Raw genomic sequence first — 57,671 nt, 5'->3', positions numbered from 1 at the left:
ATTAAAGGGATGTTCGGAATCCAGCATGAAGGACAATCCATGGAGCCGCTTGTCCTACTGGGAAGTATCCTGACGATCCTTGCAGCCCTATACTTTTCAAGTCATAAGGTTAAGTGGATCCAGCAATATTCCATTATCCTTGCCCTGATTGCCGGATGGCTCATATTCATCATCATGGGGCTTTCTGAGAGTACTTCCGTTTCAGAGAGCTGGTTTTCTTTACCTCATGTGTTCGTATTCGGGGCACCAGTGTTTGATACGGGTGTCATCGTGACTTCCATATTCATCACCTTCCTGTTAACGACGAATATGATCGCTTCCATACGGGTGATGGAAGAGGTGATGAGAGCAAAGGGGCAGCCTACATTTGAACGGTATACGAAAAGCGGGTTCGCATCAGGACTGAATCAGCTGTTCGGGGGAGTGTTTTCTGCTATCGGCTCCGTTCCCATTTCAGGGTCTGCAGGCTTTGTCGCAGCGACACGAATGTATTCCATCATCCCCTTCATCATAGGCAGCGGGATCATCATGGTCATCAGCCTGATTCCAAAGGTCATGAATCTGTTCGCCAGTCTCCCTGCACCTGTAGGGTATGCTGTGACGACGGTCATTTTCATCAAGATGGTCGGACTCGCACTATCCGAATATCGTAAAGAGGAAGACATAGAAAGAATCCACTTTGTGGCAGGGATCTCACTCATTGTCGGGGTCGGAGCCATGTTTGTTCCGGCAGCGGCCTTCAAGGACATGCCGGTCGTCGTCGCTTCCATTTTGAATAATGGATTGATACTCGGGACGATAACAGCAATCCTAGTGGAACAATATATCATCAAAAAGTCCAGCAGCCAATAGCTGGACTTTTTATCTGTTGAAAAAGGAAGTAAGCTGTATGCCCATGCCCCATTCATCACAAACTAATGGGGACAAGGGCATTTTCTTTTACAACATGTTTACCTTTTGTATAATGAGGGTATCCCTTCTATGTTTAGTAAAATTTCTCAGTACATAAAGCAGGTGTAAAAATGATTGAATTCCAAAATGTCACGAAAGTCTACGAGGATGGGACAGAAGCCATAAAGGGGATCGACCTCACGATTCCTAAAGGAAAGCTTGTTGCGTTGATCGGTCCGAGCGGATGCGGGAAAACGACAACGATGAAGATGATCAATAAACTGATAGCTCCATCAGGGGGTACCATCCGGATTGATGGAAGGGACATATCAGAAACGGATGAAGTGGAACTCAGGCGGAACATCGGGTATGTCATTCAGCGGATCGGACTTCTCCCTCATATGACGATTGAAGAAAACATCAGTCTCATCCCCCGCCTAAAAGGATGGAAGAAGGAAAAGTATGAAGGAAGAGTCGATGAGCTTCTTCATCTCGTTGGACTTGAACCCGACGTATACAAGAAAAGGTATCCACTCGAATTGAGCGGTGGACAGCAGCAGCGGGTCGGGGTGATACGTGCCCTTGCAGCGGAACCACCGATCATCCTCATGGATGAACCATTCAGCGCCCTGGACCCGATCAGCAGGGAACAGCTCCAGGATGAACTGAAAAGCATTCAAAATACGATACATAAAACCATTGTGTTCGTCACTCATGATATTGATGAGGCATTAAAGATCGCGGATGTGATTGCTGTCATGCGTGATGGTAAAATCGAACAGATTGCAGCACCCGCTGACCTTCTATCAGAACCCGCCAATGAATTCGTTCGCGCCTTCATCGGTGAAAACCGACTGAGCGTTCATATACGGCATAAACAGGTATCTGACATCATGATGGATGATGAGAGTCATTTCCACGCCCTCCTTGAGGAACAGGAATACTCATTGATACCATTTGATGCCTCCATCCATGAAGCGGCAAGGCTGCTCCTGTCCTCGGGTAAACCATATCTTATGGTGATAAAAGACGACAGGAAGATCGGGACCGTCACATCCAGTGACATTCTTAAGAATGTCGCCTCAGAAGGAAATAAGGAGGCGAGTTCTGTATGAATACATTTCCCCTCCTGTTCATCCAAACCATTTCAAACCGGTCGGATGCTATCTTAACGGGATTATTTGAACATCTTTATTTATCTTTTGTGTCGATTTTCATCGCGATTGCGATATCCCTGCCTCTGGGTATTTACATATCACGAAAGAAGCAATCGGCCGAATTTTTCATCGGGATCACAGCTGTTTTTCAAACGATACCAAGTCTGGCCCTTTTCGGATTTCTTATTCCCCTCCTTGGTACGGGCAGTATCACGGCGATCATTGCCCTGACGGTATATGCACTTCTTCCGATCCTGAGGAACACATACACAGGCATAATCGGGGTGGATGAAGGCGTGATCGAGGCAGGTAGAGGCATGGGGATGACCAATTCCCAGCTGTTATTCAAAGTGGAGCTGCCGCTTGCCCTGCCGTTTATCATGGCGGGGATCCGCACCGCTACCGTGCTGACAGTAGGGGTCGCCACACTTGCCACCTTTGTAGGTGCAGGGGGACTTGGAGACCTTATTTACCGTGGACTTTCCACATGGAATAATGCACTGGTCCTTGCCGGGGCCATCCCAGCGGCACTACTGGCATTAGGTTTTGATTTCATATTAAAAATCCTGGAGAGATTGACCACACCTAAAGGATTGAAAGCACGAAAATAAAGGAATATCCAAAGGAGAGTAAGAATGAAAAAGAAATTACAAGGTTTTATCATACTCACTGTATTATCCATCCTCATCGCAGGGTGCGGAAATGGCGGGGATAAAGATACTATCACCGTTTCAGGAAAGATGTGGACGGAGCAATTCATCCTTACGCAAATGATGGCTGAACTTCTCAAAGAAAAGACAGATCTTGATATAAAAGTCGAAGAAGGGTTAGGGGAAGTATCGATCCTCACACCAGCCCTTGAAAAAGGCGACATTGATGTCTATGTGGAATATACAGGTACCGGCCTTGAAGCGGTCTTGAAAGAACAAGCAAAAGAAGGCGCTTCAGCAGATGAAATCCTTTCACAAGTGCGTAAAGGCTATGAGAAAAAGTTCGATGTCACCTGGTTGAAGCCACTTGGCTTTGAAAATACGTATACGCTTGCTTATACCGGAAATCAGGACTTCGATGCAAAGACTTTCTCAGATATCGTGCCACTTTCCAAAGACTTGAGCTTCGGTGCACCACACCAGTTCTATGAACGCGAAGGGGACGGATACGATGCCTTCAGTGAAGCATATGGATTCGAATTCAAAGAAAAGAAAAGCTTTGACCCGAACATTATGTATGAAGCTGTTAAGAACGGGGATGTAGACATTATTCCTGCTTTTACAACCGATGGACGGATTCAGCGTTACAAGTTAAAAACGACAGAGGATGATAAAGGATTCTTCCCACCATACGATGCTGCACCGATCATTCGTCAAGAAGTACTGAAAGAGCATCCTGAAGTAAAGAAAGTGTTGAATGAATTAGCAGGCAAAATCTCGGAAGAAGAAATGAGCGAAATGAATGCTAAAGTGGATATGGATAAACAAGATCCCAAAGATGTCGCACGTGAATTCCTTATATCCAAAGGCTTGATCAAAAAGTAAGTAAAACGGGAGTGTCAATGGGGAAGAAGGTGCAGGGGATGGCAAAAACGCTCCCTGACCTTTCTCTTGACACTTCCTTTTATTTAGATAATTTTATAAAATTTTGAAAAATTAAAGGGAAATATGGTATAAAAGAAGAATAGGACTTAAGAAACAGTGCAAGCCTTTATCGTTAAGGATCAATGAAGGAGTGGTAAACAACCATGGAAAATCCATCACGACAAGAAATCGGAAACATCCTGAAACAATCCAAACGCATCGCAGTCATTGGTTTAAGTGATAATCCTGAACGGACATCCTATATGGTGTCTAAAGCCATGCAGGACCAGGGATATGAGATCATTCCCGTTAACCCTACCATCGAGTCGGCGTTGGGTGTAAAGGCTGTATCCACCCTGAAGGAGATCGAAGGACCTGTTGATATCGTCAACGTATTTCGCCGCTCAGAATTTTTACCTCAAATCGCGGAAGAATTCGACCAGATCGATTCAAACGTATTTTGGGCGCAACTTGGTGTCATGAATGAAGAGGCATATCGCTTTTTAAAGGAACGTGGGTATACAGTCATTATGGATCGCTGTATTAAGGTTGAACATGCTTTAACCAAATAATCCTCACTCGTAACAAGCGGCTCTGACCGCTTGTTTTTTTCGTCCAGACCTCACATCGACAATGGGAATAATCCTGTGGAAACAGGACATATTTTAAGGGGTTCATGGAAAATCCATTTGCGAAAATCAAATAAAACGCTACAATAAGCAATAGTGGTTTACCTTAGAGATTGATCAAAACAGGTAAACGAACAGATGTTCTTGTGTTATAGTTAATAGAGACATAACCAATAATAGCTTACAAGAACCACACTATTACGGTTAGAGAAGTTTTGAAAGGGGAATGTTCGTGGCCAACCAGAATAAGACCATGGATTACAATGATGATGCCATTCAAGTATTAGAAGGCTTAGAAGCCGTCCGTAAGAGACCTGGTATGTATATAGGCTCTACGGATTCAAGAGGCTTGCATCATTTAGTATACGAAATTGTCGATAACTCAGTCGATGAAGCATTAGCAGGCTTCGGGAATGAGATAATTGTTACGATACATAAAGATAATAGCATTTCAGTCCAAGATAAAGGCCGGGGTATGCCGACGGGAATGCATAAGCTCGGAAAGCCGACACCTGAAGTCATCCTGACTGTTCTTCATGCAGGAGGGAAATTCGGGCAGGGAGGCTATAAAACAAGTGGTGGACTCCATGGTGTAGGGGCTTCTGTTGTAAACGCACTGTCCGAGTGGCTTGTCGTCACGATCGAACGGGATGGCATGAAATATGAACAGCGTTTCACTAATGGCGGTAAACCCGAAACCACCCTCGAAAAGATCGGTAAGACCAAAAAATCAGGAACATGCATCCATTTCAAACCTGATCCCGAGATTTTCAGCAATACCACTTATAATTACGAAACACTATGCGAACGCCTGCGGGAATCTGCTTTCCTGTTAAAAGGGTTGAAAATCGAAATCATCGATGAACGTCATGATCAGAAAGAAGTCTTTCATTTTGAAAGCGGGATCCAGGCATTTGTTCAATACCTGAACGAAGAAAAAGATGTCCTTCATAACGTAGCCTTCTTTGAAGGGGAACATCATACCATTGAAGTGGAGTTTTCCTTTCAATTCAATGATGGATTTTCTGAGAACATATTATCCTTTGTAAACAATGTCCGTACTAAAGACGGCGGAACCCATGAAGCCGGAGCGAAGACGGCCATGACCCGTGTCTTTAATGAGTACGCACGTAAAGCGGGAATTCTAAAGGACAGGGATAAAAATCTAGAAGGGACCGATATTCGTGAAGGACTGGCGAGTATCGTTTCTGTACGTATACCAGAACATCTTCTTCAATTCGAAGGGCAGACAAAAGGGAAACTCGGGACAAGCGAAGCACGATCAGCCGTTGATGCAGTCGTGTCAGAGCACCTTCTTTATTTCTTAGAAGAGAACCCTGATACCAGTTCCCTTCTTATCAAGAAATCCATTAAAGCGGCCCAGGCCCGTGAAGCGGCACGTAAAGCAAGAGAAGATGCACGAAATGGAAAGAAGCGTAAGCGTTCTGAAACCGTCCTATCCGGTAAGTTAACACCTGCCCAATCAAGAAATCCACAGCGTAACGAGCTTTATCTGGTGGAAGGGGATTCAGCAGGAGGTTCTGCAAAGCAAGGACGCGACCGCAAATTCCAGGCGATTCTTCCACTTCGGGGAAAAGTCATCAATACGGAGAAAGCCAAACTTCAGGACATCTTTAAAAATGAAGAAATCAACACGATCATCCATGCCATAGGCGGTGGAGTCGGTCCTGAATTCAATGTGGACGACATCAATTATGACAAGATTGTCATCATGACCGATGCGGACACGGATGGAGCCCATATACAGGTACTCTTACTGACCTTCTTTTACCGGTATATGAAACCATTGTTAGAAGCGGGAAAAGTGTATATTGCACTTCCACCCCTGTACAAGGTGAGCAAGGGAACCGGGAAGAAACAGAAACTTGAATATGCATGGACGGATGATGAGCTTCAAGGGGCCATCTCCAAAGTAGGGAAAGGATATATGATCCAGCGTTATAAAGGTCTTGGAGAGATGAACGCAGATCAACTGTGGGAGACGACGATGGATCCCGAGACACGGGCGTTGATCCGGGTACGCATTGATGATGCTGCGCGAGCAGAACGCCGTGTGACCACTCTTATGGGTGACAAAGTAGAACCTCGCCGTAAATGGATTGAAAGCAATGTAGCCTTTGGATTGGAAGAAGACGGAAGCATTCTCGAAAACGAAAACATTACGGTCCGAGAGGAGGGGTAATCAATGACAACTGTAGAAAGATATCAAGACTTACCTCTGGAAGAGGTGCTTGGCGACCGATTTGGCCGTTATAGTAAATACATCATCCAGGAGCGTGCATTACCGGATGCACGTGATGGATTAAAACCGGTACAAAGGCGTATTCTTTACGCAATGTATGTGGATGGGAACACTCAGGAGAAAGGGTTCCGGAAATCAGCGAAAACCGTCGGTAACGTTATTGGTAACTATCATCCCCATGGTGATACATCTGTGTATGATGCCATGGTACGGATGAGTCAAACGTGGAAGGTCCGCAACTACCTGGTTGAAATGCATGGGAACAACGGGAGTGTCGACGGAGATCCGCCGGCTGCGATGCGTTACACCGAAGCCCGCCTTTCTGCGATATCCATGGAGCTTCTTCGTGACATCGATAAAAAAACCGTGGAGTTTGTTCCGAACTTCGATGATACATCAAGTGAACCGACTGTATTGCCGTCACGGTTCCCGAACTTACTCGTCAACGGTTCCACCGGTATTTCGGCAGGTTATGCAACGGATATCCCGCCTCATCACCTCGGTGAAGTGATTGATGCAGCCATCATGCGGATGGACAAACCTGAGAGTACAGTCGATGACCTTATGACGGTCTTAAAAGGACCGGACTTCCCGACAGGGGGCATCATCCAAGGGGTGGATGGCATCCGGAAAGCCTATGAAACCGGAAAAGGAAAGGTTGTCGTCAGAGGGAAAGCAGATATCGAAAACATCCGTGGCAGCAAACAACAGATCGTCATTACGGAAATCCCTTATGAAATCAATAAAGCCAATCTCGTCAAAAAAATGGATGAATTCCGTGTGGATCGGAAAGTGGAAGGAATTGCAGAAGTCCGCGATGAAACGGATCGCGATGGGATGCGCATCGTCATTGAACTGAAAAAAGATGCGGATGCATCAGGTGTTTTAAACTACCTCTATAAAAACAGCGATCTCCAAATCACCTATAACTTCAATATGGTTGCCATACATAATAGACGTCCTAAGTTGATGGGATTACGTGAACTGCTCGATGCTTACATACAGCATCAAAAGGAAGTGGTGACCAATCGGACCAAGCATGATCTAAATAAAGCAAAGGACCGACAGCATATCGTTGAAGGTCTTATGAAAGCACTGTCTATATTGGATCAGGTGATTGCAACTATCCGTGCTTCAAAGGATAAACGTGATGCAAAGGATAACTTAATCCAGAAGTTCCAGTTTACAGAAGCACAGTCTGAAGCGATAGTCAGCTTGCAGCTTTATCGTTTGACGAATACAGACATTACCGCCCTTCAGGCAGAAGCGGAAGAATTGGCGAAGACGATCGAAGAACTTACGGCAATACTGGAAAGTGAAAGCAAACTTTACAGTGTGATCAAAAAAGAACTAAAAGCAATCAAAAAGCAATTTGCTGACGCCAGACGAACTCAAATCGAGGAAAAAATCGAAGAAATCAAAATCAATCTGGAAGTGCTGATTGCAAGTGAAGATGTCATGGTCACCGTGACCCGGGATGGATATATGAAACGAACCAGCCTTCGTTCTTATTCTGCATCAAATGGTCAGGATCTTGCCATGAAAGAAACAGACAGGCTCCTGGGACAATATGAAATGAATACAACAGATGTCCTTCTCGTATTTACCAACAAAGGGAACTATATTTATTGTCCTGTCCATGAGCTTCCGGATATCAGATGGAAGGATCTTGGTCAGCATGTAGGGAATATTGTCCCGATCGACCGGGATGAGCAGGTTCTTAAAGCGATTCCGATTAAGGAATTTGACCCGTCGTACTACTTACTGTTTGTCACAAAGAACGGTATGATCAAGAGGTCAGAGCTGCCTCAATATAAAGCACAACGATATTCCCGTCCACTGGTGGGAATCAATCTTAAAGGTGACGATGAGCTCGTGGATGTCCATATAACAGATGGATCACATGATGTTTTCATTGCCACGCACTTAAGCTACGGCCTTTGGTTCGCAGAAGAAGATGTGAACATCGTCGGACCAAGGGCAGCGGGAGTGAAAGGGGTCAACCTCAAGGATGATGACTTTGTCGTATCCGGTAAGATCATAAGAGACCCAGCGAAAGACTTCATTTTCCTTGCTACGCAGCGTGGGGCCGTGAAGAAAATGAAACTTGCGGAATTCGAAAAAACGTCACGTGCTAAACGCGGAGTCATCATGCTTCGGGAATTGAAATCCAATCCTCATCGTGTAGTGAGCATAGAAGCAGTGAAAGATACAGATAAAGTAGGGCTACTAACAACAAAAGGAAAAACAGAAGAGGTAAATGTTTCAGACCTTCGACCAAATGACCGTTATTCAAATGGTTCATTTGTGATTGATGAAGGGGAGAGCGGCTCCGTCTGTGAAACCTGGTCAGAATCCCGTTCATCCGAAGTAAAAGAATAGACATTCAGAAAGCGACCAGAAATGATTCTGGTCGCTTTTTCCATCATAAGGGTAAGAATGAATGGTAAATGTATATTCATTCAATATTGTAGTACAATGCCGGTAGTATATTGTACTACAATTCATATTCTTTCAAAAATATGAATCTATCTGTTGAAGAAATACCTTTTTTTTGATAGATTAAAACAATGTCTGAATGGGTAAACATACAATGGCTCAACCATTATTTGTAAAAATCAAACAACTAGGGGGAACATTTATGGAGTTATTAACAAGTATCGTAGGCACCTTGAATGATTATATGTGGTCATACATACTAATCGTGGCATTAATCGGACTCGGATTATATTTCTCGCTACGCACACGATTCGCACAGTTCCGTTATTTAGGAGAAATGGGGAGACTATTAACGGATAAAACGACCATTTCTTCAGAAGGAAAACGAGGGATTTCTTCTTTCCAGGCATTCACCATCAGTACGGCTTCGCGAGTCGGTACCGGTAACCTTGCCGGTGTGGCAACAGCGATCGCAGGCGGAGGGCCTGGAGCTGTGTTCTGGATGTGGCTGATCGCCTTACTCGGTGGAGCAACCAGTTTCGTGGAAAGTACACTCGCTCAGATCTACAAAGTGAAAGACGGAAAGGACGGTTATCGTGGTGGGCCTGCTTACTACATGGAAAAAGGATTAAATGCCCGTTGGATGGGGATTCTGTTTGCCATCATCATCACCTTCTGTTTTGGTCTTGTATTTAACTCTGTCCAATCCAATACCATTTCACTTGCTATGGAAGAAGCCTATTCATTCGATCGAATGACAGTCGGCATCATTCTTGCAGTGCTAACTGCACTCGTCATTTTCGGTGGGGTCAAGCGGATCGCGAGTGTCACTCAAATCGTCGTTCCGATCATGGCCGTTCTTTATCTGATCCTTGCTTTCTATATTCTGGTCACCAACATCACCATGCTTCCAGACATGTTTGTGGTCATCTTTGAGAATGCATTCGGTATTCGAGAAGTAGCAAGCGGCGGAGTAGGAGCAGCCATCATGATGGGAATCAAGCGTGGATTATTCTCGAATGAAGCGGGTATGGGTAGTGCACCTAACGCAGCAGCGTCTGCAGGGGTTACGCACCCTGTTAAACAAGGATTGATCCAAACGCTGGGTGTCTTCACAGATACGTTACTGATATGTACGGCTACTGCCTTCATGATCATCTTATCCGATCAATATACAACCGGGATCGATGGCATTCAACTGACACAGGCAGCTTTGAGCTTCCATGTGGGTGCATGGGCGGATACCTTTGTCGCAGTCGCCATATTCCTGTTCGCTTTCAGTTCAATCATCGGAAACTACTATTACGGGGAAACCAATATCGAATTCATTAAATACAGTCCGGTCTCACTGTTTATCTATCGAATCGCGGTTCTGGGCATGGTGATATTCGGAGCCGTTGTGAAACTCGATATCGTATGGAGCTTAGCCGATTTATTCATGGGTCTGATGGCCATCATCAACTTGATTGCCATTACATTACTAGCCAAAATTGCCATTGCTGCGTTAAGGGATTATAGAGAGCAAAAAAGGCAGGGGAAAGATCCTGTTTTCTACTCTGATTCGATTAGTGGGTTAAAGGGCATTGAAAGCTGGGAAGCAAAGCCAGAAGCAAGAGAACAACAATAGCAAGAATGGACCGGCCTGAATAAGGGTTGGTCCTTTTTCTTATTATTTTTTGAGTATAAAAAGATGGATAATGATTACATAGAATTACCTTCTCTGGAGAAAATAATGACGAATAATTTTCCACTGAGGAGAGAGAATCATGAGAAAAGAATTACTATTTGCATTCGGTGCCTTTTTTATTATGTCGCTCCATGCTATTGCCGGGAACTATTCCACTGAACCGATGGAAAAACAACCAGTAAATGAAATGACTCTAAAAGTATATAAAAAAGATGTGACCGGTGATGGTAAGAAAGATACGATCACACTCAAAGCGATTCCTTTTTCTCCTGATGCCCTGTTTCTCAAACAAATTTGGGCGGATATCAAAACGTCCAGGGGAAGCGACATCCGGATTGATTATGAGGGTGGTTATGAACCGAAAATTCAATTTGTCGATCTGAATCATGATGGTATTAAGGATATGCTGTATTCAGTTGCAACAGGTGGCAGCGGCGGCCTATACAATATGGCTCTCGATACATTGGCCGACAATAAGCTCGTTAATATCGGATTGCCTGAGCCCCTTACAATTCAAGCTCAATTTGAAGATCAATACAAGGCATCCATTACGTTTGTGGATACAAATCAATCCTACACAGTGGATTTAAGCGATCGGAAAGAAGAATACGAAAGACTGGGAATTTATACCGACGGGAATTTAAATGAACCTATGGAATTAATGGTGGGACCGTATGCGTTTTTCGAACCGGTCAAAATCCTTGGGAAACGCGGTAAAGGGCTGAAGGGTTATCAGCAAATCAGTGGCGCCTACCATGCTGATGGCATCGGTACAGCCACTTCTTATTGGTATTATGAAAAAGGTGAATGGAAATTGATTAAAATCAAGTGGAGAGAAAATTGAAAGGGAACCGTTTCTAGGCAGGTGTCATACTCTGTTGTAAGCCCATTACTGTAAAGGAGGCTTATATATGAGTGAATTTAAGCCTGAAAAGTTAACGGTTCAATATCTGCCGCCTGCGTCCGTCTTTAATCCCATTGATAACAGGAAGTATACGTTAACCCATTCCGATACGACAGGCGAACTATACTTAAGTATCGGGTGCCGCTATGATCTTGAAAAGATCAATATGACCATGAGGGACGAAGTGTTGGGAGAATGGAGACGGAATCTTGGTCAATATACCCTGACCGGGAAGGTATATGTCAGTGGGGGAGAATTCGATCAGCAGCTTTCCAACGTACGATTCATGATCTTTAAGAGGGAGCTGCCACTGGCCCTCGCAGCAATGGTGAACGGGGATAAAGGCTTTTACACGTATTATCCATGGCTTCTTGATGCACCCATTATCATCTGTTTTGAATCCATATTCCCTGAATATCAGCAAACGCTTTATTTTGGAACACCAAGACAATATCTCATTAAATAATGCATAAGCATAGAGAGGACCGAGGGACTCTTTATGCTTTTTTTATAGTGCGAATTACCATACGGATCAGGAAATGTGATCGATCCTTGGACGAAAAATCATATGGGGCGTATGAATAGTTACTTATATATTATGTAAACTAAAGTAGGTGATTAGCCAGAATTCAGTATTTAGGAAAGGAACATTAAGATAACAAGAATGCCCAAATATTTCGATTGGAAACTTAAAAAGTCAGATAATAGCATCTGAATGATGATAAGAATTGATTCTTAAACTAGCTTTGAATGAGCAGCCAGATAACTATTGAAGGATTGAAACATTTGATAACGATATAACAAATTACAGATAACTATGATTGATCATCCTTATTTTTTCTTCTGTCTCATTATAAACAGTATACTTGTGATACGAGACTGAATTAAGTAATTTTATTTAGGTTCCTATAATTTACATTATGTCTACTTGATTTTTTTAAAATGCTTTAACTGTGCGAACTTCCCCTTCTTCATAAAAATAAGACTTTACGAGGAATTTTTTCTCTGTAAAGTCTTGTAATAAGATGTTGTTTATTTAGTTATTTTATTGAATCGAATTCTTCTTTAAATTCCAGGTCATTTTTTAACCAAGTCTTAATTGTTGCAGGATTAATCTTTATTTCCTTACAAATTTCTTCTATTGTCATAGATTTTTTATAGAGTCTCAAGAACGTCTTTTTTCGATTCTTCACGGCTGCTTTTATCCTTTTCATTCTGTTTTCAGGTATCTTGCTAGCATCTTGAATCGTTTCTTTATCAAATACTTCATATTTTCTTTTTAAATATAGGCCCACATCTTGATAAAGCCATTTTTTAAACATATAAATGGTTTTTCTTCCAGTAATAAAGACTCGAAAGTACTTTTTATCCGCATATAATCTAGAGTTGAAATTTCTTTTTTGCAGCTCTAAATTTAACTTACTCATAAATGATTCTGAACCACCTACAAAACTGACTATCTTTCGATCGAAGTTAACAAAGCCATCTCCATCGAAATATCCTCTAACAAAATGACTTAAATATCCTTCAGGGATGTCCGGCATTCTAAGAGAAGTTGATTTATCACTCGTCATACCGTGTATTTCCATCAGATCATATTTCATAACCTTACTTCCAATAATTAATGTATGAACTTCTGTGTTGTTTAACACTAATGGATGATTCGACTGTAATTCATTCTTGATCTTCTCTAGTATGTCAGGATCTTTTTGAGAAAAACAAACCGTATGATTGCGGCTGCTGATATACCCGTCTGCAGCAAAGAACCCGAGTATATAGGCCATGTTATTGCTCCAGGTCTTAAAGTAATCCTCATTAACCCTGTATTTTCGTTTCCAGCTCCCGTGTGGGTTTCTGACCACCTTATTCTTTTGTAATACTGAATTGATATAACGGGTGGATACATTCGCTCTCCGGGCAATTTCAGCTGTCCTTTCACCTTCTTCATACATCTTTATAATTTCAGATTTTTCTAGGGTGCATTTCTTATTTCTTTTCATATAAAGCACCACCTTTATTCATATGTATCTCTATTTTACCGAACAAACGTTCTATAATCAAAGATGGAAACTTTAAGTATTTTTGACTAAGGTAAACCATAATCGTAGGTAATCATTTCACACTAAATAAATTCTCATCATAGAATATAGATAAAATCTACACCTTACTTTCACAAATTGGTTAAGAAAGCTGTGATTGACAAGATGAAAAATAATAAGGATCAACACTTTTCATTTCAAAATCTACAGGAAATCGGGATGTCATTTGAACAGGTATTTGAACATATTGTGAAATTCATGCAATCAGAGCCAAACGGCCACTATCGATTAATGGTTGGGACTGATTCTCAAGTTCATCACTCACATACGACCTTCATAACGGGAATTGTGATCTTAAACGAAGGAAATGGTGTGTGGGCATGTATAAGAAAAATAGTAATCCCAAGAAGAATGCTGCAATTGCATGAGCGGATCTCATACGAGTTATCATTATCCGAAGAAATTGTTTCGCTGTTTACTGAGGAAAGAAAAACTCAGTTAATCGATATCGTCCTTCCTTACCTTTATGCCGGAGCCACGTTTACTATGGAGGGGCATATTGACATCGGAAATGGGAAGCAGAATAAAACGAGTAAGTTTGTAAAAGAGATGGTTTCAAGGATGGAAGCCACAGGTGTGGAACCGAAAATTAAACCTGATGCTTTCGTCGCTTCGAGCTACGCCAACCGTTATACAAAATAAATGATCTATCAACCCTTACTTTTTCCGTCAAAATTAAAATACTATATTATGATTGCGAAGAATAACAAACCGCCTGGAAAGGTATTTCCAGGCGGTTTGAAATATTTTATCTTTGATTTCCTTCATATATCTCTTGTTTACTACCTTATATGCTTATTTTAACTGAATAGAACATGTGTTCTTAAATGATACAACATCCTTTTTCATTGTTTTTCTTTTTGTTTAAAATGTTCCCTCAGCAGGAACTTTTGAATTTTCCCACTTGCATTACGGGGAAGTTCCTCCACAAATACATATTCACGCGGCCGTTTATAATCTGCCAACAGATCACCATTCTTCAAAAATAAATCAAGGTCCCCTGATGAAAGAGAAGGATTTTTCGACACCACTACTGCTAATACCTGCTCTCCCCATGTTTCATCCGGCTGACCGAGGACTGCGACATCCAACACATCTTCATGAACATGGAGGGCGTCCTCTACCTCACGCGGATAGACGTTCTCCCCTCCTGTAATTACCATATCATCGACCCTGTCAGCCACATATAAATATCCGTCTTCATCCATGTAACCTAAGTCACTGGAGTGGTACCAGCCTTTATACAACGCTTTTTCCGTCGCTTCCTTCCGGTTAAAGTATTCAAGCATCGTGCATGAGCCCCTGACAATGATTTCCCCGACTTCACCGGGTTTACACATATCTTCCGGATCAGAAGGGCCATTCTCAGATGGTCTTACCACTCGTATTTCATGGTTATAAGCGGCACGACCAGCGGAACCTGCTTTCGTTAACTGTTCATCCTGTAACAGGAACGTAACCGCTGGCCCCATCTCCGTCTGACCATACGCCTGGATCAGGTCCACATTCATTGTTTCTTGTAGAGCCCTGACAAGAACAGGTGCCATCGGGGCAGCCCCGTAGAGACCGACCCGGAGTGATGAAGTATCATACTCCTCGACCCCATGCTGGAGAAGCATATTCCACATGGTCGGTGCTGCGAAAAAATTGGTGACTTTCTCACGTTGTATTACATCCAATACCGTTTGGGGCTTGAACTGATGAACGATGATATTTTTCGCTCCCGCTTGTACCCGTGGAAGGAAACAGCAATGAAGCTCGGCACAATGGAACATGGGTGCAGTCACAAGTCCGATATCATTTGGTGTGAGCCCCATAACCGATGTACAGATCAAGCTCTGCTCCGCTATATCCCGGTGTCTGTGGAGCACCCCCTTTGGTCTGCCGGTGGTCCCGCTCGTGTACATGATGGCATAAATGTCCGTTTCTTTTACTGAAAAATCAGCAAGTGCCGTGGAACAAGGACTCACTACCTCATGATAGCTTTGTGCAAATGCTGGCGTGTTGTCGCCCACATACCAAAAAAGGATCTGAGGAAAGTTCTCTAATATCCCTTCAATCGGTTTGGAAAGAGCTTCTTCAAACAGTACGACCTTAGGTTCTGCATCTTCTAATATAAAGTATATTTCATTCCCTTTCAGACGGAAATTTATCGGATTGATCACGGCACCGATTTTCCCACATGCAAAATAGACATTAGCTAACTCCAATGTATTGAATAGATAAGTAGAAACCCGGTCACCTTTCCTTACGCCTGCTTCCAAGAGGGCATTGGCCACACGATGTACTTCATCCTGCCACTCCCCAAAGGTCAACCGTTTCCCAGTCTTCTCTTCTACGATTGCCTCCTTATTGCGGAATTTCATTACCGTTTGGTCAAAAATAGATCCAGTGGTTGCGTACATTTTCTTCCTCCTTCTAAGTAAGGTGTTCCATTCTGACACATTCCCTACCCATAATGTTCGTGACCGGTGTCCTTTTCCCCTCCTTGATATCAGATAATTCAGAAATATAACATAAAGAAAAAACCGTCATCTCTAAATGGAATAGAAATGACGGTTTTATCAAAATCATGAAGCTTTTTGCTCCCTCACCACAACATTCAAATTTCTTTTGGATAATACATTAAAAAAGATATTCAGCCCAATCGCGGTTAAACTGCCGGCCACGATTCCGTTATCCGTCAAGATGCGGATGCTTGTTGGCATTTGAGCAAACAATTCAGGGACAGCCGTTACCCCAAGTCCCATTCCTACAGAACACGCGATGATCAATAAGTTCTCCTGTGAAGCAAAATTCACGTGACTCAGCATTTTAATTCCGTACGCGACCACCATACCGAACATGGCGACCATCGCACCTCCCAATACGGAAGCAGGAATCACAGTGGTAAGTGCACCGATTTTTGGGACCAAACCAAGGATCACAAGGAAGGCACCCGTTGCATATATCACATTATTCCGCTTCACACCCGAAAGCTGAACCAATCCGACATTCTGAGAATACGCCGTATACGGAAATGCATTGAATAATCCACCGAGGACGATGGCCAGTCCTTCTGCACGATACCCTTTTGCTAAATCTTCTTCTGAAATCTTTTTATCAGTGATATCCCCAAGGGCGAAATACACGCCCGTTGACTCTACCAGGCTGACCATGGCTACAAGAATCATCGTGAGGATGGCTGTTATTTCAAAGGTCGGCATCCCGAAGTAGAATGGTTTAGCCATATGAAACCACGAAGCATCGCCAACAGCACTGAAATCGACTTTTCCGAGAACGAAAGCGACAGCCGTTCCTGCCATCAGTCCGAGTAAAATGGATACTGAGCGGACAAAACCTGTAAAGAATTTATATAAGAATAATATGAATACCAACGTTCCAAATGCTAATGACAAATTTTCCAATGAACCAAAATCGGCACTTCCCTGACCGCCTGCCATATTATTCATGGCAACAGGGATCAGTGTGATTCCAATAATCGTCACGACAGAACCCGTCACGACTGGCGGGAAAAAGCGGACAAGCTTCCCAAAATATTTACTGATCACAATGACGAAAAGACCTGAAACGAGAATCGATCCATAGATGGCTGAGATCCCATATTGACCTCCAATCGCGATCATAGGGCCGACTGCGGTGAACGTACATCCCAGAACAACCGGTAGTCCGATCCCGAAGAATCGATTACTCCACACTTGCAGCAGGGTCGCGATTCCACACATAAAAATATCGATGGATACAAGATACGTAAGCTGTTCTCCCGAAAGTCCAAGGGCCCCTCCGACGATCAAGGGGACAATGACCGCACCTGCATACATGGCAAGAACATGCTGGATACCAAGTGAAGCCAGTTTAAGAGGCTGATTCTTCATGATACAGTCGCCTCCTCTTCCTTAAATTGTACTTCTCCGTTTTCAAGGGACTCTATTTCAGCTAAAGATTCCACTCTATAGCCAGTATCCCGAACGATTTTCCCGCCATTTTGAAATGACTTTTCAATGACTATCCCGATTCCGGCGACAACCGCTTCCGCCTGTTTCACTAAGTCGATCAACCCCAATGCTGCCTGCCCGTTTGCCAGGAAATCATCGATCAATAAGACTCGATCATTTTTTTGTATGTACTCCCTCGAGATGGAAATGGTATTTTCTTCTTGCTTTGTGAATGAATACACCTTTGAAGTAAGAACTCCCTCTGTAAGCGTCAACGATTTCTTTTTTCGTGCAAAGACAAGTGGAACATTCAAGTAAAGGGCAGCCATCACACCTGGGGCGATCCCTGACGATTCAATGGTCAGTATCTTCGTAATTCCTTCCTCTTTGAAACGATGCGCAAATTCTTTTCCAATTTCCATCATCAGTTCCGGATCCACTTGATGATTAAGGAATGAATCGACCTTTAATACCGTTTCTGAAAGGACGACACCCTCCGCTTTGATCTTATTTTTTAATACATTCATGTATGAACCGCTCCTTTACCTGTTGTAGATACTAAAAAACCCAAAGGATATTGTGCTCACATCAGAGTGAGACAATGACCTTTGGGTTAGGCAAAGAGCGTCCATAAAGACGCACCTATCATTGCTCACCCATAGTCGGATCATTTACGGTAATCCGGTAGAAACTCGCGGGCCATATCCCCGCTATTATATGAGTGAAAAATAAATATGAATTTGATATTGGTTAGTATACCGGCAACTTATCCTTTTGTAAAGACTCATTTCCTAACATTTAAACAAATACAAAGGTTAAATGTTCGTGAAAACAAGAAGCGTTTTCTAACGATTCCCTTTACAAAGGGAAAATGAGTAAAGCATGGAAACTATATCACCCATGCTTTACTCATTTTCAATTACCTCAAGCTTATACGAAAGTTCTCTTAACAGCTTTCTTTTTTCCCATTCAGGTAAATCCGATGCTTTGATTTCCTTTCTCTTAGAAGAAATGATTGCAAGCTTCTCGATGAAAGAATCATCAAACGGTTGAGACAGTTGACTCGTAAGCTTCTTTGCTAAGAATGGACTTGCACCGCCTGTAGAAACAGCGATGGTGAAAGTTCCTTTTTGTGTAAAGGAGACCATCTGCATATTGCCACAATCCCCATCGTCCACTACACATAGAAGCTGATTTCTGTCGGAATACTTTTTCACCTGCTCGTTCACCGATCGCTTATTCGTGGCAGCAATGACGATGAACGCTTCATTTACATCATCCGGCAGCACTTCTCTCTTGATCCATACTATTCTCTCCTCTTCATGTAATGCTCTGATCTCATCGACCACCTCAGGGCTGATGATGGTAATATTTGCTCCCTGCTCAAGAAAGACAGAGAGCTTACGAAGTGCCACTTTTCCTCCACCTATAATCGTCACTTGCTTATCCTTCACATCAATCATGATCGGCAGCATAGGCTTCTCCTTTGACCCACAGAGATTCATTTACCCGGTCCAGAAATGCCTGCTCCACAAGAGGGTCATACCCTAAATAGTTCGCCAGGAGGATATGTTGATTATGGGTTCTGCGGATTTCTTTCTCGATCCCTTTCATCAATAACCCGGTGAATAGGAGATAAGGAACGAAGACGACGGTTCCCTCAGTATTTTTCAAAGACTCCAGAGTTTCTGTAAAGCTTGGTGTGGTTGCCGTTAAATAACATGTTCTTACCTCGCTTATCGCTGTTTTTCGGTAGACAAGCTCAGCTAGAGCACTGAAATCCCTCTTAACATCCGGATCTGAACTTCCCCTTCCGATTAAAATGGCCGTTGTAGATGAATGAAGTGGGGCAGCCTCCTCAATCTTATTGATGACACTTTCGACCATCCGATCGTGTACGCCGATTGGACACCCGTATTTCACCTTGACATGAGGATATAACCCCATGCATCTTTGAATTTCATCAGGGATATCCTTCTTGGCATGGACCGCCGTCAGAAGGAGGAGTGGTACGACAGTCAGGTGAGTTGCCCCTCTGTCCACGCATGAACGGAATCCTTCTTCAATGGAAGGGCTGGCAAGTTCAAGGAAGCTTATTTCCTGAATATCCGCCTCGACATGTTCCTGACATCGCTTGATGAAGGCAACAGCTTCTTCACGGGCTTTCACCAAACGACTGCCATGGCACACATACAATACCGCACGTTTCATCTATAAAGCCTCGCTCATGATGATTTTCTTTTCAAACCATTGAATTTTCTCACGGTACCGTACCACTTCGCCTACGATGATCATGCTTGGATTTTCTATTCCTTCCTCTTTCACGATATCAATGATGGTATCAAGGGTCCCTGTAACGGTCTTTTGCACTTCTGTCGTCCCCCAGTGAACAAGTGCTACAGGAGTATGCTTGGATTTACCGTATTGTATAAGCTTTTCTCTGATATAAGGGAGATTACTGACTCCCATATAAATGGCCAGGGTATCGATTCCTTTCGATAAGCTTTCCCATTTTTCATCTTCAAGTTGATTGTTTTGTTTATGGCCCGTCACAAACGCAACGCTTGAACTTGCATCCCTGTGAGTGACGGGTATACCTGCATAGGCAGCGGCTGCGATTCCTGACGTGATACCCGGAATGATTTCAAAAGGAATCCCTTTTTTCGCGCATGCTTCCGCTTCTTCACCGCCTCTTCCGAACACAAAGGGATCTCCCCCCTTTAACCTGACCACCACTTTTCCGCTTGCCGCGTAGCGTACTAGAAAATGATTGATCGTATCTTGTTTCATCGTATGATAGTTTGGCAGTTTTCCGCAGTAGATCAAATCTGCCCCTTTCTTCGCGTATGTGAGAAGTTCCTTGTTCACCAGGCGATCATAAAGAATGACGTCTGCTTTTTGTATGGATCTTAACGCTTTTACCGTGATCAGTTCCGGATCTCCGGGTCCCGCTCCGACTAAATATACCTTTCCCATTGTTTCCCTCCTCAGGATGTAATGATGGTTTCCTGTTCGTGCAGGACAAATCCTGCACCATTTCCCCGGATTCTCTTTTTTTCATAAAGGGAGATATCCCTGACATCCGGCTTTTTCAAGAAATACTTCTCAAGCTCGATCTCAACCAGGTCAAAAGCTTTCTCATCCGTATCAGCTGCTACGACGACAATCGTGACTAAATCACGGGCAGTGACTTCAAATCGATATAAATTCATCTCTCATCGCCTCCTTATGCTTCCTGCAGCAGTTGATCCAACGATTCCTGAAGGGGAGCGGTACCGACTCGGTTGATATAGTCAAAGAACGTTTCCCCTTGTTCCTTTGTTTGTTTGAAATGAATCAAGAGTTGCTTGACGACTTCGGACAGATTGGCGGCTTCCACTTTCCCTTTCAGCTTTTCATTCAATTTGCCGCCGTCCTGAAGGGTACCACCTACATAGATTTCAAAGGCTTCGATCATTTTCTTATCTTTCGTCCTCATTTTGATCCCCTGGAGACCGATGTCTGCAATTTGTCGCTGACCGCATGAATTGGGGCAACCCACCATATGGATCCTCACTGGGACATCCAACGTCAATTCCTGATCCAAGTCATTGGCGATCTGTCTCATCCGCTCCTTTGTCTCTACCAAAGCAAGATTGCAATATTCGATTCCTGTGCACGATACAGAGTACCCGATGAAAGATAAAGGGCTCGTTGAAATCCGGTCAAAGATCTTTTCATTAAGCAAAGCATCCACATGCTCATCGGGAATATTCGGAATGATGAGATTCTGAGAGTTACAGTTTCTGAGTTCTCCATTTCCATATTTCTTGGATATTCTCGCGAGTTCATATACTTCATCGGAATTCAGTCTGCCTACGGGAACATTCAGTCCAATATAATTGAGTCCTTCCTGTTTTTGGGGGTGAACTCCGTAGAAATACCCTGCGTTCCATCCTTTCACTGCGTCGGTCCCTGCCGGAAGAAGCTCTACATACTCCAGCAGTTTTTCTTTGAACTTCTCCGGCCCCCAGTCAGCCATTAAGAATTTCAAACGGGCCAAATGCCGTTTCTCCCGATATCCGTAGTCCCGAAAAATGGTCGTAAGGGCAATCGTTACGTCTTTCACCTGATGTGGGAGAACGAATACGTCCAATTCTTCTGCCAGAAGAGGTCTCGAAGACAAACCACCTCCGACCTTCAGGTGAAACCCGTTCTCCTCTTTACCGTCTATCTCCTTTTTCGCCGGAAGGAAAGAAACACAGTTGATTTCGGCATTCGCTGCATTGTTGAGATTGGCGGAAATCGAGACTTTGTACTTTCTCGGTAAATTTGAAAAGTCTTCATTATGTTGGAAAAAGTCATAGACTTCCTTGACAACGGCTCTTGTGTCAAAGAGTTCATCGGGATCGATGCCAGCCAGAGGGTTTCCGACGATGTTACGTGTAATATCCCCACATGCCCCTGCAGAGGACAATCCGACTTTTTCCAGACGTTTAAAGATATCGGGGATTTGTTCAATCTTCAACCAGTGGAACTGGATGGCCTGGCGGGTCGTGATATCATAGACATCCCTGCCGTATTCCTTACAGATGGAAGCAAGCTCCCTTGCCTGATCATACGATAAGATGCCGGAAGGGACATTGACCCTCATCATGAAATAACCGTCTTCTTTCGGTCTTTGCAGGTAAAGGCCAGCCCACTTGAATTTATCCCATTCCTCTTTTGGGATGGAAGAGAATCCGTTTTTAGCATAATGCGGAATATCTTCGAATACCTTCAATCCGTCTTTTTCGAGCTTCCATTGTTCTGTTTTGTTCAGCTTTTCATTTGACTCCCATGATTTCTTATATGCCATGTTTTTCTCTCCTTATATCAATTGTTTTTGCTTTAATTCCGTCAAAAGACTCTCTACACATTGTTCAATGGAATTCTTTTCTGTATCCAGAACGATTTCAGGATTTTCAGGTTCCTCATACGGAGCACTGATCCCCGTGAAATGGGTGATCTCTTGTTTACGTGCTTTTTTGTATAACCCTTTAGGATCACGCTTTTCACATTCCTCCAGGGAACAATGTACGTATACTTCCAAAAATTCTTCAGGTCCGACCAGGCTTCTCACAAGATCCCGGTCTATTCTGAAAGGTGAAATAAACGCGGTGAGCACAATTTGACCGCTATCAATGAAGAGTTTCGACACTTCACCTATCCGTCTGATGTTTTCTTTACGGTCGTCTTCGTTAAAGCCCAAATCTTGATTCAATCCATGACGGACGTTATCTCCATCCAGAACGTACACCTGCTTTCCCTGATTAAAAAGGGAGGCAGCAAGTGCATTCGCCACTGTCGATTTACCTGAAGCGGATAATCCTGTGAACCAGAGAATGAAACTTTGATGACCATTCTTTTTCCTTCTATGCTGCTTGGTGACTGTTGATTCATGCCATACGATGTTTTCTTGTTTTTCACTCAAGCTATCTTCCTCCCCGGCCGATTATTTGGATTCTTGTTTTAGACCCTTGATCAATACATCAATGACCTCTGGACGACTGAATGTTGAAGGAGGGACTTCCCCGTTCCTCAGCATTCCCCTTACTTTTGTTCCGGATAGGATGACGTGATGCTCTTTTCCATGGGGACAGGTTTTTGTCGTCGCCATCCCCTCACATTTCTCACAATAGAAGCTATGTTCGAAGCGAAGAGGGGTAATCCCAATCTCTTCTTCCGTAAACTGATCAAAAATCTTTTGGGCATCATAGGTTCCATAATAATCACCAACCCCTGCATGATCCCTCCCGACAATGAAGTGAGTACATCCATAGTTTTTTCTCACTAATGCATGAAAAATGGCTTCCCTGGGTCCTGCATATCTCATAGCAGCAGGAAAGACGCCGAGAAATACACGGTCTTTCGGGTAATAGTTCCTCAGGAGAACGTCATAGCTCTTCATCCGGATTTCCGCAGAAATATCATCCGCTTTCGTTTCACCCACCAGCGGATTTAAAAATAAGGCATCCACCGTTTCCAAAGCCGTTTTCTGAATGTATTCATGCGCCCTGTGAACGGGGTTTCTGGTCTGGAAACCAACTATCGTTCTCCATCCCTTATCTTTAAACCCTTTACGTGTTTCAACTGGATCGAAGGTATAATCCCTAAAGGGTTTGGAAAGCCTTTTCACTAGTGTAATCTTCCCTCCGACATACACATCACCGCGCTCGAATAACTTCTTTACGCCGGGATGTTCCCCGTCCGTCGTTCCATAGACCAGGAGGGCTTCTTTATATTTGTCAGGTTCGTAGATATCCTCTACGTCGATCATCCCGTATGTTTCTCCTTTATAGACAAGCCTGCTCCTTTTCCCTAGCTGTACAGAACCAGCCTGCTCCTTGTCGATGGGCAGAGTGATGGGAATGCTCCATACACATCCGCTCTCAAGCCGTAATGATTCCACCACGGTCTGATAATCCCGCTTGGTCAAGAATCCTTCTATGGGACTGTATGCACCGATTGCAATCAGTTCCAAATCACTCAATGCGATGTCGTCCAGTGGCAGTTCGTGTTGGATGTCCTTATAGGATTCTTCAGGTAAATAGGATTGGACCAGTACTCCTCCGTGCGGCTGTAAACTCATGTAAAATATCCTCCTTAACATATTTGTATAATCGGAATTAAGATCAAATGCCTCCTCCATCTTCGTGGACAGACCGTCTTTCCTCATTAATGACCCTCATCAACGACAACGCACCTACCGTGGCAATGATGACGCTTATCAGTACGACAATCGAGTACAAATCACTATCGATTAACAGTTTGACCAAGAAGTATGAAATACTGAGTGAAATCAAGGGGGAGACCACCCAGATTTTGATGATTTTTTTGACGATTTTCTTTTGAAGCATGTGCTTTCCGTTTTTAGCTACACCCAAACCAATGATGGAAGAGGATGTAACCTGTGTCAGAGGGATCGGCAATCCATACAGAGAGCTCAAGATGACGAGGAAGGCTCCTGTTGAAGAAATGACAATTCCTTCAGCTTTAGAATATTGCGTAATTTTCTTGCCGTTTGTTTCGACTACTTTCTTTCCCAGTAAAACAGCTCCCAGTGCAACAAATGCTCCACCAATCAAGATTCCACGTGAAGGTGATATCAGCCCTGCCCCCACCAATGGACCAACGGCATTGGCAACATTATTCATCCCTGCTGAGAAAGCTTCAAAGAATCCGGCGATGATCAACAGATAAGCAAGCCACTGTTTATCAAAATGATACCCCCGCTTTCCAAGCTGGACTAAACCTAATCCCGCAAACCAGGTTACGAAAAAAGCGATGACAGGGACGATGACCCAGAAGGACATGATCGTAATAAGTGATTTTACATACAAAACCTGATAGGCTACCCCGACTCCTACAACGGCTCCCACCGTTACTTCACTCGTAGACAGCGGAATGCCGATCACATTCGCCAGAAATAGTGAAATCGTTGCAGATAACAAAATAATGAGAACAATCTTAATCGACAATAGATTCTGCGGGATGATTCCTGAACTGATTGTCTTTACAACCTCTCCACCACCCAGAACCGCTCCACTAAGGACACCTGCTGCGCATATCCATAGCGCTGTCCGGATGTTCTTTACAGCCCCTGCACCATATGCCACTCCCATTGACGCTGCCGCTCCGCTGGCACCAATGTTCATGGCGAAGAACAAGCTGATCAGAAGGGCTGCAACCTCAAGCAAAGACCGTCACCCTTTCTAATGGAGGCCGCATTCTGTCTTCCCTTTTCCTTTCCATCTTCCGGAGCGAAGATCATTGACATCAATAGCCGGCGTGGTGCAATGAAAGCAGCCTATGCTCGGATATCCTTGATCGTGGAGGGGGTTGTAAGAGAGATTATGTTTATGGACATAACGCCAGATCTCCTTCCACGTCCAGTGAATCAACGGACAAATTTTGACGGATTGAAATTTGTCATCTCTATTAATGAATTCAACATGTTGTCTTGTTGGGGATTGTTCCCTCCTTAGGCCTGAAATCCATGCGTGCCCCTTGGATAATGTTTCTTTTAACGGGTCAAGCTTCCGTATTTGACAGCATTGGTTTGGTTTGGTTTCCCATAACTTATCCCCATATGCCTCTGCCTGTTCCTTGAGGGTCAACTGAGGCTTTTTCATATGGATGGTCAACGCGGGATACGTCTTCTTCACTTTCTCAATGATTTCATACGTTTCCTTGAAATGAACCCCTGTATCAAGGAATACAATGGTCGCCTGCGGTTTCACCTTGGATATGAGATCGATAAGCACAATGCCTTCTATTCCGAAACTGCACGCATAGACAACCTCGTCACCGTAATGATCATATGTCCATTTCAGGACGTCCAACGCTCCTTTATATACCGGATCCACTTCAAATTCTACGGATGGCTGTTTCCAAGTCTGATACGTTAACATAGTACACCCCATTCCATAATGCTTATCCATAGAAAAAGAGGCGGTAACAAAATATAAGGAGTCCCTATATTTTTGCTACGCGCCTCTAGTTTGTCTAGTCAGCTTATTTAATTCGGACTTTCTCATTTTTCTCTAATTGAATGACTTTTCCATCCTGTACGATAATCGTGATCGAACCAAAGCTCATGGTTTCAAGCATGGACTGGATTTTCTCTGCTACCAAGTCAAACTGTACATGCTGGTTCTTTTCTTTTTTCACATGATACCCCCAATTTTCTTCTTATCCAGATCAGAAAAAAACAACTTTCCATTTTGGAAAGTTGTTCAGGTAAGGTTACCTTATCTTCCAAAATGACTTCACATTTTGCTGGAATTAGCACCTTACAATACGTAGGTTGCTGGGCTTCGCAGGGCCAGATCCCTCCACCACTCTGGATAAGAGTTATTCATTTTAATATTCTAAATAATATCACAATTACAGCAGAAGTCAACCCGAGTTTTTCGATCGGATTTATGTCTTTTGACTTATTTTATTCAAACATCATTCCATACATGTTTATTCGATTGGGGGTGGTTCTACGACAATTTTTCATAAAGCATTGCGTAACTATTCAAGGAGTCTAAACACGACATTACCCTCAATTACGTTCTTCCCGGCTTGATTTGTGGCTAAAACTTTAAAATGAAGGAGGTTACCCTGATTGTCCGTCAATTCTGCCCGTAAAGTAACCACATCATGTAACATGACCATCCCTTTAAATCGTACAGAGTAATCCTGGATAAACCCTTCATCATAGTGTGGGCTGAAAAGTTTGGACACATTGCCCATCGTCCACATTCCATGAGCGATGATTCCTGGAAGACCCAGCTTCAAGGCTTCATCATCAATGGTGTGTATCGGATTATAGTCTCCGGAAGCTCCTGCGTATTTGATCAGGTCCATCCTTGTGACCGGAGCGAGTTCAACCGGGGGAAGTGTATCTCCTATTCCGAATGATTGTAGTGTTGTCATTTACTCAACCTCTTTCTGACTTCTTCTGTAATAATGACAATCGCCTGGGAAGTGAAGATTCTTTCCCCACGAGAATCTTCCCCGACATCTTCGATGACAAGGAATCCCAGTTTCCCCCCGGTACCTTCACGTTCATAATAGTCTTTTATTTCCGTATAACATTGAATCGTTTCCCCTACCTTCAAAGGTCTTTCATAATGGAAGAATTGTTCACCGTGAATCAACCCAACATTCGGTAAATGAAAGCCTTCGATCGAACCATAGTCCAACACTCTCGGAAAGGTGGGAGGGGCAATGTTCCCCCCATAAGCGGAGGACTTCCCGGCATCTTCATCCACATAAAGGGGATGGGGATCGCCAATGGCTTCTGCAAATTTCCGAATCGCTCCTCTTTCCACTGCATTTCGTGTGGGAGTAGACCTCTTTCCGATATAGGATTCAAACATATTCTTCGCCCCTTTCTCCTTTATTCAGGCTTTCGGCCCTCCAGCAACGTAGAGAACCTGACCATTGACGAATGAAGATTTTTCATCTGCAAAAAAAGCGACGGCATTTGCAATATCTTCAGGAAGCCCGCTTCTTCCAACAGGGATTCCCTGGAGACTTGCTTCGACTAATTGCTCGAAAGTGATTCCGATCCGTTTCGCCGTTTCTTTTGTCATATCGGTTTCGATAAAACCCGGTGCTACAGCATTCGTTGTGATTCCGAAAGGACCAAGTTCTATGGCGAGGGTTTTCGTCAAGCCTTGAAGACCTGCTTTAGCCGTTGCGTAGTTCGCCTGTCCTCGATTTCCCAGTGCGGAGGTGGATGAGATATTGATGATGCGCCCGTACTTTTGTTTGACCATATATTGTTGGGCTGCCTTCACAACATTGAATGAACCCTTTAAATGCACATCCATGACCGTCTCCCAATCGTTTTCGGTCATTTTGAATAACAGATTATCCCTGATGACCCCTGCATTATTCACCACAATGTCCAGGGAGCCAAAAGATTCATATACTTCCTTCATCGCATTTTCAACTTCTCTGGATTCTACGACATTTGCCACTTTTGTATACAATTCATATTGTTTAAATACCTCACTCGCTTCATTCAACGCATCTTCATTCACGTCGATGATGGCCACCTTGGCCCCTTCTTCAGCCAGTAATCCGGCAATCGACCTGCCGATCCCTCTGCTTCCACCTGTAACCAAAGCCACTTTTCCTCTGAATCGCTCTCCCATTTCGTCTGCCTCCTTTTCTGTTTATACAAATTGCCCAAGTTTCACATGACCTTTTAATAAGTTCCTTGAAATGATCAGTTTTTGAATTTCATCGGTTCCATCATAAATGCGCCATAACCTTGCCTCCCGGTACCATCGTTCGATCGGCAGCTCTCTTGTATAGCCCATACCACCATGGATCTGGAGGACGCGATCTACGACCCGATTCCCCATATTGGATCCATATAGCTTGGCCATCGACGCAACGTGACGATTGTCTTCCCCTTGATCGAGTGTGAATGCTGCATTTAACACGAGCCAACGGGCAGCTTCAATTTCCACGGCTGAATCCGCAATCTGCCACTGAATCGCCTGCCGGTCCGCGATAGGCTTTCCAAATGTTTCTCTTTCTTTCGAATAGTCGATGGCCATTTGAAGAAGGCGTTCGGCTGCTCCGACTGCCTGGGCTCCTACGATCCAACGTGCGAAGCCGATCCATTCCAGGCCGAGATCGTAGCCGCCATCGATTTCACCCAGGATGTTCTCTTCGGGAACCCTTACATCATCAAAAATCAAACTCGCCGGTCCCCATTCGCCCATCGTATGAATATACTCGGATTTCCAGCCCATGCTTCGATCAGCGATGAAACATGTGACTCCTTCCCGACCGGTCCGGCGATGTTTTTCTTTATCCGTCACTGCCATGACCATGACAAAATCTGCTTCATTACCACCTGTAATGAACGTTTTTTCACCATTTAAAATCCATTCGTTTCCGTCTTTCACGGCTGTGGTCCTGATATTTCGGGTATCAGAACCCGCTCCTGGTTCCGTCATGGCAAAACACGATTTCTTTTCTCCATTAATAGTTGGAATCAAATAGTTTTTCTTTTGCTCTTCATTGGCGTAATAAAGTATGTTATCGGCATAACCGCCAAAGGAGAATGGAACAAAGGTCTTCGAGATTTCCATATAGACGATGGCCATCATCATTTGACCGAGATCCGCCCCTCCATATTCCTCCGGAGTGTTGATGCCCCAGAATCCGGCATCCTTCGCCTTCATTTGCAGCTCTTTCCTCTTTTCCAGAGAAAGGCTGGGCTTTCCTTCCCGCTCATTTCGCAGCACTTCATTTTCTAAAGGAATCAATTCTTTCTCTACAAATTTCCGGATGGTCTTTTGGATCATCTTTTGTTCATCTGATAAGCGTAAGTTCATTTTTATTCACCCCTAATAAGATAAAATTATGGCTGCAGGATCACTTTTCCCACTGTCTGTCTTCCCTGCATGAGGGAGTGGACCTTTGCCGCTTCTTCCAATGGGAACACGTGCCCCACTGTGACCTTTAAATCTCCGTTCGCCACGTAATGAAAGATTTCATGAAGGGTTTTTTGGGTCAACTCAGTGTCCCTCATCAGAGGAGGAAGGAAAAAGCCGGTGACCGATTGATTCTTTGCCATTAAGGAAGAGGGATAGAATCTGCTTTGCTCCCCGCTTGCTACACCGTAGATGATCATTCTTCCGAAGTGGGCAAGGCATTTTAATGTTTTGTAAAAGACGTCACCACCTGCCATCTCCAGCGCAAGATGCACACCCTTTCCACTTGTAGCATCCAGAACTTTTTTCTCCCATTCTTCCTCTGTATAATTGACCAATACATCTGCTCCCATATCTTCTGCTAAGCGAAGCTTCTCCTCGGTGCTTGCAGTGGCGATCACTTTACCTGCACCGAATCGCTTTGCGAGTTGAACGGCTAAGAGCCCTACACCACCTGCAGCAGCATGAATGAGGACCGTCTCACCCTGCTCGAGTCTCCCAAGTGTTTTCAAAATATGATACGCACTCAGTCCCTGTACAGGTATTGCAGCCGCTTCTTTAAAATCCAAGCCATATGGAAGGGGGATGATGGATCGTTCATCTGTCATGGCATATTCTGCATACCCGCCTGAATCCATCATCGCTACGACCCGGTCTCCTTTTTTGATCCTGGTCACATCTTCTCCGACTTCGGTTACGATGCCTGATACTTCCGCACCGGGAATGTAAGGAAGGGGGGTCTTTACCACATATTGACCTTCTCTCCTGGCCGTATCAGCATAATTGACAGCAGAGGCATGCACTTTGATCAATACCTCCCTCCCACGGGGTGAAGGCATATCAATGTCCACATTCTTCAACACATCAGGACCACCGAACTCCCTAAATTGGATCGCTTTCATCTATACTCCTCCTAATTCCCCGAAAAAGAGGGGGTCCTTTTTTCTTTAAACGCTGAAACTCCTTCTAGATGATCTTCCGTTGAAATCATCAGGGTTTGAGTGATTCTTTCCTGTTCCAGTATTTCATCCAGGGTAGTGGTGAATGAACGATCAATCATTTTTTTCATCATGCCGTAGGCTTTGCTTGGACCCGAAGCGAGTGTAGAAGCCAGCTCATATGTTTTTTCTTCCAGATGATCAGCGGACACCAGCCTGTTAATCACCCCTAATTCATACATTCTCCTGGCAGAAACAGGTTCTCCGGAAAAGAAGAACTCCTTTGCAAGATGAGGGCCGATCAACCGTGGGAGAAAATAAGAACCCCCTCCATCCGAAATGAGCCCTACTTTAGAAAAACTCAGTGCAAATTGACTGGTTTCCGATGCAATGATTAGATCACAGGCCAATGCTAAATTAAATCCGGCACCTGCGGCGAAACCATGGACGGAGGCAATGACCGGCTTTTCTATTGTTTTGATGGCTTTGATACATGAATTCAGTATTCCGATATGTTCATAGACTTGGGCTGATGTGGCACTTCCCATCGTTTTCACGTCGCCACCAGCAGAGAATGACCTTCCGGCACCGCGCATCACGATCGCCCGGATCTCCTGATTCCGCCCAGCCTCTTCTACCGCTTCTATCAATCCGGTAAGCATATTCTCATCAAATGAGTTTAAGCTGTCTGGTCGATTCAAAGTAACATTCAACACCCGGTCATTCATTTCGACTAATAATGATTGCATCCTATTCATCCCCTTATATTTGTTCCCTGGAATTAAATGCTGCCTGATTACCCAGGGTAATTAAAGACTCGGCAAACCGATCGAACCCGGAAAAACGAGCATCACTTGTCTGACCCATCTTAAAACGGTAATAAATTTGCTGCACAATAACCGCGAGCTTAAAGTAGGCAAAAGACAAATAGAAATGAATGTGATTTACGTCCCTGCCGCTTTTTTCGGCATATTTTTCAATGAACTCTCTTCTGCTGTAAAAACCGTCCAGGATGGTCACTGGAGGCTTCCCGAGACCGTACTTTAACAATTCAGGATCATCTTGCTGGATCCAATACCCCATGGCGACACCCAGATCTGCAAGAGGGTCTCCGACGGTCGCCATCTCCCAATCGAATAATCCCACCATGGATGTCAGGTCTTCAGAAAACATACTATTGTTTAATTTAAAGTCATAATGAATGATCGTGGACTCAGCATTTTCCGGAACGTTTCTGATCAACCACTGTGTGAGATGTTTTACATCACGAACCTCACTTGTCTTCGCACGTTCATAGCGATTGATCCACCCGTGAACCTGTCTCTCCATAAAGTGCTCGGGCTTACTGATTTCATGTAGTGAGGTTTTGGTATGGTCAATGGAATGAAGCTCAACCATTCTTGAAACCATTTCTTCCGAGATTTTCTTGCACACCTCAGGCGTTACATTCAGATGCGGGGGAAATGATGTATCGAATACTTCCCCCCTTTTTCGTTCCATGATGAAGAATGGGCTTCCGACTATCCCTTCATCTTCAGAGAATACATAGGGTTTTGGTGTAACGTCGAATAAAGGGTGGATCTCTGAAAGGATCCTGAATTCCCTTTTCATATCATGTGCCTTCGGTGCGACGGGCCCTAAGGGGGGACGTCTTAAAACCCCTTCCCATTCTCCCATTGAAAGCAAATACGTTAGATTTGAGTGACCTGCAGAAAACTGTTTAATGCTCAACTTTTCTTGTTGCAGATCAGGAAAATGCTCAACCAGGAAGTCATGTAATTTCCTTTCATTTAATTCTTCTCCTTTTCGGACTGAAACCGTTTCATATTCCATTCGCTCCGCCATGTTATCCCTCCTAGATTCAAGAATATTCAGTTTTCTCAGAACGAAAATGATTGTTTAACTGAGCTTTTAACAGATCAGGGATTGCTTTGCTACGTTGTTCCTGAAAGTCAAAATATACAATGACCGCGTTTCCCCTTGCGATCAGTTGATGAGTCTCCGCACACAGGATATCATGGTCTAACTGAAAACTCTTGGATCCGATTTTGGAAACATCGGTGGTGATGACAAGTTCTTGATTGAAATAACCCTGTGAGACGAAATCACATTTGGTGGAAGCCAGGATAAACTGCCAATCCTTCACGTCCATATCGAATCCGATTGTTTGAAAGAATTTAATCCGCGCTTCCTCTAAATAGACAAAGTAAGTGGTATTGTTAATATGCCCCAGTGCATCAGTTTCGCAGAATCTACTTCTTACGGTGATAGAATCCATTTATCCGCCTTCTTTCATTATAAATACTAACCAGTCGGTATGTTAGAGGAGGAGGAAATGCTATAACCGCTTCCCCCTCTATTGTGGTTGAATCCCTTTCAAGACCATATCGACAAACGTGCCTGCGATTTCTTCATCCGTCTTCGCCCCGTCAGGCTTATACCATTGATAACTCCAGTTCATCATCCCAAGTATACCGAAGGCTACAACGGAAACATCAAAGTCGTTTCGGAAATCCCCGGACTTTCTTCCTTCTTTCAAGAGCTTTTCGATATTGTATCGGTACATATCCCGCTTGGGTTCGATTTGGTCCAAGCTTTTATGGCTTAAGTGTCTCATTTCCCTGAAAAAGACTTTGGCACTGGCTCCCTGTTCTTTGATGTCAACGATGGAAAGATGAATGATGTCAAAAAGTTTCTCACGGAAAGATTTACTGTCATCTTCCAGTATTCTTTCCTGCTTGGACAATAAGCCATCTATATATCTCATATGAATTTCCTTTAATAACTCTTCTTTACTGGAAAAATAGTAGTAGAATGTTCCTTTTGTCACCCCGATCGATTCGACGATATCCTGAATGGATGTGACGGTAAAGCCTTTTTGATCAAATAACCGTACTGCTTGCTCTGTCATTTTTTCTTTCATATGAAGTCCCCTCAATCTGCAAATATCCCCTGAATTATATCACATTTTCCCGGAGGGCCCTTCTTAGTATCTTCCCTACACTCGTCTTTGGAAGTTCATCCCGGAATTCAATGATCCTTGGGACTTTGAATGAAGACATATTCTCCTGACAGAACCCCATCAATTCCTGTTCTGACACCTTTTCCCCAGCCTTAAGGACAATCACGGCTTTCACGGTTTCTCCACGATAGGAGTCAGGGACCCCGATTACGACCGCTTCCTGTACAGAGGGATGTTCATAGATGACTTCTTCCACTTCCCGGGGATACACGTTATATCCTGAAGCAATGATCATATCTTTCTTTCGATCCACTATCGATACATACCCTTCATCATCCATCCGGGCAATGTCTCCTGTGTATAGCCATCCGTCACGAAGGGCATTGGCGGTTTCTTCAGGTAAATTCCAGTACCCCTTCATGACTTGGGGACCTTTGATGATCAGCTCTCCAATGTCTCCCGGAGGTACTTCCTTCATGCCGGTCGCTATATCCACTACCTTATAATCCGTAGAAGGGAGGCCGATTCCGACAGTTCCAGGCTTTCTTTCTGCGAAGGCAGGGTTACAATGGGTCGTCGGCGAGGCTTCTGATAAACCATACCCTTCCAATATCTTTGCCCCTGTTTTCTTCTCGAACTGATTTAAGAGTTCAACAGGCATGGGGGCACTGCCGCTGTTACAAAGCTTGATCGAATGAATCCCATACTCTTCAGCAGAGGGATGATTCGTTATCGCCACATACATGGTCGGCACTCCAGGGAATAATGTGGGTTTCTCCCTCTTAATGGTGGATAATACTTCTGAGAGCTCAAACCGTGGCAGCAGGATCATTTCATTTGCTGTATAAATGGAAAGATTCATGCATGAATTCATTCCAAATACATGAAAGAAGGGAATCACACTCAGACTTCTTTCTTCCCCTGTTTGAATGCTTTCTTTAAAAAACCGCTGACTTTGCATAACATTTGAAAGGATATTGCTATGTGTGAGCATCACACCCTTGGACACGCCGGTTGTTCCACCTGTGTATTGAAGTACGGCCACATCTTCCGGCTCTATTTTAATGGAAGTAACCCCACCGTCCCCAAGCTTCAAAAATTCATCGAACGTATAATCCGTCTCATGGTCCTCCCCTAGGAAGCTGACGACAATGATCGTTTTCACTTTGGTTTCCTTTTGAATGGATTGAATCATGGGATAAAAGCGGTCCAAAACAATGATCGTCTCCACCCCGGAGTCTTTCAGTAAATGAATGAGTTCCCTTTCAACAGACATTGGATTCACCTGCGTAACAATTCCGCCAGTGGTAAGGATCCCATAATAAGAAATGACATATTGGGGACAGTTAGGGAGCATGATGGCAACCCGGTCTCCTTTTTTCGTCCCGATATGCTGGAGGGACGAGGAAAACATTGTGACGGCATCTTGAAGTTCACGATACGTCATGCGCTTTTGATAGAAGCTTATACAAGGATGCTCAGGGTACCCCGAAGCAGTTTGTTGGAGCATATGGGGTATTGAGAAATCGATTGCTGGAATATCTGTGTCGAACGATTCAGGATAATGAACGTGCCAGGATTTAGTTGTCACAAAATCATTCCTTCCGTTTTAATTATTCAGCTGCCGCTGCATGGTCCTAATAGATCAACCCACCACCATCTACAGATAATGTGGATCCGGTGATAAAGGAGGCTTCATCCGATGCCAGGAACAAGATGGCGGAGGCCACTTCATCCGGGTTTCCAATCCTCCTGAGGGCATTCGATTGAGAAATCACCGACCATTTCCTTTCATCCTTCTTCCATCCTTCAATGATGTTTGTATCGATGACACCCGGAGCTACAGCATTTACCCGGATTCCTTCTTTTCCGTACTCCAATGCGGCATTTTGCGTCAACAATACCACTCCGCCTTTTGCCGCATTATAAGCGGATACGTACTTCCTCCCCTTTAAACCCAGAAGACTTGAAACATTCACGATGACCCCGCCTTTTTTCATCAGTTCCGGTATGCTATGTTTCATTCCCAGAAAGATGCTCTTTAAGTTAGTATCAAGGACATCATCCCATTCCGTTTCTTCCAAATCGATACTCCTGACTTCTGACTGACCGATTCCGGCATTGTTCACGAGGATATCCAGACTCCCGAAATGCTCGACCGTTTTATGTACGAGCTCCTGCATGCTTTCACTGTCTCTTACATTCGTCCTTACATACATCCCATGCCCATTCTTTTCCCTGATGAGCCTTACCGTTTCCTCCCCCCTCGATTCATCCAGATCTGCCACGACGACATTCGCCCCTTCTTCAGAAAATCTTAAAGCGGTCGCACGTCCTATTCCACCGCCTCCTCCAGTGATGATCGAAACCCTACCCGATAGCCTCATATGCAATCACTCTCTCTTCCTAGCTCTCTACCGGAGAGGCTTTTTGATATTTTCTCAGCTCTAATTTTGCGAGTTGGGCACGATGTACTTCATCAGGCCCGTCGGCAAGTCGTAATGTTCGGGCATTCGCCCATTGTGCGGCCATTGAATGATCTCCTGATACCCCGGCAGCCCCAAATGCCTGAATGGCCCGGTCAATAACCCGTAACGCCATGGAAGGGGCCACTACCTTTATCATGGCGATTTCCTGTTTGGCCATTTTATTTCCGACGGTATCCATCATGTAAGCGGCTTTCATGGTCAGAAGGCGTGCCTGCTCGATTTCAATACGTGAATCAGCGATCCAATCCATGACGACCCCCTGACTTGAGAGCGTCTTTCCGAATGCTTCCCTGTTTTGAACACGCTTACATAATTCTTCAAGCGCCCTTTCCGCTGCTCCGATCAAACGCATGCAATGATGAATCCGCCCTGGACCTAATCGCCCCTGGGCAATGGCAAAACCTTTCCCTTCCGCCCAGATCATATTTTCCAGGGGCACCCGTACATCGGTAAAGGTGATTTCTCCATGACCGTGAGGAGCATGATCATATCCAAAGACCGGGAGCATCCGTTCGATTTTCACACCCTCCGCGTCCAAAGGGACGATGATCATCGATTGCTGCTCATGGCGTCTTGCATCAGGGTCTGTTTTCCCCATTAAGATGGAGAAGCTGCACCGTGGATCCCCAGCGCCGGATGACCACCATTTCCTGGCATTGATGACGTATTCATCACCTTCCCGAACGATGCTTGCCTTGATATTTGTGGCATCGGATGAAGCGACTTCGGGCTCCGTCATCGAGAAACAGGAGCGGATCTCACCATTCAGGAGGGGGATCAGGTATCGCTCCTTTTGGGCAGGGGTGCCATATCGCTCCAACACTTCCATATTCCCGGTATCTGGAGCGTTGCAGTTGAATACTTCCGGACCGATCAAAGACCTGCCCATGATTTCGCAAAGCGGTGCATATTCCACATTACTTAATCCAGCCCCATATTCACTTTCTGGTAGAAATAAGTTCCATAACCCTTGTTTCCTTGCTTCGGTTTTTAATTCTTCCATGATGGGCGGGACTGAACTCCATCGGGTATCCTGCCTGTTTAATTGCTGTTCATAAAGAGATTCATTCGGGTATACGAACTCTTCCATGAAGCGGGATAGTTTATTTTGATATTCTTGTACTTTTGGAGAATAGGAGAACTCCATGACATCCATCCTTCCTTATTAAAAATAATCGGGTTACATCGCTGAGGAGCCGCCATCCACCACAAGGACCGAACCTGTTACAAAATTAGAGGCACGGGAAGCAAGGAAAAGAGCCGCCCCTTTTAAATCATCTTCGCTTCCGAATCGATTTAACGGCGTACCTTCTAAAATGGCTTCCCCGGCATGGGAGAGGATCCCCTTTGACATTTTTGTCGGAAAGAAGCCTGGTGCGATTGCGTTAACATGGACTCCGCGAGAGCCCCATTTCACGGCAAGATCCTTGGTGAAGTTGATGACTGCTGCTTTACTTGTACTATAGCCGATGGCATCCATATATCTTGGGTCCGTTCCTTGAAGACCCGCTACAGACGCAATATTGATGATTTTCCCTTCATTCTGTGCTAACATCAGCTTTCCTACCGCCTGTGACATAATGAAGGTCCCGTTCACATTTACGTTCATAACTTTATGCCATGCCTCGAGGGGCATTTCTTCTGCAGGAGCGCCCCATGAAGCTCCGCTATTATTCACCAGGATGTCAATTCGTCCAAATGCCTTTTGGGTTTCATCCACAACCCTCGCGACGTCTTCCGGATCCGTGACATCACATTGAAAGGAAAGTGCTTGTACACCCATACCCTCTAAATCCTTTTTGACTTCATCGCATGCTTCTACATTTCTTGAACAGATGACAACATTTGCTCCTGCTTCCGCAAAACAGGTTGCAATCTGCTTTCCAAGACCCCTGCCTCCACCAGTCACCAGTGCCACCTTACCGGATAAATCAAACAATTCCTTTACATGCATATTCCTGCCTCCCTCTTTCAAGTCATTCACACACCAAGATACTAACCGGTCGGTATGTTACCTCTATAGTAAAGAATATAGTCTGAATTTTCAATTACAAACACTCAAAAACATGTGAAATATCCTTTTCCAATAAAAAAGCCGGCTCATCAAAAATGAGCCGGCCCGGCATTTAAGCTTCAGCTTCGATCATTTCTTTATTATAGGTTTCCGTATCCAGTTCTCCCGTTACCTTACTAGTGATGATTCCAGATGTCATGGCACCACTCACATTTACGGCTGTCCGGCCCATGTCGATTAAAGGTTCGATTGAAATCAGAAGACCCGCTAACGCAACCGGCAGGTCCATGGCAGAAAGGACGAGGATAGCGGCAAATGTGGCACCGCCGCCAACTCCGGCGACACCGAAGGAGCTGATGGCAACAATGGCAATGAGCGTAAAAATAAATGTTGGGGTAAAAGGATTCATGCCAACCGTAGGTGCGATCATGACGGCAAGCATAGCCGGGTACACGCCGGCACATCCGTTTTGCCCAATGGATAATCCAAAAGATCCCGAAAAGTTGGCGATCCCTTCAGAAACACCCAGTTTATTTTTCTGGGTTTGAATATTAAGGGGCAACGTCCCTGCGCTGGATCTTGAGGTAAAGGCAAAAGCCAATACGGGAAGTACTTTTTTCACGTATGTGACCGGATTCAGTCCTGTAAGCGTCAATAGGATTAAATGGATCAAGAACATGATAATAAGGGCAACATAGGACGCCCCTACAAATTCACCAAGTTTCATGATGGCATCGAAATCACTCAGTGCGACTGTTCTCGCCATGATGGCCAGCACACCGAATGGCGTCAGCCTCAATACCAGGGTCACAATTCTCATTACGACAGCATAGATGGAATCCACAATTTTCTTGAAAAATTCCGCCGCTTCAGGTTCCTTTCGCTGAACCCCTAAATAGGCGATGCCGATGAAGGCTGCAAAAATTACAACGGCTATGGTCGACGTGGCTCTTTCTCCGGTTAAATCAAGGAAAGGATTCTGAGGCAGGAGTTCCAGGATTTTTTGAGGATAGCTTTGGCCTTCTAAAGCCGCTGCCCTCTCCTCCAGCTGAACACCCCTTGCCGCTTCGGCATTTCCTTGATCAATTTGGATGGCTTCCAGGTCGAATGCTGCAGTTGTCGCAATACCTACTGCAGCCGCGACGGCAGTCGTACCGACAAGCAATCCGATGATCAATACAGAAATTTTCCCTAGATTGGAAGATCGTTTTAATTTTGAAAAGGCTGAAAGGATCGATACGAATACAAGTGGCATGACAATCATTTGAAGCAGCTTAATATAACCCGTTCCGACAATATTGAACCATTCAATCGATTGGGTGACATTTTCATCACCTGCCTCATACACCCACTGTAAACCGAGACCGAAAACAATTCCCAGTCCGAGTGCGGCAAACACCCGTTTTGAAAACGAAACATTTTTTCTTTGCATATGAAATAGTACACCAATGAGAACAAGAAACACCAAAATGTTCAACAAAACAAACCAGACATTCATTCTAAACCCTCCCTCTTATCGATGATGGTGATACAAGTTAGACCGGGGTCTACTGTATCGTATGATAGAGGAGGGCAGGATATGTTGTTTTTGTCCGGTGATTTTCAGAAAGATTTTAACAAACTATCCTGAACCCCTTGAAAGAGAGTATGAGTACGCTCAGGATGTTTTGAAATCGCCGAGATGACAGCCACACCATCGGAGCCTGCTTCCATTACTTTATGGACATTTCCCGAATGGATGCCTCCAATTCCGACCACGGGGAGGCGGATCCCCATTTTTCTCATTGATTCAATCACCTTTGGTCCTTGGACGGGTCTGCAATCATTCTTAGTTGTAGTTTGAAACATGGGACCCACACCCAGATAATCCGCTCCCGATTCTAAAGCGAGTTGTGCTTCCCTCACATTATGAGCGGAAATCCCAAGTATTTTATCACCCAACTTCTTTCGGACCGCTCCGATTGATTCGTCCTCCTGTCCTATATGTACACCATCTGCACCCATTTTCAAAGCCAGCTCCACATCATCATTGATAATAAAGGGAACCCTGTACTTTTGACATACATGCTGGAGTTCAAGAGCCAGTTCCATCATGGGCTTTCCCTCCAGACAGCGATTCCCCTTTTCCCGAAATTGAAACATGGTAACCCCGCCCGAGAGTGCTTCTTCCAATACATCGACAGGAGATCTTTCACAATTTTGACTGCCCATCACGAAATATAGCTTTAAGGAGTCTCTAAGATTCATAGATTGACTCCTTCATGATAGGCCCAATGATTCGTTGGCCCATGTCCATTCCCGATGCCGAGAGAATGTGAGATGGCAGCTGTAATAAATCCCTTGGCAGTATGGACTGAATCAAAGACGGGGTTCCCTTTTGCCAATTCTGCCGTGATGACCGCAGAGAACGTACAGCCCGTTCCATGCGTATGGGGTGTAGAAATTCTTGGACTTGTAAACTCAAAGAATTCTTTCCCGTCATAAAGAATGTCAGTCGCATAAGATGATTGAGATTGTGATTGGTGACCGCCTTTAATGATCACATGTTTGGCCCCCATCCCGTATAGGTCCTCAGCAGCTTTCCGGCAATCACCAACATCCCGTATCTCTCTTCCCGTTAAAGCTTCTGCTTCAGGGATATTGGGTGTGATGACGTAAGCAACCGGGATCAGACGATTGATCAACGCTTCAATGGATTTTTCTCCTAATAAAGAAGCTCCCCCTTTCGCAATCATCACAGGATCCACTATAAGCTTCTCCCATCCGGAGGAGCTTGCGAAATCCGCAACAGAAGCAATGATCTCATCATTCACCAACATTCCGGTTTTTACGGCTTCGGGTGGCAAATCTTCATTAATGGAAGTCAATTGTTCCAAGACTTCTGATGCCGACGATGGAAATACACCCTGCACCCCTTTTGTATTTTGAGCTGTCACGGCTGTTACGGCAGACATCCCATAAACATGACACTCTTGAAACGTTTTTAAATCCGCCTGAATCCCGGCGCCGCCACCGCTATCCGACCCTGCAATCGTCAATGCTTTATATACCATCTGTCACACTCCTCTTTCAACCAAAATAACGATGATAAATTGATTTTGCTTCCTTCATTTCTTTCGTTCCATGGATAAGCGCCCGTCCGTCATAAAATAAAACTATTTGGAGGGAATCGACCTTGAACCTGATCAAATAAGGATTCCTTTCCACTTGCTTGCCCTGGTTCTCAAGTGTTTTTGAAATGTCCAAGAGATTAACAGAGTGCCTTGACGCTGGCCGGATTTGCACGGAATCCCGTCCACATAGGACGGCCGTTTTCGTTTGATTCTCATATCGAAGACTTGGGTACATTCGATGAACACCACACGAGGGACACTCTTCTTTTTTCAACTTCCTTACATCAAGAGACGTATGTTCATTTTTCCATAAATCGAAAGAGACGAGCCTATGGCTGAGAGATTCATAATCTTCCACCAACATTTTTAGTGCCTCTGTTGTTTGATGGGCGACCACCTGTGAGACGGCAGGACTGATGATTCCTGCTGTATCACAGGTCAAGCCCCCTATCGGAACTTCATCGATTAAACAGTGAAGGCAAGGTGTGACACCGGGGAGAATGCTGAATGAAATGCCATAGCTCCCCACGCATGCTCCATAGATCCAGGGAATGGAATATTTTTGAGATACATCATTTATGATCATCCTCGTTTCAAAGTTATCTGTAGCATCGATGATCAGGTCTGCACCCATGGCCAAGTTCACTAACTCTTCAGGCATGACATCGAGAATATGTGCTTCGATATCAACTGTTGAATTAATTTCCCCCAGTCTCTTTTTGGCAGCGATCGCCTTCGGTAGTCGACTTTTTGCATCTTCTTCATTGTAGAGCTGCTGTCGCTGCAGATTGCTCCATTCGACGTAATCACGGTCCACGATCGTCAGCTTTCCGATGCCGGCACGAACGAGGACTTCTGCGTTCCCCGTGCCCAAAGCTCCTGCTCCAATGACCAGTACATGTTTATCCCTTATTCTTTCCTGACCTTCACTTCCAATGGGTGAAAATAAAATTTGTCTTGAATATCTCTCCTCATTCAAACACTCATCCCCTCCATCGGACTGCTAGCTGATGCATAGCGCTTCCGGGGGATTCTTCCGGCTTCATATCCAAAACGGCCACCCTCGATTGCAAGCCTCATGGCATTGGCCATCTTGACCGGATCTTTTGCTTGTGATACTGCCGTGTTCAACAACACAGCATCTGCACCAAGTTCCATAGCATAGGCGGCATCAGCAGGAGAACCGATTCCAGCATCCACGATGACCGGTACGCTTGCCTGTTCAATAATGAAACGGAGGTTTACCGGGTTTACTATTCCCTGCCCAGATCCGATCGGGGATGCACCGGGCATAATGGCATGAGCGCCCAACTCTTCCAATTTTCTGGCAAGAACCACATCATCGGAAGTATATGGGAGGACCGTAAATCCTTCTTTAAGCAGTTCTTCCGTTGCCTTCAGTGTTTCAACCGGGTCAGGCAATAGTGTTTTATCACATCCGATTACTTCCACCTTGATCATGTCACAAAGTCCTGATGCCCTGGCTAACTGTGCATGCCGCACCGCTTCACTAGCAGTTTTTGCGCCAGCCGTGTTCGGTAATAATGAATAGCTCTCCAAATCGAGTTTTTCCAAGAAGTTGGGTTGACTGGGCTCGAATATATTCATCCTCCTTACCGTGAACGTAAGAATCTCTGTTCCAGAAACCTCCACAGCTTCCTTCTGGATATCAAAAGCAGGATACTTTCCTGTCCCTAACAATAATCTTGAATGAAATGTATAATTTCCGATTTTTAACATATCAACCGCCTCCTACAAATTGGACCAATTCAATGGTATCTCCATTTTCAACTGTTGCCTTTTCATGCTCGTATGCCCGTAATATAATGTGATTTTTTTCGACCATGATTGTACGATTCTTCAATTTATAATGGTGTATGAGATCGTCTATCGTCGTGACTGTGTCTGGCACGGTCACCAGCTGTCCATTAATCCTTAATTCCACTTTCTCAACTCCCCATGTGTGAATGTAGTAATGGATTCTCTTTGCCTTCCATCAGGTCTGCCATCATGACTCCCGTTATGGGAGCAAGGAGGATGCCATTCCGGTAGTGGCCCGTTGCAATGGAAAGCCCTTCAAAGCTTTCGCTTCTTCCGATGACAGGCAGTCCTCCTTTTGTTTGAGGCCGTATCCCTGACCAGGCTCTTTCCCAATCAGCATGGATCAGGTCTGGTAAAATGTCTGTAGCTTTCTGCATTAAACTCATCATTCCACTAACGGAAATGGTTTCATCAAAGGTGTGCGCATGTTCTGTTGCTCCTATTAAAAATCGGCCACCCACCTTTGGGACAATGTAGCAGCCCTCGGTGAAAATGGTCCTCTCCACCAATTTCCTGGAGTATTTCACCGAAAAGCATTCACCTTTAACTGGAAAAGAGTGAAGTGTCAAGCCGACTCTCTCCAGTAGTGATTGACTCCACGCACCGCCTGCAACGATGATTTCAGATGCATGATAGGGGCCGATCGATGTTTGTACTCCCACTATCCTGCTTCCTTCAACAATAAAGTCATGGACTTCCGTATACTCCTTGATATCAGCCCCTAGTCTGACTGACGCGTGGCCCAGTGCTTTTGTCAGCTTTGCGGCCGACACGTTCCCGTCACGCGGAATGAATAAACCGCCGGTTGCCTGCTTAGAGAGATAAGGTTCGAAGGTTGATAGTTTTGGAGAGGATAGCCATTCAACCCCTTCATCCTGATCCATTTTGGAAGCAACACTTACTAACGTCTGTGCCTCTTTCTCTGTCCTTGCCAGTTTGATCATTCCATTTTCCATATACTCTATATCCATACCGGTTAGTTCTTTTAATTCCTGTGCAAGGGCAGGGTACATATTCCGGCTTTTCTGCGCCAGGCGATAGAGGGGGCTTCCCCCATTGAGCTCCGTATGGACCCCTAGCATCCCCGCTGCAGCTTTTGAGGCTCTGGATGCCAATTGTTCCTTCTCAATCAGCAATCCTTTTTTTCCTCTTTTGGAAAGCTGATACAGAATCGAGCAGCCGATCACACCTCCCCCTACGATCACCACATCATATGGTTTCGCCAAGCTGTTTCACCTCCTTATGGATCGCCATATAATAAGCCCGTACTGCTTCAAGAGGGTCTTCTGAAAGAAAGATCCCCGATAATACCGCGATACCTTTAGCCCCGGTTCTCAAAATGTCCTCAACCCGTCCGGGTGTAATCCCCCCGATGGCGATGATGGGAAGGGGAATGTTCAATACGATGTCTTCCAAATTGACAATCCCTGTGCCTTGCTTCCCTGGTTTCGACGTTGTTTCATAGATATTCCCATATAGGAGAAAATCGGCTCCTTCGTCACATGCCCAAAGTGCTTCTTGCATGCTGTGCACCGATGAACCGACCTTCAAAGTTGGAAAACGTTCCTTCACAAGAGCAACAGGAGCACTATGATGCGAAAGCTGGACTCCTCTCACATGTTTCATCCAAGCGATGTCTGCACGATCATTGATGCACAGCTTCCTTAACGGAATACCAGCAGCTGTTAATTCATCAACGGTTTCAATCAACTCCGCAGCTGTCCAGGTTTTTTCACGGATATGAAGCATATCGATATAGGGGTGAATGGTTTTCGATATTTCCACCAATACTTCCCTTGATTGCTGACCAGTGGAAATGACATGTAGCCGTCTTCTGTTTTCAATTTCCATAGCGAACATCTCCCGTCGGAAATAGTGGTAGATAAATAGAAAGAATGTAACTTATGGAAACCATGAGTATGATGCTCCCCATAAAATAGCCATCAAATTTCGATAATCCGACTTTGTAGAAATAGGTTCTCTCCCCATCACCCTCAAAGCCTTTCGTATCCATGGCAACTGCAATTCTGTGAGCCCTCCTGATACTTTGTGCCAGCAAGGGGATGGAATAAGACTGTATGGTATGGAAAAGTTTCGAATAGCCCGTTCGTTCACGGGTGCCCCTGACTTTCAGTGCATTCCGAATGGTAGTGAATTCTTCAATCATGATGGGGATCAGCCTTATACCGGCCATAAAACTATAAGCGTACTTCGGCTTAAGGCCCAATTGTTGCATAAGTGAATAAAACAGGAGGACAGGTCTCGTCGTCAGAGCAAACAATAAACCTAAAACAGCGAATAGGAATGCCCTTAAACCAATGTGACCCCCCCTATAAAAACTTTCCTCTGTCACATGGATCATCCCCCAGGCAAACCACGTCGTCTCCCCTTTCCCAAACATGATCATCGAAGATGCCGTAGAGAGAAAGACAAGGAAAAATGGCATGGCCATCAGCGTCACTACCCTCTTTGAATATCCAGAGAATGACCACAATAAGAGGAAAGCGAACAAGGTCAAATACACGAGCCAGTTCAGGTAATGAATGAATAGTAAAAACAGAAAAAGTGTGATTATCATGAGCAACTTGATACTCGGGTTGATGCGATGAAGCCAGGTGTGTTTATGAGTGATTTCCATATTCATAAGGCTTCACTCCTCGCTGCTTCTACATCCGCATCTTTAACTACTCTTCCTTCTTCAACGGTCCATATCCTGGTTGCATAGTGTTGGGTGATTCTGATATCATGAGTCACCATCAAGATGGTGACTCCTTCACTCTGTAACTCAAGAAGCATTTCGAGCAATTCAAATGTATTGTGAGCGTCCTGTCCGAAGGTCGGTTCATCCAATAACAGAATCTCCTTACCGGGAACGATGGAAGCTGCAACACTCAGTCTGCGTTTTTGACCCACGGATAACGAATAAGGATGTTGCTCCTTAAATGAATGAAGGTTGAATCGCTGGAGTAGCTCATAAACCTTTCTCTCTATGCTCTCTTCGCTCAAATCCTTTAGCCGGTAACCATAGGCCACTTCGTCAAAAACGGAATGGGTGACAAACTGTAATTCAGGATTTTGAAAAACGAAGGCACATTCTTGTGAAATCTTTTTCCCTTTCATCTGTACTCCGTTTAATTCGTACGTCCCGCTAGTACGGTTGAATTTCATTAAGCTGTGCAGTAACGTTGATTTCCCTGCACCATTCCTTCCTGTAACAGCAATCCATTCCCCTTTGCGGATCACGGCATAGGACAGGTGAATCTTCTCTTTCTTTTGAATATAGCCTTTAAAGTCCTCCATTCTTGCAATCACAGGTCCGAATGAGGGACTCTCCCTCATCTGGCGGGATGACAGATATTCCTCCCATGCGCCCGGGTACCACACACCCAAGTTTTTCAACGTAAATTTGTATTTGTTCAAGATCCACTCTTTCGCTCCATCAGCCCTGATGGTTCCATCGACATCGAAAAGAATGATTCGATCGATCATGTCCAGAACGTGATCAAGTTTATGCTCAACGATCACCAGGGTTTTATCTAAACCGATTTCTTTGATTGTCTTCCAGACAGACTTTGTACTTTCCTCATCCAATAATGAAGTCGGTTCGTCCAGGAACAAGGTATCGGGTCTCAGGGCAAGCGCAGAAGCAATGGCCAATTTCTGCTTCATGCCTCCTGATAATGTTGAGATTTTCGTATGGGGATCCTCAAGTTCCAGTCCCACCTCCGATAGCAGCCTTTGTATTTCCTCTTTCATCTCTTCACGGGAAATCCGTAAATTCTCCAGCACAAAGGCTAATTCTTCATCCACAAATGGCATACAAAATTGCGAATCCGGATCTTGGAATACATAGCCATAAGAATCAGATACCTCCAATTTTGCAGCTCTCATGGGAACATCGACGGAGCGGGGGATCACTCCGGATAAAACATGTAAAAGTGTTGACTTCCCGCATCCTGTTGGACCCAATAGCAATACTTTCTCCCCTTCATTGATAGAAAGACTGACTTCATTAAACATCCGTTTCCCTGTTCCGGGATAGGTAAGTCCAAGGTTTTCGACATGCATAAGCATCACCCCCATTACTGGTTCAATACATCGTAATCATCCTCACTTGCACGTCTGACCAGACTTGTGACTCCGGTTTTCTCGAGGGCCCTGACCAAATAAAATGATCCTGCACCTGCAATGACAATCGATCCCAGTAATCTTGCAAAGATAAACAATGACAGATTCCAAAGGACTAGATCTCCCATATACCCTTTCATGTAATCCATGAAGATGGATCCCCATGCAGAACCGAACGCAGCAAAACAGATAATCGAAAGATCATAGCGTCTGTATTTCGTCAGGAAGAAAACCGATTCTGCCATTAACCCTTGAATGACTCCGAATAAAAGGACCTCGAGCCCCCATTCAGAGCCCATGAGAAACTCTCCTGAAGAAGCTGCGATTTCGGCTAAAAGGGCGACACCGGGTTTTCGGATGATCAAGAATGCCACTGTGGCCGCCATGAACCACATCCCATAGATGAGTTGATCTGCATGCAACCCGATCGGCTTCAACAGGTTATAAAATGGACCCCACAGCTTATAAATGACCCCGAACATGATGGAAATGACCACCGTCACTAAAATATCGGTCAGTTTTAATTTAGACATGTTGTTCGCTCATTTCTTTTCCTGCATCCAGTGGATTCTGAAACGGCCATTTTTCCAAGGTGTAAGCCATCTCCCAAAACTGCCATTCATAGATGCTGCTCATAATGAAATTTTCTTTCATTCTTTCTTTATCGTGTAAGGTCATTGTTCCTGCCAATTCATCAAGCCTATTGATTTGTTCCTCCACTAACTCTTTAAACCATTCCCCGCCGTATGCCTTAATCCATTCCTGATACACCGGTTGTTCCGGCGTGCATGATTTCAAGCGTTCCCCGATCTCATAATAGAGCCAGTAACATGGGAGGATCGCCGCCAGGATATCAGCTAAGCCCCCATATCTTGCGGAACGATACATATGGGACGTATAAGCGTACGCTGTAGGAGCCGGTTTGAAATTCTTTTTTTCTTCATCCGTGATCCCTAATCGTTTAGAGAAATTTTCATGAAGAGAAAGCTCTGCTTCATTGGTTCCTACCGCGTGGGATGCCATTCGTGATGTGGTATGTAAGTCCAATGCTTTTGCAGCACCAAGCGCCTGCACCTTCGAGAAATGTGAAAGGTAATAGGCATCTTGCAAGAGGTAGTACTTGAACTTCTCGATGGGGAGAGTCCCATCCCCGATCCCTTTGACGAAAGGATGATCGAAGCTTGTGTCCCAAATGTCGTTGACTTCGTTTCGTAACACTGTTGAAAATGTCATGATTTTCTGCTCCTATTCCAGACGACCCGAAATGGGCAACAAAAAAGCCACTTTCCATTATGCATACAGCATACAGAAAGTGGCTTGAGATCAGAATGATAGAAATATATTCTATGTGACCTTCAAACACCACTTCCCTACGCTGGTCTCAACCAGATCAGGTTCAAAGGGTCTTAAAGTCACACTTTAATCTCAGCCTTTTCGAAGGCACCCCTAGTGGATCGTCTTATGAAATTTTGTTTTCGATGCTATCGTATCATGATTTATTGAGTTGTCAACATAAAAAAAACAATATCATCATTCTTAATCGGATTCCATATGGCTGTCGAACTCAATGACAGCAAAAGGTGGAGCAGGTTTATGTTATGATATATTTTTTTATTAAAAATTTCGTCAGTTCGTTTCTACATCCCGATCATATCCGAATAAAAATTCAATATCATGCAAAATTATAAAATAGAGGGACGGACCTTCAAAAAGGTCCGTCCCTCTATTTATTTAAACCATCCTTTTTCTTTGGATTGTGTGATGGCTTCGATTCGGTTTTTCACTTCCAGCTTGTCGAGTATGGTGGAGATATAGTTCCTGACCGTACCTGTTTTAAGCTTTAGTTCATCGGCGATTTCCTTAGTGTTCTTTCCATCGGCAACGAGCTCGAGGACTTCTTTTTCACGGTCTGTGAGTGGATTTTCTTCGCTGTAGACATCATCCATCAGCTCCGGTGCATAGATACGCTTACCATCCATCACAAGCCGGATAGAGTTCGCGAGCTCCTCACTCGGACTGTCCTTCAACAAATACCCTTTCACGCCACCCTTTAATGCCCGCTGAAAGTAGCCTGATCTGGCAAAGGTGGTAAGGATGATCACCTTACAATCTTCCCCTTTTAATTCCTCTGCCGCTTCAAGTCCCGTCTTTTCAGGCATTTCAATATCCATGATACAAATATCCGGCTTCAGTTCATGAACGAGGGAAATGGCTTCTTCTCCATTGCCTGCTTTTCCTACCACTTCCATATCATCTTCAAGGCTCAATAGAGACCCTAATGCACCCAACAGCATCCGCTGATCTTCCGCAATCACAATTCGAATCATTCCATTCCCTCCCTGTCTGTCTGCTTGATTACTTTCGGAACCCGCATGATCAAGGTGGTACCATCCACCGAAACGATGTCTAGGCTTCCGTTGACAAATTCCAACCGCTCTCTCATCCCGATCAGACCACTGCCTTTGGACTGAGTATAGTCACTCCCGATCCCCACACCATCATCCTTCACCACAATGGTCATCTCTTTATCCGATTCCTCGATGATCAATTCACAAGTGGAAGCCTTGCTGTGTTTTACTACATTGGTCACAGCCTCTTTCAAGCACATGCTTAAGATGTTTTCTAAAAAGAGTGATGTCTGAGGAAGGGTGGTGTCATCAGTCATCCGGAATTCAATTTCAGCAGCCTTCAACAGCTGCTTGATCCTGACGATTTCATCTTTCAATCGAATCCCCCTCATCTGGGAGACCATCGTCCTGACCTCACTTAATGCGGTTCTTGCCGTTTGCTGGACGTCCTGTAATTCACTTCTTGCCTGCTCCGGGTTCTTGTATACCAATTTTCTCGCAAGGTCACTTTTCAGTCCGATCAATGAAAGCTTTTGACCAAGTGTATCGTGCAGATCCCTGGCAATTCTCTGACGCTCTTCCTGTTTGACAAGGTCCGATATCCGCTTATTAGCATCTTCCAGTTGGTCTTCCAGCTGAACCTGTTTATTCCGATTATAAATATTGAACGGAAGCAGGATGACGCTGATCCAGATAATCAGGATGAAGGGAAACTGGGAAAGGAATAATTCGTCCTGCAGCACGAAATTATAATTGATCGATGCCGTCGTCAGGACCAGATGAATGATGTAAAGGGTCAAAAATGCAACCCGGTTCTTTATATTCCCGTTGTAGTAAGCAATGTAAAAGGCGAAATAAATAAAATTAAACTGGATGGTCATGGTGATGGAAATCGCAATCAATATCGATGTCCATAAATAAACCGGCCAATCTTTCGAGATAAAAGCAAAGCGTAAAGAAATAAAAAATGTAATGGTCAAGAAAATCCCCACCGCAATTTCAATCGTAGAAGAAGATTGAAAGATAAAGTAAAATGGCAGAATGCTGATAATACTCCATATGTAGGGGGAAATACCCGAACCTCTTTGAATATTGATTAATTTTTTCGGCATTTGCACGCTGAATACCTCTTTTGTTTTCAATGTTTTGAATATGTTTCCTATATTATGACATATATGAACCTGATTTTCACATGTTGCCTTTGAGTATTAATTGGTCTTCAGGGGTGTCTGAATACTAGTATTTTCGGTTTTGAATTCTTTTTTGCTTCTCCATGATCTCATAGGATTTGTGAATGATGTCTGTTAAGACGTCACCTTTATAGACCCTGCCAATTTTTGTGTTCTGCTGATAGTATTCTACAATTTCATCCAATTTCTCGTACGTTTCTTTATCTACCCTTACATTAAGTTGCATTCTTCCTTGATCTGACAAGGTTCGCCCTCCCACTCTATCAATATGATATCAACTGCTAGCACTTTGTTATCACAAGTATATCAGATGCTATATGATATAAATACAGTTCAAATGTCATATTAATCATAGAATAACGAAACAGCCCGGGCAAATTTCGCCCAGGCTGCTTTTTCCATGTTAGTTGTCTTCAATCGTGACTGATACCGGATCAATATCCATCTCAACCTCGAGGAATGAATAATCGTCCTTGTTCCCGTCCCGGTACCCCCAGAAACCTTCTGTCTGATTTCCTTTACTGAAGGTAAGCTGAAATCCTTCACCCTGAGAAAAGCTAAAACTTTTCACTTCATCCTGACCAACATTATCAAGGAGGCTGTAGCTTAAGTAGTTTGCAAGTCCCGGGTGTGGAGTTAATACTCCCGTATGTGGACCCGCGCTATATTCATAGTATTCATAGTCTTTTGTCGACACTTTGTGGTCGCTGATTGAAAATTCTTTCGATTCAACATTGTATTGATCACCTGATGTGATCCACGATAAACGGATATCTTTATACGTATGAGTGGATGGTGACAGATCTGACTGACTTAAATCCACTAGTGATACACCGCCTCTTCCTTTTACTTCAACCGTCTTGGATGCGTTATCCAAGATCAACGCAGTGTCCTCATCGATTCCATAAGATAACTCATTTTCTTTTCCATAGACTGCTGTCGTTGCAATCAGCCGGCCCAATCGTGCTTTTTTATCAAAGTGCTGGTCAACGATGCCATACGGGAAGAATCCAAGCCCCTTCTCAAGGTATCCGGGGCCGCCTTCTTGCTGGGACATGCCATCATAGTTTTCCGTAAACCCCTTTGATAGTGTGTCGTAGCTTCCACCGCCTGCTATCATGACATCACTCATGATGGCGGCTCCTGCACTTGTACCACCAAGGACCGCTCCATTTCGGTAAATTCTCCACATACTGCTGAGCACCTGCGAATTCGTTCCGTCTTCGTTCAATAAAGATTGTGTGATATTCGTTTGATCGCCTCCCACAAACCAGATTCCATCATACTCCAGGATGCGTTTTGCAAGATCAGGGTCATTCTTATTGTCTATCCAGTCTTCTTCATTTTCTTCCGTCCCTTTAAAGTCATGATTGGATATAGGAAGGATATCGATGTTTTCCGCCGACATGCCATATGAGGTCAAATCCTCTTTAAAAGCATGTGAAGACTTCAAACTGGAGCTTGCTGCCGGGACGACCCCGATTTTCCCATTTTCACCGGCACGCTTAATGAATTCGTTATAAACCTCTTCATTGCTGCTGCCCAAAGCCCCACCGACGATCACCAAGCTTCCTTTTGTTTCAGGATCAAAAGAACTCTCGGGAACGTCGAGCGTAGATTTCTTAAAGTCTTGTTTCAGACGATCTTTCTCACTAAAATTGACTTTCACAGGAGATACATCCATTTTCACATGAAGGATGGAGTAGGAATCCTTTTGACCATCCTGATAACCCCAGTAGCCATTCGTTTCATCCGTTTGTTTGAATGTAAGCTCAAAACCATTTCCTTTACTATCATATAGATAGCTGGATACTTCCTCTACCGCTTCATTGTCTACCAACGAATATGAAAGATAGTGCGGCAATGTCCCATAAGACGACAACACCCCGGTAGCCTGCAGAGGTTTAAAATTGTAATATTCATAGCCCTTTGTTTCAAGCTTATCTTCAGCCATGGTGAACTCTTTCGTTTTCACCTGTAGCTCATCACCCGGGGAGAGATAACTGATATCAAGATCACGAATCCCGTCTCCGGTTGTAGTGGAGCCTGAAACATCTACAATGGTCACATTGGTTCTACCCAATACGGAAATAGTCCCTTCCTGATTGTTCACAACCATCGCCGTATCCTCATCGATTCCATAGGCTAATTCATCAGCCGTTTTGTAACGTAAGGCCGTGGCGGCTAACCTGCCAAGGCGTGATCGTTCATTGAAATGTTGATCGACAATGCCCCATTGAAAGAATCCCAGTCCCTTCTCAATATAAACTGGTGCATATTCCTCTTCCGGATTAGATACGTCCTCTGTTGTAAATTCCTGACGGAGGCCTCCTAAGCTGTCTCCACCCGTTATCATCACGTCACTCATGATGGCGGCTCCGGCGCTTGTCCCGCCAAGTACGGCACCTTTCCGGTAAATCCCCCATATTTCTTCCAGTGCTCTTGTCCTTTCCCCATTCTCTTTCATTAAAGTATCGGTGATTTTCAGCTGGTCACCACCGACAAACCAAATACCTGTGAGTTTTTTTATCCTTTTGGTGATGTGATGATTTTCAGCGTTTTTCTTCCATTTACTTTCATCCTCTTCTGTCCCTTTGAAATCATGAGAAGAAAAAGGAAGGATTTCAATGGATTTTTCATCCACTCCATATGAGATCAAATCTTCTTTGAATTGAACGGAAGATTTCATAGAACCGGAAGCGGATGGAATGATCCCTATTTTAGCTTCCTTCTTTCCTCCGGATAATTCAATGAACTTTTCATACACATCCGAGTTACTGCTACCTAGTGCCCCTCCAACAATCACAAGGTTCCCTTTAATGTTCTTTTCATTCTTTTTGGCCATGATTCCAGTAGTAGCCACACTGCCGATCACAGCCAAAACAGTCAATACAACGATTCCTTTCTTCACTTTCCCCCAATAACCAATCATCAACCATTCTCCCTTCCAATCATTCTTTCATAAAGGTAACATGCAAATTTCATGCCAACTCTGAAATCTCCGAATTATCAGTCAAAAATGCAAGAATGGGTTCTAATTGGACCTTTCTGGTCACCAAGGCTTTACCCAATAACAAAAAGCACCATCCCCTTTCTTCAGAAATGAAGGGGATGATGCTTTCGATACACTTTACGCAATATGTTCTTCGCAGTAAGCAAGAAGGAGCCTCTCTTCGTCTTCTTCCAATTCAAAGTCCAGGAAGGACTCCGTGTTTCTTTCAATGATCGCAGATTGTACGAGCCTTGCTCCATTTTCGTCCCGGACAAAGATGGCTTTTATATAAATACCCTGTTCCGAATACAGTTCATCGTCTTCGGGTACTTCAACATCCAGCATCACTTCATAACGATCCCCGCTTAAAATCCCTGTTGGGTCTTTAAGTTCTTCCACATGATGATTGGTAATATTCATTTATCTATCTTCCTTTCACTATCAAACAAGTTTCTGCTTATCCTCCTATTATACACGTTCCGTCCCCCATTTAAAAATGTATTCCCTATCTATCCACTAAAGGATATAAATAGGCTTCCTTCCCAAACTCCGCTATAATAATGGTAGATCTACTGTTTAAGGAGAGATTTGAAGTGAACTCTAAAGAAATGCAGGAAAAAATCATCCAGAATTATCAGAAGGACGAACATATGATGATCCTTGTGTTTGCACAATGGTGTGTGAATCACGACCTCGATCCCGCTGAACTTTATCAAAGGGCCTATCCCCAACAGGGAGATAATCCCGCCCTGCAGCAAGGAATCGACTTGACCGTTTCAAAAGAAGAGTCCGAAGAAATTCCAGACACCACTATACTAGGTGTCCTATCCCTATTCGGGAACGATGACCTGGCTCATGTCGTGACGGAAGAAATCAGCAAACGTACGAAAGAAAAACGTTAAATTCACATAGAGGGACGGACCTTGTTAAAGGTCCGTCCCTCTGTTATTTCTTCACATAAAATCAAAGTAATAACGAATGATGTGAAAGAAGATGGGCGATGTATAAGCGAGGCTGTCGACACGGTTGAGGTAGCTTTCTTTTAGCGCAGCTACTCTTTCTTGATTGCCGATGAGAAGGTCGCGCTTCAATACGGATATTGTCAAACTTCCAACAAAACCGCTGATGCTGATGATGAGCCCAGACAGAATGCCAAATCGAATGTCAAGGGGGGTCAAAAAAGGATACAAGAAATATGACACTCCGGTTGTAACCAACATCGCCGATAGAAACCCTTCCCATGTAATGTACGGATTTGAAGTCGGAACCACCTTCCTCTTTCCGATATACATGGAGACAACAAATTGAACGATATCGCTCACCTGGGTTAGCACGACCAGGAAAAGGACAAGATTAGCCCCATATTCAGGGCTCGCAATCTGGTAATATGCGAGGTGGCTTAAACCAAACACCATCAGCATAATCCCCCATTGGGTTGAGCTCACGGAGCGCAGGAATCCGAGTGTCCCTTTTCCTAAAAGCCGGGGAAGGGGAAGAAGTAGAAATACGTATACGGGAATAAACACTATGAACATGCCATACCATCCTATATAGATCCAGTAAAACTGAATCGGGATTGATACATAGGCCCATAGGAATATCCGCCTGTCGGCTTTCCGTGTCTTCATCATGGAGAAATACTCTTTGAGGGAAAAGAAACATAGAACCATTAACGAAAACATGGATATAACAGGGTTAAATAAAGTCGCCAAACAAAATACCACGAACATTCCCCACCATGTTTTCACTCTTAGAGATATCCCGGAGAAGTCTTTTCCCCTTTGATTTCTTTTGATTTGTAAAAACAAGACGTTGACTATGACCAATCCTGTAAAAATAATAAATAAAGTCCAAATGGCCGAATCCATTTTCATCCCCCTCCTCAAATGACCATATTCAAACGGTGGATTTATTGTATAATTAAGCATATGGGAAATTCTACTACTTTAAAAGAGGGAATGAGCTATGGAGAGTAAATATATTTTTATTTTACTGACGGATACAGGAACCCTGTTTACAAAGTCCATCAAAAAGTACACGAAAGCCCCATACAATCATGCGTCCATTTCCTTCGACCGTGAACTGACCGAGTTATACAGCTTTGGCCGGAAACATCCTAACAACCCCATAAATGGCGGGTTTGTCAGAGAAGATATCTTTCATGGAACATACAGCAAATATCCACATACCACTTGCGTAATTTATCAATTGGAGGTAACGGATAGGGATATTGAAAAAATGAAGCGGGTATTAAACGTCTTTAAAAGGAGCCGCAAAAAATTCCTCTATAATATTCTTGGGGTGTTCGGTGTATCCATGAATGAGCCTGTCGAATTCAGCAACTCCTACTTTTGTTCCCAGTTCGTAGCAGAGATTCTTCAACGTTCCGGTATCAAACTGTGGGCAAAGCTGCCTGCGCTGATCACTCCGGAAGATTTCAGAAAGCACCCCCAATTCCACCTGGTCTATGAAGGAAAGTTGTTCGATTACGAGCCTGTCAAACAAAAAAGGGCAAAATAAAATCCCCCTCGGATTCGTTCGAGAGGGATTGTTCTTTTAGGACTCATCCACAGTTTGAAGAAGGTTGAATAGAATATCATATATAAGCTCGTAAACCGTAAGCATGGTTTGGCTCTCATCAAAATCACCGTGGTCATTCAAAGTGAAGTTCAAGTCCCACAGCCCATCTTCTCCATTAAACAATAGATCATAAGATGATTCACCTTTAAGAGACCCGTCTAAATAACTCTCTATCTGACTCCGATACTTCTTTTGCAGTTTTAACCCCAACATCACGTCATACGTACCAAATACGTCATCCACTTCCACGGAAACGGCATCCACCCCAATCAAAGCGAACCATTTGGATTCAAGGTAAACGAACTCATTTTTATGTTTTTTCAAATAAGTGATGTGCTGACCCAGAAAGTCGTAAGATTCTTCCCCGATCAGTTCCTCGGTTTCTTTCTCACAACGCTCGATATATGCATCCTGAAAGCGTGAACCCGCTTCCGGGGCGGCAACCTCGTCAGCATCCAATAAACCGTGATTCAACACATAGTCTCTCTCTTGTTTAAACAAGTGAACAGGAATGTCTGATCCTTTCATTTCATCAATATACTGCTGTATTCTTTTCTGTAACATTCAATTCCCTCCACATGGATTCTTTCTTATTTCCTTTATGTACTACTCTAACTCCAAGTATACAGGACAATGATCACTTCCGTGAATATCCGAGTGAATTTCAGCTTTTTCTATAGAAGGCGATAATTGTTCGGAGACGATAAAGTAATCAATCCTCCAGCCGATATTTCGTTCACGTACTTTACTCATATAAGACCACCAACTGAAAGCGTCATCCTTTTCGGGGTATAGATAGCGAAAACTATCGACGAAGCCTTCCTTTAGCAACAGACCCATTTTCCCCCTTTCTTCATCGGTGAAACCTGAATTTCCACGGTTTGACTTATCATTTTTCAGGTCAATTTCCGTATGCGCAACATTTAAGTCCCCGCATAGAATGACCGGTTTATGAAGATTCAAATCCGCGAGATAGTCTCTCAAGGCATCCTCCCATCCAAGACGTTCCTTGATCCTCGAAAGATCTCTTTTCGAGTTAGGCGTATAGACATTCACCAAGTAAAAAGAATCATATTCACATGTAATGATTCTCCCTTCAGGTTCCATATGATCCTGATTGAAACCATACGAGACTGTCAGAGGTTTCTTTTTAGTGAAAACGGCAGTGCCTGAATATCCCTTTCGTAATGCATAATTCCAATATTGGTGGTATCCCTTTAAATCCAAGGAGATTTGCCCTTCTTGAAGCTTGGTTTCCTGAAGACAGAAAATATCTGCATCTATGCTGTGAAAATAATCTAAAAACCCTTTTTTCACACAGGCTCTAATTCCGTTTACATTCCATGATACTAATTTCATAGTAATCTATTTAACTCCTTTATTCATAACTTTCATCCCTTATTATCCTACCATAAAATCAGTACACGTTATTCATTATACTGATATAATATACCGTTTTACCCAATACTATTTCGATATAACTATGGCCTTCCGTTGAAACTTTTGCATAATAAAAACCATGCTTCCGCATGGTTTTTATCGTTTATAC

Annotated in this window: 60 protein-coding genes and 3 riboswitches (1 of these 63 cut by a window edge); of the genes, 13 read left to right on the top strand and 47 right to left on the bottom strand. The window is 44.0% G+C overall.

What is annotated here, in order from left to right; all coding sequences use genetic code 11:
* From N5C46_RS02770 to N5C46_RS02725, 10 genes are all read left to right on the top strand, one after another.
* Positions 1-852, top strand: the 3' portion of a protein-coding gene (locus N5C46_RS02770) for a purine/pyrimidine permease (protein ID WP_261750822.1). Its footprint begins 429 nt before the window's first position; 852 of the gene's 1,281 nt are visible here — the last part of the coding sequence; its start codon lies beyond the left edge, outside the window; its stop codon occupies positions 850-852.
* 170 nt (positions 853-1,022) lie between these two features.
* Positions 1,023-2,006 (top strand): ABC transporter ATP-binding protein, encoded by a 984-nt coding sequence (locus tag N5C46_RS02765; protein ID WP_261750821.1) that lies wholly within the window; start codon positions 1,023-1,025, stop codon positions 2,004-2,006.
* Entirely contained in the window at positions 2,003-2,659 is a 657-nt protein-coding gene (locus tag N5C46_RS02760; protein ID WP_261750820.1) for an ABC transporter permease, read from the top strand. Before N5C46_RS02765 ends, N5C46_RS02760 begins: the two co-directional genes overlap by 4 nt.
* Before the next feature lie 24 nt (positions 2,660-2,683).
* Positions 2,684-3,583 carry a glycine betaine ABC transporter substrate-binding protein gene (locus tag N5C46_RS02755; RefSeq protein ID WP_261750819.1) on the top strand — a complete coding sequence of 300 codons (900 nt, stop codon included), beginning with the start codon at positions 2,684-2,686 and terminating at the stop codon, positions 3,581-3,583.
* 203 nt (positions 3,584-3,786) lie between these two features.
* Positions 3,787-4,194, top strand: coding sequence for a CoA-binding protein (locus N5C46_RS02750; protein ID WP_061809240.1), 408 nt, complete (start codon positions 3,787-3,789; stop codon positions 4,192-4,194).
* A 310-nt stretch (positions 4,195-4,504) separates the two neighbouring features.
* Positions 4,505-6,454 carry a DNA topoisomerase IV subunit B gene (parE, locus tag N5C46_RS02745; protein WP_179126103.1) on the top strand — a complete coding sequence of 650 codons (1,950 nt, stop codon included), beginning with the start codon at positions 4,505-4,507 and terminating at the stop codon, positions 6,452-6,454.
* Positions 6,455-6,457: 3 nt separating this feature from the next.
* A complete protein-coding gene (parC, locus tag N5C46_RS02740) occupies positions 6,458-8,896 on the top strand; it encodes a DNA topoisomerase IV subunit A (RefSeq protein ID WP_261750818.1) in 2,439 nt (812 codons plus the stop codon).
* 259 nt (positions 8,897-9,155) lie between these two features.
* The gene (locus tag N5C46_RS02735; protein ID WP_034759253.1) at positions 9,156-10,580 is read left to right on the top strand and encodes an alanine/glycine:cation symporter family protein; all 1,425 of its coding nucleotides are present in this window, start codon (positions 9,156-9,158) and stop codon (positions 10,578-10,580) included.
* 139 nt (positions 10,581-10,719) lie between these two features.
* Complete coding sequence (locus N5C46_RS02730; protein WP_261750817.1) at positions 10,720-11,484, top strand: YybI family spore inner coat protein; 765 nt, start codon at positions 10,720-10,722, stop codon at positions 11,482-11,484.
* Between the two features lie 67 nt (positions 11,485-11,551).
* A complete protein-coding gene (locus N5C46_RS02725) occupies positions 11,552-12,010 on the top strand; it encodes a staygreen family protein (RefSeq protein WP_261750816.1) in 459 nt (152 codons plus the stop codon).
* A gap of 574 nt (positions 12,011-12,584) precedes the next feature.
* On the opposite strand, the gene N5C46_RS02720 is transcribed toward N5C46_RS02725, so the two are convergent.
* Positions 12,585-13,556, bottom strand: a complete 972-nt coding sequence (locus N5C46_RS02720; RefSeq protein ID WP_261750815.1) for an LAGLIDADG family homing endonuclease — start codon at positions 13,554-13,556, stop codon at positions 12,585-12,587.
* A gap of 192 nt (positions 13,557-13,748) precedes the next feature.
* Here N5C46_RS02720 and N5C46_RS02715 point away from each other — a divergent pair, with 192 nt between their 5' ends.
* Positions 13,749-14,285 (top strand): ribonuclease H-like YkuK family protein, encoded by a 537-nt coding sequence (locus N5C46_RS02715; RefSeq protein ID WP_261750814.1) that lies wholly within the window; start codon positions 13,749-13,751, stop codon positions 14,283-14,285.
* 203 nt (positions 14,286-14,488) lie between these two features.
* Here N5C46_RS02715 and N5C46_RS02710 read toward each other — a convergent pair whose 3' ends face one another.
* The 43 genes from N5C46_RS02710 to N5C46_RS02500 all read right to left on the bottom strand — a co-directional run bounded on the left by N5C46_RS02710 (position 14,489) and on the right by N5C46_RS02500 (position 53,962).
* Positions 14,489-16,048, bottom strand: a complete 1,560-nt coding sequence (locus tag N5C46_RS02710) for a fatty acid--CoA ligase (protein ID WP_261750813.1) — start codon at positions 16,046-16,048, stop codon at positions 14,489-14,491.
* A gap of 165 nt (positions 16,049-16,213) precedes the next feature.
* Positions 16,214-17,518: a nucleobase:cation symporter-2 family protein gene (locus N5C46_RS02705; protein WP_261750812.1), complete on the bottom strand. Its 1,305-nt coding sequence runs from the start codon at positions 17,516-17,518 to the stop codon at positions 16,214-16,216.
* Entirely contained in the window at positions 17,515-18,105 is a 591-nt protein-coding gene (locus N5C46_RS02700; protein WP_261750811.1) for a xanthine phosphoribosyltransferase, read from the bottom strand. The genes N5C46_RS02705 and N5C46_RS02700 overlap by 4 nt, the downstream gene beginning before the upstream one ends.
* 112 nt (positions 18,106-18,217) lie before the next feature.
* Positions 18,218-18,319: riboswitch (purine riboswitch) on the bottom strand.
* 164 nt (positions 18,320-18,483) lie between these two features.
* A complete protein-coding gene (locus N5C46_RS02695) occupies positions 18,484-19,053 on the bottom strand; it encodes a precorrin-2 dehydrogenase/sirohydrochlorin ferrochelatase family protein (protein WP_261750810.1) in 570 nt (189 codons plus the stop codon).
* Positions 19,034-19,789 carry a sirohydrochlorin chelatase gene (locus N5C46_RS02690; protein ID WP_261750809.1) on the bottom strand — a complete coding sequence of 252 codons (756 nt, stop codon included), beginning with the start codon at positions 19,787-19,789 and terminating at the stop codon, positions 19,034-19,036. The genes N5C46_RS02695 and N5C46_RS02690 overlap by 20 nt, the downstream gene beginning before the upstream one ends.
* Positions 19,790-20,554 carry a uroporphyrinogen-III C-methyltransferase gene (cobA, locus tag N5C46_RS02685; protein WP_261750808.1) on the bottom strand — a complete coding sequence of 255 codons (765 nt, stop codon included), beginning with the start codon at positions 20,552-20,554 and terminating at the stop codon, positions 19,790-19,792.
* Positions 20,555-20,565: 11 nt separating this feature from the next.
* Positions 20,566-20,790 (bottom strand): DUF3906 family protein, encoded by a 225-nt coding sequence (locus N5C46_RS02680; RefSeq protein WP_261750807.1) that lies wholly within the window; start codon positions 20,788-20,790, stop codon positions 20,566-20,568.
* A gap of 14 nt (positions 20,791-20,804) precedes the next feature.
* Entirely contained in the window at positions 20,805-22,415 is a 1,611-nt protein-coding gene (locus tag N5C46_RS02675; protein WP_261750806.1) for a nitrite/sulfite reductase, read from the bottom strand.
* 12 nt (positions 22,416-22,427) lie between these two features.
* Complete coding sequence (gene cysC, locus N5C46_RS02670) at positions 22,428-23,030, bottom strand: adenylyl-sulfate kinase (RefSeq protein ID WP_261750805.1); 603 nt, start codon at positions 23,028-23,030, stop codon at positions 22,428-22,430.
* 21 nt (positions 23,031-23,051) lie between these two features.
* Positions 23,052-24,188 carry a sulfate adenylyltransferase gene (sat, locus tag N5C46_RS02665; protein ID WP_261750804.1) on the bottom strand — a complete coding sequence of 379 codons (1,137 nt, stop codon included), beginning with the start codon at positions 24,186-24,188 and terminating at the stop codon, positions 23,052-23,054.
* A 43-nt stretch (positions 24,189-24,231) separates the two neighbouring features.
* Positions 24,232-25,254, bottom strand: coding sequence for a sulfate permease (locus N5C46_RS02660; protein ID WP_261752257.1), 1,023 nt, complete (start codon positions 25,252-25,254; stop codon positions 24,232-24,234).
* A 57-nt stretch (positions 25,255-25,311) separates the two neighbouring features.
* Positions 25,312-26,010 carry a phosphoadenylyl-sulfate reductase gene (locus N5C46_RS02655; protein ID WP_261750803.1) on the bottom strand — a complete coding sequence of 233 codons (699 nt, stop codon included), beginning with the start codon at positions 26,008-26,010 and terminating at the stop codon, positions 25,312-25,314.
* 103 nt (positions 26,011-26,113) lie between these two features.
* The gene (locus N5C46_RS23245; protein ID WP_224519933.1) at positions 26,114-26,269 is read right to left on the bottom strand and encodes a YezD family protein; all 156 of its coding nucleotides are present in this window, start codon (positions 26,267-26,269) and stop codon (positions 26,114-26,116) included.
* Positions 26,270-26,346: 77 nt separating this feature from the next.
* Positions 26,347-26,452: riboswitch (SAM riboswitch) on the bottom strand.
* 165 nt (positions 26,453-26,617) lie between these two features.
* Positions 26,618-27,022: a MaoC/PaaZ C-terminal domain-containing protein gene (locus N5C46_RS02645; protein ID WP_261750802.1), complete on the bottom strand. Its 405-nt coding sequence runs from the start codon at positions 27,020-27,022 to the stop codon at positions 26,618-26,620.
* Positions 27,019-27,468, bottom strand: a complete 450-nt coding sequence (locus N5C46_RS02640) for a MaoC family dehydratase N-terminal domain-containing protein (protein ID WP_261750801.1) — start codon at positions 27,466-27,468, stop codon at positions 27,019-27,021. The genes N5C46_RS02645 and N5C46_RS02640 overlap by 4 nt, the downstream gene beginning before the upstream one ends.
* A gap of 24 nt (positions 27,469-27,492) precedes the next feature.
* Positions 27,493-28,251: a 3-oxoacyl-ACP reductase FabG gene (fabG, locus tag N5C46_RS02635; RefSeq protein ID WP_261750800.1), complete on the bottom strand. Its 759-nt coding sequence runs from the start codon at positions 28,249-28,251 to the stop codon at positions 27,493-27,495.
* A 21-nt stretch (positions 28,252-28,272) separates the two neighbouring features.
* Complete coding sequence (locus tag N5C46_RS02630; protein WP_261750799.1) at positions 28,273-29,448, bottom strand: acyl-CoA dehydrogenase family protein; 1,176 nt, start codon at positions 29,446-29,448, stop codon at positions 28,273-28,275.
* A 26-nt stretch (positions 29,449-29,474) separates the two neighbouring features.
* On the bottom strand, positions 29,475-30,449 hold the full coding sequence (locus tag N5C46_RS02625) for a quinone oxidoreductase family protein (protein ID WP_261750798.1): 975 nt from the start codon (positions 30,447-30,449) through the stop codon (positions 29,475-29,477).
* An 11-nt stretch (positions 30,450-30,460) separates the two neighbouring features.
* A complete protein-coding gene (locus N5C46_RS02620) occupies positions 30,461-31,234 on the bottom strand; it encodes an enoyl-CoA hydratase/isomerase family protein (RefSeq protein WP_261750797.1) in 774 nt (257 codons plus the stop codon).
* Positions 31,235-31,247: 13 nt separating this feature from the next.
* Positions 31,248-32,330, bottom strand: coding sequence for a phosphotransferase family protein (locus N5C46_RS02615; protein ID WP_261750796.1), 1,083 nt, complete (start codon positions 32,328-32,330; stop codon positions 31,248-31,250).
* Between the two features lie 16 nt (positions 32,331-32,346).
* Positions 32,347-32,763, bottom strand: a complete 417-nt coding sequence (locus N5C46_RS02610) for an acyl-CoA thioesterase (RefSeq protein ID WP_061809223.1) — start codon at positions 32,761-32,763, stop codon at positions 32,347-32,349.
* Positions 32,764-32,841: 78 nt separating this feature from the next.
* A complete protein-coding gene (locus tag N5C46_RS02605) occupies positions 32,842-33,408 on the bottom strand; it encodes a TetR/AcrR family transcriptional regulator (protein WP_261750795.1) in 567 nt (188 codons plus the stop codon).
* A gap of 34 nt (positions 33,409-33,442) precedes the next feature.
* Positions 33,443-35,038 carry a long-chain-fatty-acid--CoA ligase gene (locus N5C46_RS02600; RefSeq protein ID WP_261750794.1) on the bottom strand — a complete coding sequence of 532 codons (1,596 nt, stop codon included), beginning with the start codon at positions 35,036-35,038 and terminating at the stop codon, positions 33,443-33,445.
* Between the two features lie 46 nt (positions 35,039-35,084).
* Positions 35,085-35,834 carry an SDR family NAD(P)-dependent oxidoreductase gene (locus N5C46_RS02595; RefSeq protein WP_261750793.1) on the bottom strand — a complete coding sequence of 250 codons (750 nt, stop codon included), beginning with the start codon at positions 35,832-35,834 and terminating at the stop codon, positions 35,085-35,087.
* Between the two features lie 19 nt (positions 35,835-35,853).
* Complete coding sequence (locus N5C46_RS02590) at positions 35,854-37,083, bottom strand: acyl-CoA dehydrogenase family protein (protein WP_261750792.1); 1,230 nt, start codon at positions 37,081-37,083, stop codon at positions 35,854-35,856.
* A 33-nt stretch (positions 37,084-37,116) separates the two neighbouring features.
* On the bottom strand, positions 37,117-37,890 hold the full coding sequence (locus tag N5C46_RS02585; protein ID WP_261750791.1) for an SDR family oxidoreductase: 774 nt from the start codon (positions 37,888-37,890) through the stop codon (positions 37,117-37,119).
* Between the two features lie 172 nt (positions 37,891-38,062).
* Entirely contained in the window at positions 38,063-39,448 is a 1,386-nt protein-coding gene (locus N5C46_RS02580) for an L-cystine transporter (RefSeq protein WP_261750790.1), read from the bottom strand.
* 104 nt (positions 39,449-39,552) lie between these two features.
* Positions 39,553-40,197, bottom strand: coding sequence for a thiamine phosphate synthase (thiE, locus tag N5C46_RS02575; RefSeq protein ID WP_261750789.1), 645 nt, complete (start codon positions 40,195-40,197; stop codon positions 39,553-39,555).
* Positions 40,194-41,003 (bottom strand): bifunctional hydroxymethylpyrimidine kinase/phosphomethylpyrimidine kinase, encoded by an 810-nt coding sequence (thiD, locus tag N5C46_RS02570; protein ID WP_261750788.1) that lies wholly within the window; start codon positions 41,001-41,003, stop codon positions 40,194-40,196. Before thiD ends, thiE begins: the two co-directional genes overlap by 4 nt.
* 16 nt (positions 41,004-41,019) lie before the next feature.
* Positions 41,020-42,042, bottom strand: coding sequence for a thiazole biosynthesis adenylyltransferase ThiF (locus N5C46_RS02565; RefSeq protein WP_261750787.1), 1,023 nt, complete (start codon positions 42,040-42,042; stop codon positions 41,020-41,022).
* Complete coding sequence (locus tag N5C46_RS02560; protein WP_261750786.1) at positions 42,039-42,803, bottom strand: thiazole synthase; 765 nt, start codon at positions 42,801-42,803, stop codon at positions 42,039-42,041. The genes N5C46_RS02565 and N5C46_RS02560 overlap by 4 nt, the downstream gene beginning before the upstream one ends.
* Before the next feature lies 1 nt (position 42,804).
* The gene (gene thiS, locus N5C46_RS02555; RefSeq protein ID WP_254651580.1) at positions 42,805-43,008 is read right to left on the bottom strand and encodes a sulfur carrier protein ThiS; all 204 of its coding nucleotides are present in this window, start codon (positions 43,006-43,008) and stop codon (positions 42,805-42,807) included.
* Positions 43,009-43,012: 4 nt separating this feature from the next.
* On the bottom strand, positions 43,013-44,110 hold the full coding sequence (gene thiO / locus N5C46_RS02550) for a glycine oxidase ThiO (protein ID WP_261750785.1): 1,098 nt from the start codon (positions 44,108-44,110) through the stop codon (positions 43,013-43,015).
* Positions 44,094-44,735 (bottom strand): thiamine phosphate synthase, encoded by a 642-nt coding sequence (locus N5C46_RS02545; protein ID WP_261750784.1) that lies wholly within the window; start codon positions 44,733-44,735, stop codon positions 44,094-44,096. The genes thiO and N5C46_RS02545 overlap by 17 nt, the downstream gene beginning before the upstream one ends.
* Positions 44,725-45,528 carry an energy-coupling factor transporter transmembrane component T family protein gene (locus N5C46_RS02540; protein WP_261750783.1) on the bottom strand — a complete coding sequence of 268 codons (804 nt, stop codon included), beginning with the start codon at positions 45,526-45,528 and terminating at the stop codon, positions 44,725-44,727. Before N5C46_RS02540 ends, N5C46_RS02545 begins: the two co-directional genes overlap by 11 nt.
* Positions 45,525-46,952, bottom strand: a complete 1,428-nt coding sequence (locus tag N5C46_RS02535; RefSeq protein WP_261750782.1) for an ABC transporter ATP-binding protein — start codon at positions 46,950-46,952, stop codon at positions 45,525-45,527. The genes N5C46_RS02540 and N5C46_RS02535 overlap by 4 nt, the downstream gene beginning before the upstream one ends.
* A 14-nt stretch (positions 46,953-46,966) precedes the next feature.
* Complete coding sequence (locus tag N5C46_RS02530; protein WP_034759152.1) at positions 46,967-47,545, bottom strand: ECF transporter S component; 579 nt, start codon at positions 47,543-47,545, stop codon at positions 46,967-46,969.
* A complete protein-coding gene (gene tenA, locus N5C46_RS02525; RefSeq protein WP_261750781.1) occupies positions 47,538-48,245 on the bottom strand; it encodes a thiaminase II in 708 nt (235 codons plus the stop codon). The genes N5C46_RS02530 and tenA overlap by 8 nt, the downstream gene beginning before the upstream one ends.
* Before the next feature lie 117 nt (positions 48,246-48,362).
* Positions 48,363-48,470, bottom strand: a riboswitch (TPP riboswitch).
* Positions 48,471-48,739: 269 nt separating this feature from the next.
* Positions 48,740-49,339: a response regulator transcription factor gene (locus N5C46_RS02520; RefSeq protein ID WP_098354525.1), complete on the bottom strand. Its 600-nt coding sequence runs from the start codon at positions 49,337-49,339 to the stop codon at positions 48,740-48,742.
* Positions 49,336-50,472, bottom strand: a complete 1,137-nt coding sequence (locus N5C46_RS02515) for a sensor histidine kinase (RefSeq protein ID WP_034760685.1) — start codon at positions 50,470-50,472, stop codon at positions 49,336-49,338. Before N5C46_RS02515 ends, N5C46_RS02520 begins: the two co-directional genes overlap by 4 nt.
* A gap of 124 nt (positions 50,473-50,596) precedes the next feature.
* Positions 50,597-50,794, bottom strand: a complete 198-nt coding sequence (locus N5C46_RS02510) for a hypothetical protein (protein WP_261750780.1) — start codon at positions 50,792-50,794, stop codon at positions 50,597-50,599.
* Between the two features lie 159 nt (positions 50,795-50,953).
* Entirely contained in the window at positions 50,954-53,482 is a 2,529-nt protein-coding gene (locus tag N5C46_RS02505) for a cyanophycinase (protein WP_261750779.1), read from the bottom strand.
* Between the two features lie 198 nt (positions 53,483-53,680).
* Positions 53,681-53,962, bottom strand: coding sequence for a DUF6509 family protein (locus tag N5C46_RS02500; RefSeq protein ID WP_034759138.1), 282 nt, complete (start codon positions 53,960-53,962; stop codon positions 53,681-53,683).
* Positions 53,963-54,135: 173 nt separating this feature from the next.
* Between N5C46_RS02500 and N5C46_RS02495 the strand changes: the two genes are divergently transcribed.
* Positions 54,136-54,444 (top strand): protein YxiS, encoded by a 309-nt coding sequence (locus N5C46_RS02495; RefSeq protein ID WP_094075183.1) that lies wholly within the window; start codon positions 54,136-54,138, stop codon positions 54,442-54,444.
* 51 nt (positions 54,445-54,495) lie between these two features.
* On the opposite strand, the gene N5C46_RS02490 is transcribed toward N5C46_RS02495, so the two are convergent.
* Positions 54,496-55,410, bottom strand: coding sequence for a phosphatidate cytidylyltransferase (locus N5C46_RS02490; protein WP_261750778.1), 915 nt, complete (start codon positions 55,408-55,410; stop codon positions 54,496-54,498).
* A 97-nt stretch (positions 55,411-55,507) separates the two neighbouring features.
* On the opposite strand from N5C46_RS02490, the gene N5C46_RS02485 reads away from it, so the two are divergent.
* Complete coding sequence (locus N5C46_RS02485; RefSeq protein WP_261750777.1) at positions 55,508-56,062, top strand: hypothetical protein; 555 nt, start codon at positions 55,508-55,510, stop codon at positions 56,060-56,062.
* Between the two features lie 36 nt (positions 56,063-56,098).
* On the opposite strand, the gene N5C46_RS02480 is transcribed toward N5C46_RS02485, so the two are convergent.
* Positions 56,099-56,686, bottom strand: a complete 588-nt coding sequence (locus N5C46_RS02480) for a branched-chain amino acid aminotransferase (RefSeq protein ID WP_261750776.1) — start codon at positions 56,684-56,686, stop codon at positions 56,099-56,101.
* Positions 56,687-56,728: 42 nt separating this feature from the next.
* Positions 56,729-57,481: an exodeoxyribonuclease III gene (locus N5C46_RS02475; protein ID WP_261750775.1), complete on the bottom strand. Its 753-nt coding sequence runs from the start codon at positions 57,479-57,481 to the stop codon at positions 56,729-56,731.
* Positions 57,482-57,671: the final 190 nt, after the last annotated feature.

This window comes from Rossellomorea vietnamensis (assembly GCF_025398035.1).
Classification (GTDB): domain Bacteria; phylum Bacillota; class Bacilli; order Bacillales; family Bacillaceae_B; genus Rossellomorea; species Rossellomorea vietnamensis_B.
Note: the sequence above shows the minus strand (reverse complement) of the source record. Positions and strands in the feature narration are given on the sequence as shown.

Coding starts and splice junctions, on each gene's coding strand:
- N5C46_RS02610 (WP_061809223.1), bottom strand. CDS start 32,763: ATGGATTCTATCACCGTAAGAAGTAGATTCTGCGAAACTGATGCACTG.
- N5C46_RS02750 (WP_061809240.1), top strand. CDS start 3,787: ATGGAAAATCCATCACGACAAGAAATCGGAAACATCCTGAAACAATCC.
- N5C46_RS02675 (WP_261750806.1), bottom strand. CDS start 22,415: ATGGCATATAAGAAATCATGGGAGTCAAATGAAAAGCTGAACAAAACA.
- N5C46_RS02695 (WP_261750810.1), bottom strand. CDS start 19,053: ATGCTGCCGATCATGATTGATGTGAAGGATAAGCAAGTGACGATTATA.
- parE (WP_179126103.1), top strand. CDS start 4,505: ATGGATTACAATGATGATGCCATTCAAGTATTAGAAGGCTTAGAAGCC.
- N5C46_RS02605 (WP_261750795.1), bottom strand. CDS start 33,408: ATGAAAGAAAAAATGACAGAGCAAGCAGTACGGTTATTTGATCAAAAA.
- N5C46_RS02490 (WP_261750778.1), bottom strand. CDS start 55,410: ATGGATTCGGCCATTTGGACTTTATTTATTATTTTTACAGGATTGGTC.
- N5C46_RS02500 (WP_034759138.1), bottom strand. CDS start 53,962: ATGAATATTACCAATCATCATGTGGAAGAACTTAAAGACCCAACAGGG.
- N5C46_RS02725 (WP_261750816.1), top strand. CDS start 11,552: ATGAGTGAATTTAAGCCTGAAAAGTTAACGGTTCAATATCTGCCGCCT.
- N5C46_RS02505 (WP_261750779.1), bottom strand. CDS start 53,482: ATGATTGGTTATTGGGGGAAAGTGAAGAAAGGAATCGTTGTATTGACT.
- N5C46_RS02640 (WP_261750801.1), bottom strand. CDS start 27,468: ATGTTTGAATCCTATATCGGAAAGAGGTCTACTCCCACACGAAATGCA.
- N5C46_RS02680 (WP_261750807.1), bottom strand. CDS start 20,790: ATGAATTTATATCGATTTGAAGTCACTGCCCGTGATTTAGTCACGATT.
- N5C46_RS02515 (WP_034760685.1), bottom strand. CDS start 50,472: ATGCCGAAAAAATTAATCAATATTCAAAGAGGTTCGGGTATTTCCCCC.
- N5C46_RS02660 (WP_261752257.1), bottom strand. CDS start 25,254: ATGAACATTGGTGCCAGCGGAGCGGCAGCGTCAATGGGAGTGGCATAT.
- N5C46_RS02690 (WP_261750809.1), bottom strand. CDS start 19,789: ATGAAACGTGCGGTATTGTATGTGTGCCATGGCAGTCGTTTGGTGAAA.
- N5C46_RS02655 (WP_261750803.1), bottom strand. CDS start 26,010: ATGTTAACGTATCAGACTTGGAAACAGCCATCCGTAGAATTTGAAGTG.
- N5C46_RS02475 (WP_261750775.1), bottom strand. CDS start 57,481: ATGAAATTAGTATCATGGAATGTAAACGGAATTAGAGCCTGTGTGAAA.
- N5C46_RS02620 (WP_261750797.1), bottom strand. CDS start 31,234: ATGCAATCATTATTAGTCGAAATGAATGACCGGGTGTTGAATGTTACT.
- tenA (WP_261750781.1), bottom strand. CDS start 48,245: ATGACATTTTCAACAGTGTTACGAAACGAAGTCAACGACATTTGGGAC.
- N5C46_RS02595 (WP_261750793.1), bottom strand. CDS start 35,834: ATGAGGCTATCGGGTAGGGTTTCGATCATCACTGGAGGAGGCGGTGGA.
- N5C46_RS02630 (WP_261750799.1), bottom strand. CDS start 29,448: ATGAACTTACGCTTATCAGATGAACAAAAGATGATCCAAAAGACCATC.
- sat (WP_261750804.1), bottom strand. CDS start 24,188: ATGAGTTTACAGCCGCACGGAGGAGTACTGGTCCAATCCTATTTACCT.
- N5C46_RS02760 (WP_261750820.1), top strand. CDS start 2,003: ATGAATACATTTCCCCTCCTGTTCATCCAAACCATTTCAAACCGGTCG.
- N5C46_RS02485 (WP_261750777.1), top strand. CDS start 55,508: ATGGAGAGTAAATATATTTTTATTTTACTGACGGATACAGGAACCCTG.
- N5C46_RS02540 (WP_261750783.1), bottom strand. CDS start 45,528: ATGAATATGGAAATCACTCATAAACACACCTGGCTTCATCGCATCAAC.
- N5C46_RS02705 (WP_261750812.1), bottom strand. CDS start 17,518: ATGAAGAATCAGCCTCTTAAACTGGCTTCACTTGGTATCCAGCATGTT.
- fabG (WP_261750800.1), bottom strand. CDS start 28,251: ATGGGAGAGCGATTCAGAGGAAAAGTGGCTTTGGTTACAGGTGGAAGC.
- N5C46_RS02735 (WP_034759253.1), top strand. CDS start 9,156: ATGGAGTTATTAACAAGTATCGTAGGCACCTTGAATGATTATATGTGG.
- thiE (WP_261750789.1), bottom strand. CDS start 40,197: ATGAATCTTAGAGACTCCTTAAAGCTATATTTCGTGATGGGCAGTCAA.
- N5C46_RS02710 (WP_261750813.1), bottom strand. CDS start 16,048: ATGTACGCAACCACTGGATCTATTTTTGACCAAACGGTAATGAAATTC.
- N5C46_RS02560 (WP_261750786.1), bottom strand. CDS start 42,803: ATGTTAAAAATCGGAAATTATACATTTCATTCAAGATTATTGTTAGGG.
- N5C46_RS02530 (WP_034759152.1), bottom strand. CDS start 47,545: ATGTCTAAATTAAAACTGACCGATATTTTAGTGACGGTGGTCATTTCC.
- parC (WP_261750818.1), top strand. CDS start 6,458: ATGACAACTGTAGAAAGATATCAAGACTTACCTCTGGAAGAGGTGCTT.
- N5C46_RS02590 (WP_261750792.1), bottom strand. CDS start 37,083: ATGGAGTTCTCCTATTCTCCAAAAGTACAAGAATATCAAAATAAACTA.
- N5C46_RS02585 (WP_261750791.1), bottom strand. CDS start 37,890: ATGCATGTAAAGGAATTGTTTGATTTATCCGGTAAGGTGGCACTGGTG.
- N5C46_RS02580 (WP_261750790.1), bottom strand. CDS start 39,448: ATGAATGTCTGGTTTGTTTTGTTGAACATTTTGGTGTTTCTTGTTCTC.
- N5C46_RS02765 (WP_261750821.1), top strand. CDS start 1,023: ATGATTGAATTCCAAAATGTCACGAAAGTCTACGAGGATGGGACAGAA.
- N5C46_RS02535 (WP_261750782.1), bottom strand. CDS start 46,952: ATGCATGTCGAAAACCTTGGACTTACCTATCCCGGAACAGGGAAACGG.
- N5C46_RS02480 (WP_261750776.1), bottom strand. CDS start 56,686: ATGTTACAGAAAAGAATACAGCAGTATATTGATGAAATGAAAGGATCA.
- N5C46_RS02645 (WP_261750802.1), bottom strand. CDS start 27,022: ATGACAACACTACAATCATTCGGAATAGGAGATACACTTCCCCCGGTT.
- cobA (WP_261750808.1), bottom strand. CDS start 20,554: ATGGGAAAGGTATATTTAGTCGGAGCGGGACCCGGAGATCCGGAACTG.
- N5C46_RS02755 (WP_261750819.1), top strand. CDS start 2,684: ATGAAAAAGAAATTACAAGGTTTTATCATACTCACTGTATTATCCATC.
- N5C46_RS02715 (WP_261750814.1), top strand. CDS start 13,749: ATGAAAAATAATAAGGATCAACACTTTTCATTTCAAAATCTACAGGAA.
- N5C46_RS02545 (WP_261750784.1), bottom strand. CDS start 44,735: ATGGAAATTGAAAACAGAAGACGGCTACATGTCATTTCCACTGGTCAG.
- N5C46_RS02625 (WP_261750798.1), bottom strand. CDS start 30,449: ATGAAAGCGATCCAATTTAGGGAGTTCGGTGGTCCTGATGTGTTGAAG.
- N5C46_RS02700 (WP_261750811.1), bottom strand. CDS start 18,105: ATGAATGTATTAAAAAATAAGATCAAAGCGGAGGGTGTCGTCCTTTCA.
- N5C46_RS02615 (WP_261750796.1), bottom strand. CDS start 32,330: ATGGCGGAGCGAATGGAATATGAAACGGTTTCAGTCCGAAAAGGAGAA.
- thiD (WP_261750788.1), bottom strand. CDS start 41,003: ATGGTATATAAAGCATTGACGATTGCAGGGTCGGATAGCGGTGGCGGC.
- N5C46_RS02520 (WP_098354525.1), bottom strand. CDS start 49,339: ATGATTCGAATTGTGATTGCGGAAGATCAGCGGATGCTGTTGGGTGCA.
- N5C46_RS02730 (WP_261750817.1), top strand. CDS start 10,720: ATGAGAAAAGAATTACTATTTGCATTCGGTGCCTTTTTTATTATGTCG.